Here is a 56982-nt window from a genome sequence, read left to right as displayed (position 1 = left end):
CGACGCTTGGCCCCCCAGGGAACTGGGTTAATCTCCCCGCCATGTCCGACCTCGTGATCGACAACCCGTATACCCTCGAGGAAGCCGTCCGCCGGCCTCTTGCAGACGAGGCCGCCGTCGACCGGCTCCTCGACACCGCGACCGCCGCCGCGCGGCGCTTCTCGCGCACATCCATCGCCGAGCGCGCCGCCCTGTGCCAGCGCGCGGTCGAGCACATCGAGGCCAACACCCCGTCGATCGCCGCCGACATCACCCGCATGATGGGCAAGCCCCTGCGTCAATCCCGCAATGAAGTCGCGGGGATGGCCAAGCGAGCCCGGCACATGATCTCGATCGCCGAGGGCGCGCTCGCCGATGTGATCCTGCCGGATCTCCCCGGGCTCGAGCGGCGGATCGTGCGCGCTCCGCTCGGTGTGGTCTTCAATCTCCCCGCCTGGAATTATCCGCTCCTCACCGCCGTGAACGTGGTCATCCCCGCGGTGCTCTCGGGCAATGTGGTGCTGCTCAAGCACTCGCCGCGCTCGCCGCTCTGCGGAGAGCACTTCGCGACGGCGTTCGCGGAGGCCGGCGCGCCGCCCGGCCTCGTCCAGGCCTTCCACTGCGACCACGCCACGTCCGAGCGCATCGCATCGGACCCGCGGGTCAACTTCGTCGGTTTCACCGGTTCCGTCGAAGGCGGACGCCGGATCTATGCGGCCACATCGAAGAAGGTGGCCGTCGACGCCGGCCTGGAGCTCGGCGGGAAGGACGGCGCCTACGTCGCGGCCGACGCGGACCTGGAGAAGGCGGTGGACGGGATCGTCGACGGCGCCTGTTACAACGCCGGACAGAGCTGCTGCGCTGTCGAGCGCGCGTATGTGCACCGCGACCTCTATCCGAAGTTCGTGGAGGCCGCGCTGGAGCTGATGAAGCGTTACGTCCTCGGCGATCCGACCGACGAGCGGACGAACCTGGGTCCGATGGCGCAGCCTCACGCGCCGGCGTTCCTGGAGGCGCAGGTGAAGCAGGCGCTCTCCCGGGGGGCGAAGGCGCTCTGCGGCGGTCGGGCGACCCAGGTCGACGGCCGCGGCCGCTTCTTCGAGCCGACGCTCCTCGTGGACACGGCGCCCGATCTCGACGTGATGCGCATCGAGTCGTTCGGGCCGGTGCTGCCCATCGTGCCGGTCTCGTCCGACGAGGAGGCGCTCGCGCTGATGAACGACAGCGATCTCGGGCTCACCGCGTCGGTCTGGACGCGCGACCGCGAGCGCGCCGCGCGGCTCGCGCGCGAGCTCGACGTCGGCACGGTCTACATGAACCAGTGTGACACCCTGGATCCGGCGCTCCCGTGGACGGGCGCGAAGAACAGCGGCAAGGGCGCGACGCTCTCGACGCTCGGGTTCCTGCACCTGACGCGGCCGAAGTCGATCAATTTCAAGATCGGCTGAAGGCCGGGGCGCGCGGCGCCGGCGCCACGCCGCGTGTGGCCCGCGAGCAGATGAGCTCGAATGAGACGGCTTGCGCCGGGGGCGATGTGCGGTATCCCGGAGTGATGGAAATTCGAGAGATCTATCGCGGGCGCCTCATCGATCATGTTCAGCTCGTCGTGGCCGACCTAGCGGCAAGCAAGAAGTTCTATCGGGCCGTCTTCGAAACGATCGGGATCCCGATCGGAGGCGAGGCCGACGATTACTTCTGGGCCGACGAGCTCTTCATCTCGAGCGTGGACTCGCCGGCCGCGGCCGGCGTGACCACCGGCCGGACGCACCTCGCCTTCCAGGCGAGCGACCGCGCCACGGTCGATCGGTTCCACGCCGCCGCGGTCGCCGCGGGCGGCAAGGACAACGGCGCTCCGGGCAAGCGCCCGTACCACCCCGGCTACTACGCGGCGTTCGTGCTCGACCCGGATGGGAACAACATCGAGGTCGTCCACCACGGCGCGGCGAACAGGTCGTCGGACGCGGTAAAGATCACGTTCTGATCGCGAAGATGTCGCGAGGGCGTTGAAGAACCGGCAGAGAATCGATCGAAATCGGCATAGGCGCCCGCGCACCACCGCTGCTCCTCCCGCGCTTCTTTCCCTGCGTCCCTCTCGGCGCCTCCTCGCTTCTCCTCAGACCGACTGCTCCGCTGGCTCGCCGTCGATACAGACCCGCTTCCTGGCGACGGGCCTCGGCGCGACGTCGTTGAGGACCACCCCGAGGATGCGGCGATCGCCGAGCTGCTCGGCGGCCCTCGTCAGCGACGACGCCCGGGTCAGCGAGGCGCGCGCGACGAGGACGATGCCGTCGGAGGCGTCCTCGATGACGTTGGCGTCGCCCGAGCCAAGGACCGGAGGGCCGTCGATGACGACGTAATCGTGATAGCGCCGCAGCGTGCGCATCGCGGCCTCGAAGTGGACCGAGTGGAGCGCCGCGGGATAGCTCGCCTCGTGCGACGGCTCCGCCAGCACCGAGAGCGACTGGCTGACGGCGATGACGCCCAGCGGGCGGATCTCGCCCGCCATCCGCCGCCGGAGCTGCTCCGAGAAGCTCGCGTGCGCGGGCAGCCGCAGGCCGAGCGTCGCCGCGACGCGGGGGCACGCGAGGTGGCCGTCGACGAGCAGCACCCGGGCGCGCTCGGCCTCGGCGAGCGTCATCGCGAGGCGGACCGCGAGCGCCGTCTTGCCCTCGGCCCGGCCGGGGCTCACCACCGCGACCGCGAGCGGCTCGCCCGCCCGCCGCTGATCGAGCCGGTGCCGGAGGACCCGGAGCGCCGCGAGCGCGGGCGCGGGCGCCCCCCGGAGCAGCTCGAACACGCCGTGCCCCTCGGGATCGAGGTCCGCGCCGATGATCTCCACCTCGGGCCCATCGAACGCGGGGCCGCCGGCGCGCGCGAACGAGCGCACGCCCACGCAGGCGAGCGGCGCCTCGGGCGCGCTCCAGGACGATCGGTCGACCCCTTCGCAGTCGCCGAGATCGAGGCTGTCCCGGAGCGTGTCCTCGGGGGCGGCGCCGGCCGGAGCGGCCTCTGCCGGCGCGCCGGGCGGCTCTGCGCCGTGCCCGAGCCCGCCGGGCGGCTCGGGGCCGGGCCCAGCCGCGCCGGGTGGCTCCGCGCCGTACCCGGGCCCGCCGGGCGGCTCCGTGCCGTACCCCGACGCGCCGGGCGGCTCTGCGTAGTACGCGGGCACGATCGTGCGCTCGCGGAGCGGCGGGCGCGCCGGGAGCTCCGGCATCGCGGCCAGCAGGGCGGGGCCGCCGAGCGCGTGGATGTCGCCGCCGTCGTAGAGCGTGTCGTTGAGCAGCACCCGGGCCCCGGCGACGCCGAGCGCGAAGAAGAACGTCACCGCGGCGCCCGCGAAGAAGACGCGGCCCCGCCCCCGGTCAGGGCGGCTCGGCAGGTAGGCCTGGTCGAGGACGTCGAGCTCGGTCTCGCTCTTGTTCTCGGCGGCGTCCGCGGACAGGTCCGCGGCCCGCTCGTTGGCCTGAACGGTCTTCAGGTACTCGCGCGCCCGCTCGAGATCGAGGCGGAGCCGGTGCCACTCGGTCTCGAGCTCGATCACGCGCTCCTCGGCGCCCCCGTCGGCCGCCGACGGCGGCGCGCGCGGCCCCTCGCCCCTGGCCGCGCTCTCCGCCGGCGCGCGCGGCCCCTCGCCCCCCGCCGGCGCCCTGCCACCTCCGGCGCGCGCGCGCAGGCCCGCGATCTGCCGGAGGAGCGCGGTCCGCTCCGCCGCGAGCGCCGCGCGCCGCGACGGCGTGAGCGCGCGCGCCTCGCCGGCCGGCGCCTCGGTGACGCCCGCGCGCACGAGCCCGAGCGCGCTCTCGGCAGCGGTGAGCTGGCTCTTCGCCGCCTCGACGCGGCGCTTCGCGGCGACGGCGTCCGGGTGGATCGGGGTCACGGTCGTGAGCTTCTCGGCGAGCGCCGCCTCGGCTGCCGCGACCGCGGCGACGGCGGCCGAGCGGGCCCGCTGCGCCTCGACGACGCTCTGGGGCAGCGGCTGCCCCGGCGCCGCCGCTGGCGATCGCCCGGCCCCGAGCAGCGCCTCGACGCGGGCGAGCTGGCGCTCGAGCGCCGCGAGCTGAGGGTCGACCGGGCGGACAGGCTGCGCTGACGACAGGGCGCGCGCCAAAGCCGCGGGCGCGGGGGCGCCGGGCGAGCCGAGCGGCTGGGGCGCCGGTGCATACGGAGAGTCGTTGAGCCCCCACTGGAACTGCGGGTTCCTGGCGAGGAACGTCGCCAGCGCGCGGCTCGCCGCGTCGACCTTGGAGCTGGCCTCGGCGAGCTCCTTCCGCAGGAAATCGCGGGTCATCGTCGCCGTGCCGAGGCTGTCGCGGCGGTAGTCGTCGAGCAGGATCTGCGTGAGGCGGGCGGCGACCTGCTGCGCCACGTGCGGATCGTCGTGGGTGAACGAGACGACGTACGTATCGCTGCTCTGCGCGCGGAAGCCGACGTGGTTCTTCATCTCCTCGACGGCCTCGACCATCGAGCGGGCGGTCTTCTCCGGGTAGAGCCCGAACGCCTCGACGACGCCCGCGAGCGTCCCGCGCGCGGTGAGCGCGTCCTTGAGCTTCGACCCGAGGCGCGCCGCACGCGCGGTGCTGCTCTGGAGATCGCGGCCGGTCTGGATGGTATCGCGGTAGAGGATCGTGGCCTCGCTCCGCCACACCCGCTTCGTGGCGAGCGCCAGGGCGAAGGAGATCGCGAGTCCGACGGCCATCATCGCGGCCGCTCCGCGCCAGTACATCCGGACCCGGCCGAGGACGCTTATCGCGCGATCCAGGCGCTCCCGGGGTGTGCTCTCCGTGCTCAGGCTGGCCATGGTGTTCCTCGCCCGTGTGGGCAGCGCGTCCGGCGCCGCGCGGCGCGGAGGGCGCGCGCGGGGGCGCTCCGCCCCCGCGCGGCAAGGCGCGTGCTCGCGGGCGCGTCACCCCGGGACGCACCCGGCTCGGCGCCACCACACGCGCTGACCGCGTGAGCGAGGGCCGATGCCGACGAACGCCATGGACATTCCGCGTCCGGCGAGCGCGGCTCGCTTCGCGGACGCTCCCAGGAAGGCGGGCGCTCGTCGCGACCGCCCCGCGTCGAGGGAGGCGGGCTCGCCAGCGCGGCGAGCCCTGGTCCTCGTCACAGCCGCTGCGAGTAGTACTCGATGATGAGCTGAACCGCGATGGGGAACGGGATGCTCGTCTCGTCCGGCAGCGCGGCCACGCGCGCCTGCCGGGCGTCCTTGTCGACCGCGAGCCACGTGGGGGCTTCCATGTCCGTCTTCGCGAGGCCCTCCACGACGGTCCGGTGGTCACGGCGCTTCTCGCTCACGCTCACCGTCTCTCCGGTGGTGACGCGGTAGGACGGTATATCGACGCGCTTTCCGTTGATGAGCACGTGCCCGTGCGCCACCAGCTGTCGCGCGGCCGGGATGGTGCGCGCGAAGCCCGCGCGGAAGATGACGTTGTCGAGCCGCCGCTCGAGCAGCTCGATGAGCTTCGTCCCGGCGGCGAGATCGCTCCTGCGCGCCTCGAGCATGAGCGTCTTCAGCTGCGTATCGGTGAGGCCGTAGTTGAGCCTGACCTTCTGCTTCTCGCGGAGCCGCAGGGCGAACTCGCTGAGCTTCTTGCGGGCCTGTCCGTGCTGCCCGGGGGGGTAAGGCCTCCGCTCCGTCTTCTTGGCCGACAGCCCGGGGAGCTCGACCCCGAGCGCGCGCATGACCTTGACGCGAGGTCCGGTGTAACGGCTCATGCCCGGGCCCTCCCCAGGGACGCGCGCGCGTCGCGATGGTGGAGCGCGGCGCCGCAGGGCGCCGGTGCGTCAACGTAGTCCTGGATGTTCATCGAGCGTCTCTGTCCTTGTGCATGGGTCTTGCTGTTACTTGTTATGGAGGTGTTATCGACCGTGCGATCGAGGGCTCACACGCGCCGGAGGTGGCGGAGGATCGGGAACTGCGCTTTACGGAAGAAGCGCGCGAGACCATTCGTGGTCCGGATGCGGGCGCCGAGCGGCTCGGGATAGTCGTTATCGCCCAGGACGCGCAGCCATGGAAACGTCTCGACGACGCCTCCCTCTCGGTGGAGCTCGACGTGACGCGCGCCCCTCGCCGCGGTGGGACGGAGCTGGAGGCACGGGCTCGCGTCGAGCAGGAGCTCGACGTCCTTGGCGAGGCGCAGGGAGACCTGGGTCAAGAAGGCGCCGATCCGCTCGGGGCCGAGATGGGAGAAGAGGCCGAGGCCGAGGATCAACGTGGGCCAGTCCTGCGTGTCGGCGAGCTGATCGATCCAGTGATCGCAGCCGGGGGACGCCGTGGCCAGCGCATACCGCGGCGTCCGCGGGGCGCGCCGGGACTTCCACGCGACCACGCGGGGAACGTCGATGTCGATCCAGTGGAGCTGCCCGTTGTCGACGCGCGAGAACCGGGTGCACGGCCCGGAGAAGAGCCCGATGGCCAGCCCGTCCGGGTGACGGCGGAAGAAGTCGTCCACGACGTCGTCGACCAGCCGCGTGCGGGTCGCGAGGGGGCGGAGCTCCTGTTCCGTGAAGCCGGCGCGCTCGACCTCGAGCACGCGGGCGAGCTGGCGCGCTTCCTCGTCGTGGAGCCCGAGGTCAGGAAACGCGTCGGAGGCGTACGCGCACGCGGCAACTCCCGCGAGCTCGCGTCGAGCAAACGAAGGGGCAGCGTCGATACTGAAAATCATTTTCATTTTCGTTACAGGGACGAGCGTCCTGTGTCAAGCAGCGAACAGCCGCGACCTCACCCAGGTTGAGCTGCGGCGGCCCCACCCAGGTTGAGCCTGCGGCCCCACCCAGGTTGCGACCTCACCCAGGTTGAGCTGCGGCGACCCCACCCAGGTTGCCCTCGGTGCCTCTCCCCGTCGCTGCGTGCTGCGACCGTGCCCGGCGCGCGAAGCCTGCGGTCGTCCGCCCCGCCCCTTGACGGCCGACAGTCGAGAGCTATCTTTTAGATATATCTTTTAGAATATCGACCCGGCCGCCCTAGGGCAGCCGGGCCGTGGAGCCGGGGTGGCCTGCGCATGAGCGCGTGGCAGCTGAGTGTTCACCGCCGTGGTGGTCCACCGCCGAGCCAGAGAGGGATTTTGTCTATGTTCTGGGGATACGAACACCATCACTGCGCAGGCCCGCGAGGGCCGAGGGGGGGTCCGTTCGGGAGGGGTCGGCCCGGCATGGGTGGCGGCCCGCCGGGCTGGTGGGGCGACTGGTTCGGAGGTCCGCCGCTCCGCGCCGATCGCGGCGGCGTGCGCTACCTCGTGCTCGACGTGCTCGCCGAGCGAGCTCGCCATGGCTATGAGGTCATCCAGGCGATCGAGCAGCGCAGCGGCGACACCTACCGGCCGAGCCCGGGCGTCATCTATCCGACGCTGCAGATGCTCGAGGAGCTCGGCCACGCGCGCGTCATCGAGGCCGAGGGGCGCAAGATCTACGAGATCACCGACGCGGGGCGCGAGGACCTCAAGGCGAACCGCGAGTACGTCGACGAGTTCTACGAGCGCTTCGTCGAGACCTCGTGGGAGCGCTTCGCCGAGGATTTCGGCGACGTCATGAAGCGCATCGGCTCGCTCATGAAGATGCTGCGCCACGCGATGCGCCGGGGGCGCATCACGCCGGCCGTGCTCGCGCGCACCGTGAAGGTGCTCGACAAGGCGGCGGCCGAGATCGAGGAGCTGCTCGCCGAAGATCCGGAGGGGCGCGCCGGTCGGCGCCCGTGATCCTCGCCGCCGTGGAATCAGGGCGCGACGCGCTCAGGCACGCTCTCGAAGCAGAACACCCGCCAGGCGTGTGGCTGGCCAGGACGCACGATCTCCGTCACAGCGCCGCTCGTGAACTCCGCGACGACGCCGCGCCAGAACGCCAGAGCGCCCCGGTTCCCCTCGGCGACGCGCACGGTCCACTTCCCGGGAACGCCGTTCCATAGGAGGCACGCCGCCTGGCGGCCCACGCCAGAGCGGCGATAGCGGCGAAGGACGAAGAACTCGGCCACATCGAGGGTGTCCGGGTCCTCCACCGCCGGCGAACCGCGCGTCGCCAGGACAAACCCCGCGACGCGCCCGCCGCATCGAATGAGGAACGCGAACCGCCGCTCCCGCTCCGACCAGTAGAGAGGGAGCTTGGGGTAGCCGAAGCGCCCGTCCTGCCCCAGCTCGACGGCGGGGAACACATCGCTGAGATCGTGAATGTACAGCTCGAGAAGGTTGGACAGGATCACGGCATCCGCCGGCGTCGCCGCGTCCAGAGAGACAGTCTGCGCATCTGCCATATCCAGTTCTCCCGTCCGCCAGCGCGCGCTCGGGCGCTCCTCGGCGGCGCGCAGCGCCTCGTCACACGCGTCGATTCACGACGACAGGCACCTTCGCTCGTCAGCCGCGCGCCGCGCGACGCGGCCCGTGCCCTCGGCTCAGCCGAGGAAGCCGCGCGCGCGGGCGATCGCCTCGATCGCCGGCCTCCGCCGCTCCAGCTCCTCGACGTCCTTGACGGGAAGGAACCGGGCCGCGAGGCCGTCGCGCGGGACGCGAACGAACCGGGCCGGCAGGCCGAAGGTGACCTCGTTCAGGATGCGCTCGAACTGGATCGCCTTGCGGTCGCCCACCTTCTTCTCGACCTCCACATAGATCCAGTCCAGCGCGAGCGCGTCGAGCGCCTCGGCGCTCGCCAGGAAAGTGTTGGTGTTGAAGACGGGCACGACCTTCGGATCGAACCCGACCGGCAGCCGGAAGTCCTCTGCCATCACCGGTCGGCCGTTCCACCGCAGCGGCCCGCCGCCCTTGTCGCCGCCCTTGTCGACCACCTCGACGGAGAGGGGCCCGCCGTGGCCGAGGTGCCAGCCAAGGAGGACCGGATCGACGGTCGCGCCGAGGTTGTCGAGGTTGGCGATCCAGACGATCTTCCCGCCGCGGGCGATGAAGCGGCCGAGGAGGCCGCTCTCGCGGAGGGCGTCCGGGAGATCGCCGTGGCCGGTGGCGTAGACGCTCGGCTCGCCCGCATCGTCCAGGAACAGCCCGCCTTCCGGGGTCAGGCGCAGCGAGACGTGCTGCTCGAACGTGGCGCAGAGATCGCCCGGCTCGTCGAGGCGCGGGCCGAGCGCCTCGCGGATCGGTCCGTTCGTCGCCTCGCTGGTCATCAGCCACAGCGGGACCGGGACCCCTGTCGTGCGCCGGAGGTGATCGCTCTCGGCGAGGCGCAGATCGAGGAAGGTCCGACCCGGCAGCACCTCGACGAGCGCCTTGACCACGCCGCCCATCCGGGTGGCCATCCCGCCGGCGAGGACGCAGAGGGCGACCTCGCCCCGGCGCAGCGCGGCCAGGCCGGCCTCGCGACAGCGGGCGTGCTCGGGCGTGCCCTCGGCGGGCACGTCGGCGATATCGCCGGGCGCGGGCGGCTCCACCGTGCCCTCGAGGCGGTTGCGGGCGTCCCGGTCCTTGCCGATGGACGCGGCCCACCGGGCGACGCGATCGGGGTCGAACCCGCGAGCCCGGAGGCGAGCGAGGAGAGGGCCAGGGAGCGCGGCGATCTGCTGGGTGAGGGAAGACACGGTATCCTCAAAAGACCACGAGGCGATGCGCGTGGCAACGGCATCGTGCAACCGGTGACGCCATGCAGAATGGGCGCGCCGCCTGCTTGAGAGGCATCTCGCGCCTGCGCACACACCCGAGATCCGGATGGCGCTGAATGCGTCGTACGTGGCTCCCTGATGCCGCGTCGCTCGCCTGAAGATCGCCACTTCCATTCAGAGAATGGCCCCTCTTCAGGAAATCACGCTGACCCGGGAGCCCCCGGTCCGGCTTCCGTCAGCGGCCGGTCGACTCCAGGAACAGCTCCTCCACCGCCGCAGCGGTCGCCGCGCGCTGGAGCCAGCGTCCCAGGACGTCCACGTCCGTCTCGCCGAGGATCCGGCCCCGCGCCTCCTCGCTCACCGGGACACCGCGCGCGTTCAGCAGCATCAGGATCGCCGCCGACAGCTGCCCCACCGCCTGCTCTGCCCGCGCCTGCTCCTGTTCCGCCCGCGCCTGCTCCTGCTCCGCCCGCGCCTGCTCCTGCTCGATGCGGGCCTCGGCGGCCTCGATCATCCCCTCCAGCTTGCCCACCAGCTCGCTGGCGGTGACCAGCTCAGCGGTATCCGCGTAAAAGCGGAGACGCCCCGCCTCCACCGCCAGATCCAGATCGAGGACCTCCGATCGGTACCGCCCGGCGCGCGAGGGGATGCCCTCGTAGCGCCGCTCGCCGGTGGGCGGTAACCGATGAGCTTTGAGGTGTCCGCGCGGGATGTCGTAGATGAAGTACTCACGGATCCCGAGGGTCGCGTAGCGCGCGACGTTGTCGACGAAGTCCTTGCGCCAGTTGCCGGCGTAGTGCACCTCGATCGCGAGGTCGATCCCCTTGCCCTCGGCGCTGACCATCCAGCAGACGCGCGGGCCGGGATCGACGTCGGTCACCGCGATCACGTCGGGCGTGAAGCCCTTCTCGCCCGGATAGTGGACCTTCATCTCGGCGCCGATGTAGATGCGCCGCCCTCGCCGGCCGAACCAGGCGCGGAGCGTGTCGCGGGCTTCCACCTTGGCGTCGAAGTGCGGGTCCCCTTCGGCCATGGCCAGGCGCTCGTCGATCTCCTCCTGGGACATGGAGTCGACGAGCGCCGCGATCGCCTGCTGGCGCTGAGCGGGCGACATCGCGGCCCACTCGGCCTCCGTCGGGGCGCGCGGCGCCTCGGCCGGGATCGGCGCCGCGGCGGGGTCGACGGGCTTGCGGATGGGAGCCGACATCCCGCCCAGCATACCACCATTCCAGGGCGCTCCCGTCGGACGATCTGCCAGGCCGCGCCGCCGCCGGCCCGGGAGCGCCCGGCGCTCGCGGGCGCGCTCACCCGAGGAACCGGAGCAGGACGTTGAGCAGCACGAGCACCAGGGACATCCCGCCGCACACGAGCGCGACCTCCCGCCCGGACACGCGCACCACGACGCGGCTGTCCTCGGCCCGCGCGGCGCCATAGAGCGCGGCGGAGGCGCCGAACACCATGTAGAGGATGTCCTTGTAGGCCCACGAGAGGAAGAAGATGCCGATCAGCGCGCCGCACAGGCTCACGAAGATCGCCGGCGCGAACCGCCTCGCCGTGGGGCCGACATCGACGTCGCCCAGCCAGATCGACAGCGGCACCTTGATCGACGCGTACAGGACGAGCGCGAACAGGCACATCCCGAGCAAGCCCGTCTCGGCCGCGGCGAGGAGATAGGAGTTGTGGGCGGTCAAGCCGAGCAACGACTCGTCGCCGAACTGCCCCGCGCCGACGCCGATCCCCTTCGTCCGGCGGATCATCTCGAACGCCTCCCGGAGCAGCTCGACGCGCTCGCCCGAGCTCTCGCTCGCCTCATCGCCGCTCCGGCCCCCGAGCAGGAGCATGGGCGGCCCGACGAAGCAGGCGGCGATGACGCCGAGGGTCCCGCTCCGCCGGATGAAGCTGATGCCGAGGACCGCCAGGTACACGATGACGCCCGAGCGCGAGCGCGACAGGACGACCATCGCGCCGATCGCCGCGATGACGGCCGTCACGGGGAGCGCGCGGAGCGTCGCGGCCACGCGCGAGATCAGCCGATCCGTGAGCAGGACGGGCAGCGTCAGCGCGCGGCGCGCCCCGCAGGCCCGCGCGGGCCCTGGCGCAGCGCCGCCGGGCGGCGCGCCGGCCGATAGGGGCGGGCCTCCGCGGACGGACCTGCGCGGCCGGCGCGGGCCGGTGCGCCGCTCGGCGAGCGCGATCGCGAGCGGGATCGACATTCCGGCCATCAGCGAGAGCTCGTTGGGATCGGCGAGCGAGCCGCGGTAGCGGACGCGGCCATCGATGGTCGACGTGCCGAGCGGCCCGGGGCGCTCGCACCGGTAGTTGCCATCGGGTACGGGCGCCTCGATGCGGCAGTCGAGGTTGGTCTCGCAGGGGCGCCCATCCGGCTCGAGCTCGCCCTTGCCTTCCCAGTCGTCGGGAGCCGCGATCATGCAGCCGTGGGGCTGGAACGCCTGCACGATCGCGACCACGGTCGTGAGGACGGCGCAGCCGACGAGCGTGATCGCGAGCGCCCGCAGCCCTCGCGGCGAGGCGGCGGCGACGGCGACGGCGACGAAGATGCCCGCGACGGTCGCGAGCTGCATTCCGCGCTCCTCGAGCGCGGCCGGGCGCTTCAGCGCGGTGGTCAGCGCTGCCCAGGCGAGGAACGCGAGCGCATAGACGACCTGAGGCGCGAGCGTCGGTTTGAGCCGCCGCCACACGACGTCGAGGGCGACGCAGAGCAGGGTGATCCCGAACGCCGCGTGCACGAGCGGAATCCCCGAGAGCGCGGGGATGAACTCCTGCGGCTTGATGATGACGAGCGCGCACAGCGCGCACACGACCCACGCTGCCATGGTGTGGCGCGCCGTTCGCGTGGCGCGCGCCGCGCACAGGCGGCCCGCGCCGCGCCCTCGTGACGGCCGCGCAGAGGCGCCCTGCGCGGGCGCGATGAGGCGCGGCGCGCATTCCCCCCTTCCGCGCGACGGATCTAGCACCGCGGGCCCGAGCGGCACGCGGGAAGAGCGCCAGTGCGCGCGCGAGGAGCAGGCGCGGAGCGCGGCGGCGGGATCGGCGCTTGCTGGAGCGCCATCGCATCAAGGAGGCTGGAAACCGCATGTGCTCCCGCTGTGTCCGGATTGCCCTGCTCTGCTCCGCGCTCACGGTCCTCATGGCGCTCCCGGGCTGCGGCGCGCGCGCCCCGCGGGTCGATTTCGATGCGGAGCGCCGCGCGACGAGCGCCTATGCGGTCGGCCCCGGCGACGTGCTGGAGGTGCGCGCCTGGAAGAACGAGGCGCTGAGCCAGCGCGTCACGGTGCGACCCGACGGGTTCATCACGATCCCGCTCGTCGGCGACGTCCTGGCGTCGGGGCGCACCGTCATGGGCGTCGCCGAGGACATCGCGACGCAGGCCGCCAAATTCTATCATGAGAAGCCGGTCGTCAGCGTCGAGGTGGCAGAGCTCCACAGCTACCGGGTCTACGTGATGGGCGAGGTGTCGCGTCCTGGCGAGTTCACGCCGAGGGCGCAGATCACCGTGCTCCAGGCGCTCGCCCTCGCGGGCGGATTCACGCGCTTCGCCGATCCCGACGAGGTCGTGATCGTCCGGCGCGACGCGATCGGCGAGCGCAGGATTCCGTTCGCCTTCGATGAGGTCGTCGGGAAAGGCGATCTCCGCGGGGATCTGCCGCTGCAAACGAACGATACGGTGGTGGTGCCGTAGAAGGCCCGCGACGAACGCCCGTCGAACCGAGCTCAGCGTCCGCCGGGCGCGGGAGCAACCTGGCGTGCGGGAGCTAGCCTGACCGCTCCCGCTCTGCACGAGAGAGGATGAGGCGAAGGAGCGCGGTGAGCTCGGCCGGTGGCTCCGGGCACTGCTCGAGGTAGCGCTCGGCCAGATCCATACGGTCCGGCCGCTTCCGCTTCGGCGCGCAGGGAATCGTGCATTGAAGCTCCTTGAACACGAGCTTCCCGGAGACGTGCTTCCGCAGCTCGTCGAGATCGTCCTCACGGGTTCGCAGGAACGCGAGCCGCTCTCGGTACACCTCGCGCGCGGCGTCTTGCGCGCCGAACGCGCTCGCCCAGGTCGCGAGCGCGTCCTCGGCGTTCACCTTCGGGAGCGCCTGCACGGCGGTGAGATAGTTTCGACCGACAAAGCTCGGCTGCGCTTCGTGGATATCGGACAGGCGCCGCACGGTCCAGTTGTGCGCCCCGATCGGAAGCGCCTCGCGATAGAAGCCGCGGATGCGATCGGCCACCGCGTGCACCGTGTCCCATCCGTCAGGCACACGGCCCTCGCGTCGCCACAACACCCTCCGCAGCACGCTGAGCCACCCTTCCGGATCGAGCAGGTAGCTCTCCAGGTCGTAACGAGGGAGCCGGTAGCAGGTGCCGTCGAACGACGGCTCCGACTGGCGCGCGAGCTCCTCGTCCGGCGTGAAATCCCTGTCCAGAATGCCGTACACGGGCACCGGCGTGCCGCGCCGCCTGAGCTCCTTGACGGCGTCCTGCACGCACTTCCAGCCATCCTGGGCGTGAAATGTGACCATCCGTCCGAGATCGCCGAACCATTCCTTGTAAAAGAACTCGTCCTCTCGGTAGTCCTCGCCCTCGCAGATGATCGCGATGCCTGCGCCGCTCCGCAGGACAATTTCGAGCTCGTCGAGGCTCTTGTAGCCGCTCATGGTGCGCCCTCGTCGGGCACGTCGAAGCGACTTTCCGGATAATCGAGGCTCTTCACCTCCACCGATGGAACGCTGCGCACGATCTCCGGTGAGTGCGTCGCGAGGAACACTTGCATCTCGAGGAGGCGCGCGACGCGCCGTAGCTGGGCGAGGAGCTGACGCTGCAGGGTCGGGTGCATGCTGATCTCGGGCTCGTCGATGAACAGCACGCCTTGTGGCCGCTTGCGCCGCGCGATCTCGCCGAGGAGCATCACGCACTGTCGCTCGCCCGAGGGGAGCTGGTCGAGCATCACCTCAGCGGGTTTACCGGACGGGTCGTTCCAGGGCGCCGTCACGCGCACCCTCCCCTCGCGAACGAACACCTTGCGCCCGAGGCCGAGCGCTTCCTGGAGAAGCTCGACCGATCCCGCCAGTTCCCCGGGGTCCTCTCCGCGGCTCTTTCGTTCGAGGTCCAGGTAGTTCTGCCAGACCCAGAGCTGCTCGAGGGAGCCAGTCCACTGGCTCGTGGGGGAATACCGGGAGATCCACCGCCTGTCGGCGGGCGGGGGCTCGATGGTGCCGCCACGGACAGGGCGGAGCTCGCGGTCATGGGAGAAGTAGATCAGGCCGCCGAGAGGTTGGGTCCCGCCCAGCTCCACCTGCTTTGCGTGAAGACGTAGCTCTTCGGTGTAGTTGGTCTCGGACCACCGGCGCGCCACCCCGACGTCGTTCGTCTTGAGATAGACTGTGCCACCACGAACGTCGCTCTCGGAAAGGTACGATGCATTCCCGTAGACGATCAGCTCCGGGTACTGCTGGCCCTCAACGAGATCGCTCAGCGGTTGCTCGATCGTCAGCGCCACCAACCCAGCCTCGTCGAGGATCGGCGCCGGTCTCTCAGGATCGACGACGAAGGCGAGCATGGCTTCGATGACGTCGAACACCGTCGTCTTCCCCGACCCGTTGCTCCCGACGAGGACGACGCGATCCCGGGCGTCGCCCGTGACCGGATCGGTGAAGTCGAGGACGTGCTTGCCCCGGAAGCAGCGCAGGTCGTGGATCTCGAGGCTCCTCACGCGCATGACGGTCCTCCCTCTACCTCAGGCAGTACCACGGCAGAAGGGTCATGGATCGAGCGAGCGCATCATGAACGCCGATCTGAAGGGCCGATCCGAAAAATGGACGAAGTCCACGTGGACACGCGGCCGCTCGCCCGCAGCGCGCAGGCGTCGAGCTTCGCGACTGGCCCCCCCCCACCCGCCTCGACGTCGTACCGCCGCAGCGCCCGCCGCACACCGGCGGCGGGGCGTCTGCGGCCGGGCGTCTGCTGATGATGCGCGGCCGCGATTTTGGCATCCTGGGCACGATGCGCCCCGAGGCCACGCCGCCGCTCGTCGCCGTATTGACCCTCGCGTTGCCGGTGATCGTCGCGGCGTGTGCCCCCGCGACCCCGGGCCCCCCGGGCCCCGCCGGCAAGGCTGCGGCGCCGCCAGGCACGCCAGCCCTCGCGGTGGCCAGCGTGCCCTCTGGCCCGGGGACCCCTGAGCCTGCCAGCGCGGCGTCCGCGGGGGCAGCGCAGGCCCACGGCGCGCAGGACGCCGCGCCCTCCCCCGCCCCACCCGAGCCGGCCCCCGCCATCTCGGCCGACGAAGCCGAGGCGATCCTGTTCCCGGGCGACGCCGCCGCCCACCGGGACGCCATCGACGCCTGCCGGCGCGGGAACGCCGGGACGGCGGCCGCGCCAAGCCCGGGGCACGAGCGCATCCGCTGCCTGCTCGCGCTCCGCTACCAGGGCGACCCGCAGGCCGCAGCGAGCGCCACCGCGCTGTTCGACCAGAACGGCAGCGTCGCCGGGCTGGAGCGGGAGCACATGATGGACGGCGGTTACCGCGGCATGCTCCACCTCGTCCCGGAGCTGCCGGTGCGCGCCGAGCGCCGCCACCTCGAGTGGACGGTGTCGGCGATCGCCGACTTCGACGCCTTCGTCGCGGATCTCGCGGCCGCGGCCAGCTCGCCCGTGCGCTACCGGCACCGCGCCCTCGCGCTCAAGTACTTCCGGTCCGTGCGGGCGCGCACGCCTTCCGCGTACGCCTCCGGCTGGACGGTCGCGTACAATCTCTCCGGCTCGCTCCACCGCTCCGCGGACGAGGTGCGGGAGACGCTCTTCCACGAGCTATTCCACCTCAACGACGGCGCGCACGGCGGGTGGTCCCAGGCCGCGCTCTCGCCGATCTACGACGGGATCGTCGCGCGCTGCGGGACGAGGATCACCTGCCTCACGCCGTACTCGCCGAACGAGACCATCGTGAAGGGCGGCACGTATTACTCGTTCCAGCCTGGAAACGGCGTGGTGGAGTACGCCGCCGAGCTGGCGATCCGCTACTACCGCGAGCAGCGCGCGGCGCTCCGCGGCAAGCGGCTCGCGAAGGCGCCGTTCAAGTGCGGCCCGCCGGAGAACGCGCGGGCGTGGTCGCTGCTCGCCGGAGAGTTCTTCGGCGGCGCAGATCGGGTCTCGCCCTGCCGGGAAGGTCCTCCGGCAACGCCCTGAGCCACACCGCAGCACGCGCTCTCATCGTCCCACGCGCGGCGCATGCCGTGACGATGGGGCGCAATCCCCATCGGAGCCTCGGTCGCGCGCGGGCGCATCACCCCACCTGCGACCGGTGGACGATCGAGGGTCGCGGCAGCTCGAGCGGCGGCATGGGATCGAAGAGCGAGCGCTCCGCGTCGGCCACCTCCTCGGCCGAGAAGGGCCGGAGGGTCTGGCAGAACTCGACCATGATGCCGTTGGGATCGATCGTGCAGATCGAGCGGGAGAACTCGCGATCTCGCTCGGTCACCTCGAGGCCGTGCGAGAGCCACCGCGCGAGCATCCGGCCGTAGAACTCGCCCGTCGGGGCGCTGAAAGCCAGGTGGTTCATCCACACCGGCAGCCCGAGCCCTGTCGAGAGATCGGTCCTGAAGCGCCCCCGCACCGTCTCTTCGTGCAGATCCCAGAATGCCAGCAGCGGACCATCGGGCTCGCTGGTCCGATACAGAGCGTGCCTCGCCCAGCCCCCGTCGCGGCTGCCCTCGTAAGGCACCGCGATGACCTTCACGAGACGGAACCCCATGGCCCGGGTATAAAACCGGTGTGTGGCGACCAGATCGCTGGTCGCCAGCGCGACGTGATGCACCGCCATCGTCCCCCCCTTTGCGTGCACGTCGAGGATGCCACGAGCCGGAGCGCTCGTTCAAGCTGGATTTCGAGCGCGGCGGGATCGGCGCTGAGCCCCCGGGCGGCTGCGCTATCCTCGGCGCACGCCATGTCCGACGGCGATCTCGTGTTCGCATCCATGCCCGCCGGGCTCATCGCCTTCGCCTCGTCGTGCGGAGTCCCGCAGGAGGATCTCCTCCGGGCTGCCGGCGTCGCGCCCGAGGTCCTCGCCGCGCCCGACGAGCTCGTGCCGTATGCATCGCTCTTCTCGCTGTGGGAGCTCCTTCTCCAGCGCCTCCCCGGCGAGCCGCTCGGGCTGCGTTATGCGCGCTGCATCCCGGTGTCGGTCGTCGGCATCGTGGGGCACGTCCTTCGCCACAGCGAGACCGTGCGGCAGGGCGTCGCCGTCTATGGCCGCTTCTGCCGGCTGATGGACCCGTACCTCCGTATCACCGTCGAGGAGCACGGCGGGGTCGCCCGCCTCGCGCTCGAGCACGAGCCGCGCGTCGTCGCCATGGCCGAGCCGATCGAGATGATGATCGCGACGCTCGCGCGCTTCATCGCGCTCTACCTCGGCGGCTCGGCGCGGCCGATCGAGGCGCTGTTCCGCCATCCTCGCCGGCACCCGCCGTCGCTCTACGAGGAGGCGATCGGGGCCCCCGCCCGCTTCGAGGCGGGCGCGATGGGCCTCGTCTACGAGGCGCGTGTGCTCGACGCGCCCGTGGTCGGCGCGGACCCGTCGGTCCGCGATTACCTCGTTCGCCAGGCCGAGCAGCTGCTCGCTGCGCGCGCGGCGCCCGCCAGCGCCGCCGCGCTCGACGCGCGCGTGCGCGCCCGCATCGACGAGCGGCTCGACCGCGGCGACGTGGACCAGGAGGGGATCGCGCGCTCTCTGGGCATGAGCACGCGGTCGCTCCAGCGCGCGCTCAAGGACATCGGCACGTCGTTCACGGCGCAGCTCGACGAGGCCCGGCGGGAGAAGGCGCTCGATCTCGTCCGGCGGCCTGACCTCGCGCTCCAGGAGATCGCGTTCCTGCTCGGCTATGGCGAGCCGCGCCATTTCTACCGCAGCTTCCGTCGCTGGACGGGCACGACGCCGGGAGAGTACCGGCGCGCCCGCGTCCGGTAGCTCCGTGGGTCAGAAATCCCGCCAGAGACACCGGTCGGATCTCCTCGCCGGCGACTTCCACCTGAGCGAAGGGTCGCCCGCGCTGACGGCCGGTTGCCCCGGCGAGGACGGCGCCCGGCGCGTCCACGCGGGGGCCCACGCTCTTCATCGCCGGCGCTCACTCGCCTGGGAAGAGCTCCTCGGCCGTCATGTACTTCGCCCCGAGCGCTTGCGCGAACTCCCGGTCGCTTTCCATATCGCCAACCATGACCAGGTGCTCGCGCGCGAGCTTATGGCGCTGGATCAGCGATATCCCGAGCCCCGGCAGGGGCTTGCGACAGAAGCAGCCGACCGGAAACGCAGGGTGCGGGCAGTACGCGACCTCGGCCACGGGCAGGCCGAGGAGCTCGATCGTCCGCGAGAACGCGGCCAGGACAGCCTCTTCGGTCACCGATCCTTTCGAGATGCCGCTCTGGTTTGACACGAAGAAGAGCGTGTATCCGTCGTTGACCCAGCGCTCCAGGGCCGCGCGCCGACCGGGCAGGAGCTCGACGTCGTCGGGGTCGCGCGGGTAGATTTCGCCGCTCTTTGTCGTTCGCAGCGTACCGTCTACGTCGAGGAGCAGGCCCTTGACCGTGAAGAGCGGATCAACGCGCCGGGCAAACGGGATCTCCTCGACCACCGAGAAGCCCTCATCCACGTGCGGCGCCTCAAAATTCGCAGCCCACCGCGAGAGCGCCTGCGGCGGCGGCAGGTTGGGATCCTCTTTGCCGAGCGCTTTCATGTCCTCCGGCCCGAGCAGCTTGCCGTAGCGCTCGAGGACGCGGAGGACGACGTTCGCGTAGGCCTCGTTGATGGGTGTGGCCAGGTACCGGCACCGGACCGGCACGCGGTGCGCGTGCGCCACCCGGAGCACCGCATAGCGCGACGCGCGCGTGCCGTACGTATTGTCGAGGACCACCCGCGTTTGCCCCGAGGAGAGCAGCTCTCCGAGCTTCTTGACCACGCCGTCGAGCGTGCCTCCGAGCTCATCGCGGTTCAGGCGCGCGTACCCTTTGGCCGTGTAGCGGGCGACCTCCGACGACTTGCCTGCCCCTTGAATTCCCATGACCACGACCACCTCGGGCGCATCGCCGGGGCCTTCTCCGGGCTCGAGCTCGCGAAGGCCGGCGGGGATCACGGGGGGCGCGACCGAGGCCAGCACATCGGCCGTGGGCGCAAAGCTGGTCTTCGAGAGGTCGGCTCGATCGCGCGCGCCAAAGGGGACCCGGAGCGCGCGCAAGCAGGACTCGACGCTCTCCCGCTTGGTCGCCCCGAACAGGGGGAGGACCGGGGGGCCGAGATCGAGCAGGGCCGCGAGGGCCGCCTCCTGGGACGTGATGCTGTGCCGCGCGGCGATGGGCTTGATCGCGCGGTTCTTGAGGAGGCTATCGACCTTGGCGTGACCGCCGAGCGGCCGGTGGGCGAGGAACGGGATGCCCATTTGCTTGGCGAGCTCGAAGAGGCCTCGGGCTGCGCTGCCGCGATCGAGAACGCTCAGCTCCTCCTGGATGGCCCGCACCGGAAAGTGCCGCAGCGCCTGGTGGACCTCTGCGATGGATGTGTTGCTGAGGCCGAGGTGCTCGATGAGGCCCTCGTTCTGGAGCTCGGCGAGAGCGGCGAGGCTGTCTTCGAGGGGGGTCTTGGGGTCGGTCACGTGGAGGAGGAGCATGAAAATCCGCGAGACGCCGAGCGCCTTCAGGCTGCCCTCGACCGTGCGGCGCAGGTGGTCGCGGCTGCCGTTCGGGACCCATCGCCCTTTGGGTCGGGTGAGGCCCGCCTTGGTGATGACGCGCACGTCGTCGCGCGGGCCGGACCACGCGTCGAGCGCCTTGCGGACGAGGCGCTCTCCATAGTGGGCCTCGCGGTCGGTGAGGCAGTAAGAATCGGCGGTGTCGAGGAGGCGTATGCCTTGATCGAGGGCAACGTGGATGACGGCGGTCGCGTCCTCTTCCGAGGGGCGCCCCTCGGTGGCCAGCCGGAGCAGGCCGAGGCCGAGGGGAACGTCGAGGGGGCCTAGGACACCGTAGGGCGAGGGGGCGGGAGTCACGGAGACGATGACGTAGCCAGGTCCGGGGCTCGACGCAAGCGCTGAAGCCGAACAACTGGGGCAGATCGTTGGCGTCCGCCAACATCGCGCTGGTCCCGAGCCGCCGAGAGCGTGTTTGAGGCTCCCCGGCTCGGCGAGAGGCCCTGCCGGATTGAAAAGTCGGCCTTCTCCTCGCGTCATGTCCCTCGGGACGAGCTCGATGCGACCGCGATAGGGAAACGAGCCGCCCGTCACGGTGAAGGTCGTGTAGCCGCCCACGTGCTCCCCGCGAGGATTGACCTCCCAGATGTCGGTCGTCAACGTTTGATCGAGGGCCTCGCGCCGGGCATTGACCTCGACGATCTCCGACGTGAGCGTCTGGCCGTCTCGCAGCGACGTCAGCGAGATCCGGTCGCCGCGCGCGTGGAAATCCCACGTCAACGCTTCCGAGACTGCAAAGGCGATGTAGGTCGGCTCGACCTCGATCCGGCCCAGCGACGCTCGCACGGCGTCGACCTGGTCCGACCCGACGAGCAGCGGATTGTCCGGCGTCAGGCCGAACCCGAGCTGTTACATGCTTGCCGAACTGGCGACCGCTCACGAGGCGACCCTGGTCTTCCAGCGCGCCCCCCCCGGCGCGCGCTCGTAGCGCAGCGCGCCTCCGTGCCGCTCCAGCCAGCGCGCCCCGTCCGTCCTCCGCCTCCGCTCCCATGGTCGAGAGGCGTCGCGTCGCCCTGCTTCTTCGAATCAGAACAACGTCGTCGAAGAGGATGGCAGGTGCTGGTCCTTCGTCGTTCCCCGCGCAACGAACGGCTCGCGTTTGCGGGCGAGGTACTGTAAAGGACGAGGAGCGGAGATGAAGAAAGCAAAGGCGCCGGAACTGTCGCTCCAGGAGCAAGTGCAGTGGGTCCTCGAGTGGCTGAAGGCTCACAGCACGAAAGCCACGCTGGACGGCATGTCGCGCTACGCCATCCCGTCGGACAAGGCGTTTGGCGTCGCGATGAAGGACATGAAGGCGCTAGGCAAGAAGCTCGGGCACAACCACGAGCTTGCTTTGGCGCTCTGGGAGACCGGCTGGTACGAGGCGCGGATGTTGACGTCGTTCGTAGCGGACCCCTCCGCGCTCACCGCCGCGCAGATGGATCGGTGGTGTAAAGAGTTCGACAACTGGGCCTACTGCGACACCCTGAGCTTCAACCTCTTCGATCGCACGCCGCACGCGTGGGCGAAGGTCGAGCAGTGGAGCCGTAAGAAGGGGGAGTTCGAGAAGCGAGCGGCGTTCGCGCTGCTTTGGAGTCTTGCTCTCCACGACAAGCGCGCGAAGGACCAGCAGTTCGTCGACGCGCTCGGGCTCATCGAGCGTGCAGCTGACGATGACAGGAACTTCGTCAAGAAGGCCGTGAGCATGGCTCTTCGAGCGATCGGAAAGCGCAATGCTTCGCTCAAAGGCGCCGCCGTCGCCGTCGCCGCTCGTCTCGCCCAATCACCGCAGCCTTCAGCGCGATGGATCGGAAAGGACGCATCGCGCGAGCTTGCAGCGGCGCTGCCCAAGGCTTCGAGGCGCGCGGCGCTCCGCTAGGCCGTTAGGACGAGCTCTGCTCGGCGAGCCGGCGAGGCCTTGCCCGGCGGGCAGTCCTCCGCGGCTCGTCCGCGAGCGGCGATATCGCGCGGGTGAAGGCTACCACCGCGCGGGTGTTGAGACGCGCGAGCTTCCCCCTGCCCTGGACGAAGCGGCGCTCGAAAACCAGGGTTTCGCGGTTGGCTGCGAACCACAGCAGTTCTTGGCGCCTCCCCGCAGCTGGAACGTCCGCGCAACACTGTCGATGTAGGGAGGGGCGGATCACCCGACAGGTTGATACCGGCTTGTTGACCCGACGCCCGACGAAGGTTAGCAAGGCGTTCGATGAGTTTCGCCGACGGTTCGCCGCTCGCTTTCATCCTGGCCGCAGTGATCGCCGCGGTCGCCCTGCTCGCCGTGGGGCTCTATCTCGCTCACTCGCGGCTGGGCGCCGGCAAGCCCGACATCGCCAGCGCGACGCTCCACGGCGCGGGCCCCTTCACGCTGACCGTCGCGGCGCCGCCCGCGGGCCCGGTGGACCTCTTCATCCGCTACGCCGTGGCCTTCCCCTTCTTCAAGCCTTCGGGAGGGCCGACGAGCCGCACTTTCGGTCTGATCGTCGAGCTCGTCGCGGACGGTCAGGTCCTGACATTCGGCCACGGGGGGACGCACCCAGCGGGTCTCCTCGAGTTCGAGGGACTGGCCCACTACATGACCGCGTTCCGACCGGGAAACCTCGGCATCACCGATCGGGGTCGGCGCCTGGCCTGGCGGCGCAGCGCCGAGGGATCCTCCTTCGCTCGCCGCCCTGTCGCCGGGCCCTTCGATGCGCTACCGCCTGTTTCGGGATCGTGCCTGCGTCCCCGCACTCTTCCGGCCCAACGACGTGCGGATCTGCCGCCGCGTGAAATGCGGCCGGCAGCATCCGCTGGTTGGGCCGCTTGGATGAGAACAGCGGATCTGCGATTGAACGATGCATGCGATGCTGGCGCCGTAGGATGTGGCGATTGGTGGTATCCGTTCGTGGTACCGCGTCGTGACGAGCGCTGAGCCAGGGGCGCAGAGCGCCGGGCATGGCAGAAGAGCGTTCTCGGGTCCCTCGGGGGGAGTGGCGGAAACGTGTCGAGCGGTGGCGTGACAGCGGGCTGACGGCGGCCGAATTCGCCGGCGAGCTCGGCATCAACCCGCGCACGCTGATGCACTGGAAGTGGCTGCTGGCGCGCGACGACAAGGCCTCTGCGCCTGCGCTCGAGCGCGGACAGTCGCCGAAGCGGGCGCGCGCGTCGAAGCAGGCCCAGCTGGCTGCCGCGGTGCCGGTGGCTGGCGATCGCGCCGGCTTGATCGAGATCCAGTCCGCGCCAGCGGACGCGCGGTTCGAGCTGGAGCTCGGCCGGGACCGCTGTCTCCGAGTGCCAGCGTCATTCGATGCCGACGGCCTGCGGCGCCTGCTCGACGTTATGGAGGCCTCATGATCGCGGCTGGCGTTCGCATCTTCGTGTGCACCGAGCCGCTCGGTCAGCGCGCGCGCCGGTAGTGCATCGCCACCGCGCCGCAGCGGAGCGGCTTGGCCGAGACCAGCTCGAGCCGCCGCGTGGCGGGCAGCCCGCTCTGGTACAGGGTCGGGCCGTGGCCGGCGAGCTTGGGGTGGACGAGGAACTTGTACTCGTCGATGAGATCCAGCCGATCCAGCTCGGTCGCGAGCTTGCCGCTGCCGAGGAGCACGCCGGCCGGGGTCGCGTCCTTGAGCTTCTGCACGCCCATGCGCAGATCGCCGGCGATGTGGTGGCTGTTGGTCCACGGGAAGTCCTTGCGCGTGGACGACACCACGTACTTCGGCTTGGTCTCCAGCTTGGCCGCCCACTCGCGCAGCGCCGGAGGCGCCTCCTCGTCGCCGCGGGCGACCGCCGGCCAGTAGCTCTCCATCATCTCGTAGGTGACGCGGCCCCACAGCATCGCGCCGCTCTCGTCCATGAGGCGGGTGAAGAAGGCGTGCGTCTCGTCGTCGGCGATCCCCTCCTGGTGGTCGACGCAGCCGTCCAGGGTGACGTTGATGGCGAAGGTCAGCAGTCCCATGCGGCGAGTCTCCTTCGGAACGAGGCATCGGTCAATGTTCCTGTAGTGCAATGCGCACCGCGAGGCTCCCGGCTTTGTCATCTCGCAAGACTCTCGAGTCCGTGGTGTCGCAAAGCACAGACCGAATCTGACGTTCTGGCAAGATGTGCAGCTGAAGGGATTCCTGAGTCCCCCCTACTCTAGGTGGGACGTTTTCGGTAGCGGCCCAGGGGACAAGTCGGCTCACCTTCGAGGAGACTTGGGTCTCCTGCGTCGCCAAGGTTGATGTGAGCTTGTCTACCATCAGCGCAACGTCAAACCGGGTGCCTGCGGCTGCAGTGCCAGCGCGTAGGCAAATCAAGCCGGATCGCAGCGCGAGGAAGTGTAGCGCGGCAGAGCGAAAGGGTGGGACCGCGAGCGTCGTGATGGCTCGGTCCTGGGTCGAAAGAGCGTGGTCCGGGCGGCGCCGAGCGCGCTACGGGGCGCATCGGCGGATCGCGACGGTTCACCCCCGCGGAAGAGTCCCGCCAGAGACACCGGTCGAGGGCGAGCGGTCGCCGGAAACGATAGCGATTTTCATAGCCTCCGCCTGTTTCACCGCCGAGGGCGGGGCCGGTGTGGCCCAACGGGGCCCCCTCCGCCGCTGCGTCGTCCGCGGTGAAGGGCCTGTCAAGCGACGGTAACTTCTCTCGGGCGGAGATCCGCTCAGCCGCCTCCCTCGGCGCTGCCGTGCTTGCAAGAAACCGATCGCGTCAAAACGCCGACGCTCACTCCACGGCGAGCTCGACCGGCCCCGCGGCGGGGAACGAGAACGTCTGCTGCTTGATCGCATGATCGATCCCCACACACATGCCGTGGGTGCAATCCTGGTCACCCCAGAAAGTTACATGCGCGGTCAGGGTGCCAGCATCGAGCGCGACGAGCTTGTCGCAGGCTGGGGGGGAGTCGAGGCCGGCTTGACATTCGGCGGGCAGATCATGGTGCTCGAGGACCCGGCCATCCCAGGTGAGCTCGACGCTCTCGTTCGGCCCGAGGGTCTTCAGCTCGCTCGATAAGCAATCGAGCGGGCCCTGGTCGTCGTTGTCCATGTACCACCCGCAGGTGGGCCACCCGGACAGACCGGGCGATTGCGGCATCGCATCGCCCTCGCTGACCCTGAACGCCCTCGAGCATTCGCCGTTGTCGTCGTAATAGATCGGCGATGCGCGCTTGTTCGTGAGTTTGAAGACCACGTTCCCCGGCGACGCCTCGTCACGCAATTCGTCGCACTGGGACGAGGCCCCGCCGTCGCCGCCTTGGCCCCCCTCCCCGCCGCCACCGCCTTCACCGCCGCCGCAGCCAAGAAGCGCAATTCCCAAGAAGCTGAGCCAAACAACAAGACGACTCTTCATGGGGACGCCCGTTGGCATTTTTCATGCCATGTGCCACATAGACTCTAAGTTGCTGATTTTGCAAGGATTCATCCCTGGCGGCGACGGACAGGCGTGTGCCGACATGGGCCAGGACCGGCCGCGCTGCCCTCCTCAGCCGCTTGAAGCCAACATGGCCCCGCGACCCGGCGGCATCCGTGCCAACATGCAGGAGCCCTTTCGCCGCTCCTTCTCTCACCGCTCGCCAAGATCCGAGCGAGCTCAGGTGTCCGCTGAGTGGTCGCACCAGGCGCTCGTCGACCTGGTCGCCGTGCGAAAGAAGGGGAAACACAGGACCGTCGCGTACGCCTTCTCGGGCTCGTCGTCGACGCTGCCGGCCTTCATCAACCGTCCTGACGGCCTCCAGCACAACCTGGTCCGCTACAAGAACGGTTGGAAGCAGGTCGCGACCGGCTCGCCCGCCCCGCGCGCTCGAGCCCACCATCCGCTCGTCTACGCCGAGGGCTGGAACGCCCTGCTCGTCTATGGGGGATACACGAACGACGCCGTGAACGGGACCGGCCTGTTCACGCCGGAGAATTACCTCGGCGACCTCTGGAGGTTCGACGTCGACACGGAGACCTGGGATCAGCTCGTCTTCGACGAGGCCGCCGGACCGGGCCACCGCGACAACGCGAAGCTGATCGCCGATGAGCACGAGGGCCGCATCTGGCTGTTCGGGGGCAGCCAGTTCGACGGTACCCCCCTGTCCGATGTCTGGTACTTCGATCTCCACACCGGGACCTGGACCCGCGTGGACACCGCGATGACGGGGCCGGCGCCGGCGCCGAGGTTCGGCCAGTTCTACTTCACTCGGAGAACCGCCACGGCCTACGAGCTCTACCTCTTCGGGGGAGCGACCGCGGAGTTCGCGCCAGTGCTGCTCAACGACATGTGGAGATTGACGATCCCCCTCGACTGCGGCGGCGGATCGCGAGCGTCGTCACCGGCCCCGCGCGAACCGCTCCTCCTCCCGCCCGCTGGAGCGCACCGAGTTACCGGGAGCAAGCGTCCGGTGGATGACGGCGGCCGGGCGGTCACGTCGGGCCCGCCCACCCGCTGACCGCTGAACCATCGTCTCTCAAAAAGCTTCGAATACGCCGGTCTCAGACGATTCTCCGATCTCGCCCTGATCACGATTTCCTGAGCTCCACAGGCCGGACTGCCGAGCTGAACATCTTCCCTGACGTAGATGGCTGCGCCCCGGTAGCCATGCGAGAGAACGCAACCATGCGGCCAAGCAGCCGCACGACGCCGAGCACGCTCCGCGGCATGGTGACGTGAACGGCGAGTTGCCACGTCAGCAGGCTCGTGCCTTGGCGCAGCTCTCGTGTTACGAGGTTGGTGTCCATGGGGGATGCTGGAGCGCCGGGCGCCACGGTCGCGAAAGAACGGTTCCGCAAGTGGAACGACTTCGTCCGTGAGCTGGATCTCGCCGACCCGCTGCGCCGTCTCGTACTCGACTCATGGGAGCGCAGCTGGGCGGCGGCGGTCGACCCCGTTCGTCCGCCCTTCCGGCGGATCAACGACGAGGAGCTCGCGAGGAGGCGGGAACGGAGCGCCGATCTGGTCGGGGCCGCCATCCCTCACCTGCACTGGGCCGCCGCGCTCCTACGGGCGTCGGAGCCGGCCGTCTACGTCGTCGACGGGGACGGCATCGTCCTTTACTCGGTCGGCACGTCTCGTTCGATGATGGAGACATTCGGCCTCCTGCCCGGATTCGACTGGTCGGAGCGGGCGATGGGGACCAACGGCGCCGGCACCGCCATTGCCGCCAATCGCCCGGTCGCGATCGTCGGGCCGGAGCACTTCGCGAGCGCATTCGACGACTGCACGTGCACCGGCGCGCCGATCCACGCGCCCGACGGTACGATCATCGGCGCGATCGACGTCAGCACGTCCGTCGCGGCCGGCAGCCCCGAGCGGCTCGCGCTGGTGGCGCACATCGCCTACACCATCGAACGCGAGCTGCAGGCGTCATGGGAAAGTCGCCGCCGCGAGGCCGAGGAGGCGGGCCGGATCCAGGCCGAGGAGGCGCGCGAGCAGCTCGCCCGCCTGCAGGCCGTCACGGCCGCGCTCGCCCGCACGAGCACCGCCGAAGAGTCCGCCTGCGTCGCGATCCGCGCGATCGGCGCGATCCTGCGGGCCCAGGGCGCGCGGGCCTACCTGCGAACGGACGACCCGCGAGGGCTGCGCCTCGTGGCCTCGACCGGCGACGACGGGACGTCGCCCTTCCCGGCGATCCCGTCCGATCCGGAGCAGCCGATCGTCCTGGCCCTGTACCGCGGTGAGCTGGTCATCCTGCCGGACCCCGACGAGGTCGAGGGGGCCGCCACGCGCTTCGCCCCGAGCCCCACCATGTCCGCGATGGCCTCGCCACGCCTCGTGGCGCTGCCGCTCCGGATCCACGGTCGGGATCTCGGCGGCCTGGTATTCGTCATCGAGGGTCCGTGCCGCCTCGATCCGGCGATGCGCCAGCTGGTCGCCACGATGGCGGATCAGTGCGCTCAGGCGGTCGAGCGCAATTCCCTCTTCGAGTCGGAGATGCGCGCCCGCGCCGAGGCACAGGATGCGGTCCGACAGCGCGAGCAGATGCTCGGCATCGTGGCCCACGATCTTCGCAACCCCCTCAGCGCGATCATGCTCCGGGCGGCCCTGCTGAAGCGGGAGCTGGCGTCCCGCGTCGACGAGGAGAAGTGGCGGGACGGCGTACGGACAATCGAGCGCGCAGCGCGCCACAGCAACCGCCTCATCGCCGACCTGCTCGACGTGGCGAGCATCGACGCTCGCCGATTGTCGATCCTGCCCGCCCCCCACGAGGTCTCCGATCTCGTGGGGGATGCGACGGAAACGGTGCGCTTCGACGCGACCGGCCGCTCGTTGTCGGTGCACGTGGAGGTTCCGACGGATCTGCCGCGGGTGCTCGCCGATCGCGACCGGGTCGTCCAGGTCCTCTCCAACCTGCTCGGGAATGCCCACAAGTTCACGCCCGACGGCGGGGCGATCGGCGTGCGTGCCGAGGCGCTCGACGGCGAGGTGGGGATCCACGTCCGGGATTCCGGCGTCGGAATCGCGGCCGAACACCTCGCACGCATCTTCGACCCGTACTGGACGCGCCCGAACAACAGACAGCGCGGCACTGGCCTCGGTCTGGCGATTGCGCGGGGGATCGTCCAGGCGCACGGTGGGCGAATCTGGGTGGAGAGCCGGGTCGGCGACGGGAGCACCTTCTCGTTTACCTTGCCGCTCGCCGATCGCTGAAGCGCACCCTGCGAGGCGCCAGACTGGACCGGTGACTGGCCAACACGGTATGTATATAGAATATTACACAACCGAGTGAACCCGTTGGATCTGTTGCTTTTCTTGTAGAAGTACCGGTGGATCGTACTGTTTGTACGTGATGTCAGCTGTTGGTCGTCAACGGAATATTTCCAACACATCGAGATGGTTTTGAGCAGGCTCTCCTTCACAGGCTGTTGACCGTGACGCCATTTGTTTAAAGCAAGCGCTCCAACGCCGAGTCATGCGCAGCCGACGAATTTCAAATGTGATTGGGTTCGACGATGCGCCGTTCGAGCGGGGGATGGGTGGGAAGGTAGCGCTCGTGGGGACGGTTTGTTCGGGGACGCGGCTCGACATCGTGGTGCGTGGGCACGTCGAGCAAGATGGCAGCGACGCCACCGGGGTCCCCCCGTGTCAGGGAAGGTGTCGCCGAGGGACCACGCGCAGCGACATCTCGCGAGCTCCCCAGCTCGCCTCCAGCAGGTGGATATCGCTTTCCCTTGCGTCTCTTGCGCTCTTGCGGTGTCCTCTCCATGGATCACGTCGTTGGTGGCGGCGGATCGCATTGGAGGACGAGCATGGAGAGCTTCTCGCGATGGTCAATGGGGGTGTCTGGGCTCGGGCTGGTCGTGGCCCTGACGGGAGCCGCCGGCTGTTTCGGCATGGCCGAGGGGGAGGACGCAGCGCTGGCCGAGCCGATCGCGGCGGGGGCGCAAGCGCTGACCGGGTGGCAGTGCGCGGCGTGCGCCAGCGGTGAAACCACGCACTCCGTGTCGCTGAGCCAGGGCAGCGCGCTCGGCTGCGCGAACGGCGAGGCCTACCGCTGCGAGCTCATCCCCTGGGCCACGCGGGCGTCCTTCGCGCATTGCGGCGCCTCCGTCGCCTGTCCGCCCGGCTGGTACGTGAGCGGCTCTCAGAGCGGGCCGAGCTACTGCGCCGGGATCTACGACCGGATCTCGTGCGGTGCGGTGCCGTACCCGAGCGGGACCTACGCGACGTGCGACCCGATCTGCTACCCCGGCTTCACCGAGACGGTGGTGAATGCCGGCGTGCCGAGCTGTGATTACCAGGACAAGCGCACCTGCGTGAAGTGAGCGGCGGCGCCACCTCCCGCCGGCAGCCCGAGCAGGCGACCGATCGCCTCGTGAACGACCCGGGCCCCCACCTCATCCCCGAGGGCGACGGCGCGGCTCAAGGTGCTGGCGAGCGAGGCGACCACCGCGGCCCGACGCGACGTCTCGGGCGACGTCTCGGTCCGCCTCCGCGGGATCGTTCCACCAGGGATTGCTGACGCGCGGAACCAGGGCGGCCGAGAAGCGGGATGCTGGGAAAAAATCTACAATCGCCGGCGCGCGCGAGGGCCCATGGTGAGCGCATGACCCGACACGACCCCCACGCTTTTCTTCTCTCCGACACCTACGTGCAGCTCCTCGACGGCGGCGCCGCGAAGCTGGTCCCTGTGGACGCCGAGTTCTGGGCGAAAATCGGCGAGCGCAAGGAGCTGCACGCCGGCCGCATGGTGGGCCTCTTTCACATGGATGAGAGCCCCGATCACCGCGAGGTCCACCCCCGTGGCGACGAGGTCCTGATCCTGCTCTCCGGCTCGGTCGACGTCGTGCTGGAAGACGAGGGCGGCGAGCGCGTGATCGAGCTGCGCGATCAGGGCACGTGCATCGTCCCTCGCGGCGTCTGGCACGGGCAGATCGTGCGCGCGCCGAGCGTGATGATCTTCATCACGCCCGGCGAGGGTACCCAGCACCGCGCGTGCTGATGCCGCGCGATGACCGGCCGCGGGTTCCCGCGGCGGCCGCCCCTTCTTAGCGATTTGCAGTGGCCGGTACATCCCCTGCAAGCCAGAACGCAAGAGTGTCGTCCCAGAGAGCGCGCAAGGCTCGCGCTTCACGGACCAACCCGCAGAGCCATGTAGACGTCGTCGAGGTACTCGTTCGGACCGATCTTCAGCCGCCTCGTCTTACGTCCCTCTTCGACGAACCCGAGGGATCGATAAAGCGCGATCGCGGGCTCGTTCGACGAGCGCACCTGAAGCTCGACCTTTTCAACGCGCGGGTTTGACCGCGCCCAGCGCAAGAGCGCGTTCATGAGGGCTCTGCCGACGCCTTGGCGTTGATGGCCTTGGTGAACGGCGATCATCAGCCTGACGACGTGCGACGTCGCGGCAAGTGAGAGCGGTTCCAAGAACGCATGCCCGACGACCGTGCCCGCGCGTTCGGCGACGAGATAGATCCCGCCGCTGCGAGCGTCGAGGTCGACGATCTTCTTTCGAAGGTCGTCGTCGACGATTTCGTCGGGCCTCGAGGCGAGCTTCCCCGGAACGCTCGCGATCGCGCGCTCGGCGGCCGCGAGCAGCCGCGCGTCCTCCGGCCGTGCTTCCCGGATGAAAGGCTCATCGAACCCCATGACGTTCTCATATCACTCGACGGGGCCGGTCGCAGGCGACGTCGCGCGGGGAGCTCGTCCTCGCGGCCCGGAGCGGCTGACCGGACGGCCCGGCGGACAGGGCACGAGAGCCTTCTAGGCCAGAAGCGGGCCCGAGACGAGCTCTCCGCGTCAAAGACACCTCGGCGACGGCAACATCACGCGTTGGAGCGCGTTGGCGCGCGTTGGCGCGCGTTGGCGCGCGTTGGCGCGAACAAACGATTCTGCGTCGCGGCTTGTCACTGAAACTATGGCGCTCGCTTGACAATCCACGGCGGATTTGCTCCGCTCGTCGTGGGCGTTGCGCCCATCCTTGGATGTGACTACGGCGTTCGCCGAGCTGAACGACTTCGCATGACCCACGATGCTCCGCCTGGAGCGGTGAGCGACCGCTTCGACATGTTCACGCGCGCAGAGCGCCCGGATCTCGGCGCCCTGATGGATGTCGTCGTCGCGCAGGCATGGGCCGCGACGCCGTTCATCTACTCCAACGACGTCGAGGACGCCTATCTGGAGATCCTACGGGAGACCCCCGCGTTCACGTTCGGCCTCGTCGAGAGGGCGACGGGGCGCCTGGCCGCCGTCGGCAACGCCGCTCCGATCTCCGTGCGGAGCGACGATCTGGCGGCGCCGCCCGACAGCGGCTGGAGGTGGCAGGTCCTCCGTGCGAAGGCGGTCCGCGACGGCGAGCCGCCAACGCACCTGGGCGCCTTCACCGCCTCGGTGTCGCCGCTGTTCCGCGGCCAGGGCGTGAGCGCGCTCGTTCTCGCCGGCTTCAAGGCGCTGGCGCGGCGATCGGGCCTCTCCGGCGTGCTCGCCCCGGTGCGCCCCCCGTCCAAGGCATCCTGCCCAGGCATCGACATCGAGGAGTTCCTCGATCGCGCCCGCGAGGACGGCTTGCCCACCGACCCGTGGGTCCGAACACATGTCCGCGTTGGGGGCCGGATCGCCGGGACTCCCCGTTGCGCCCTCGTGGTCGACCTGGAGCTCGATTTCTGGGAGGTCTGGCTCGGCAGGCCTATCCTGCCTTCCGAACGGTCTTTCGAGATCCCCGGCGGCCTTGCCCCCGTGTACGTCCAGGGTCGGCGCGGACGTTATGAAGAGCCAGCCGTCTGGATCGTTCACTCGCTCTGACCCAGAGCTGCTGGACCCGACTGGCGATGTGGATTTCCGGCCCTATGGCCGCCCAGCACAGGCCTCGTCGCTGTCCCATCGGGGGAGTACCAGCCGCTCGGCGGTCGCAACCGTGCCTCGCGCGTCGGTCACCACCCCCCTGATCCGGAGCGGTTGGCCGATGGCACAAGCTGGCTCGCGGAGCACGGCCGGCCATCCGATGAACTCGCACCGGCCGTCCTCGAGCTCCTCGAGCGCGATCCTCCCCCGGCTGGTCGTCGCCGAGGACGGATCGCCGATCACGGTCGTCGTGACCTCGAGCTGGGCGCCTTCGGGCTCCAGGCCGAGCGTCCGGACGCTGGTCCACACGTGCCAGCCGCCCTGAGCGCCATGGGCGAGCTCGACCTCCTGGCCGTCGGCCAGCGGCTCGAACTGCCACTCGCCGGTGCCGAGCTCGCCGATGCCCTGCGCCGGCGGCTCGTCCCCGCCGGCGCAGCCGGGAGCGAACGCGAGGAGCACGGCGAAACCCGCGGCGGAGGTCGAGCTGGCCACGGCGTGGACTCCTACGAGCGCCGGCGGCGGCGCGCGGCCACCAGCAGCCCGAGAAGCGCGCCGCTGAGACCGACGGCGCTGCCCGCATGGCCGCCGGCGTTGCAGCCTCCAGAGGCGGCCGCGACGGCGGGCGGCGGCACATCGACCGGTCGGCCACCCGGCAGCGAATCGGGCAGCTGCGGGACGCGCCGGTCGTAGAAGGACGCGGGGACGGGCTCGTCGGGAAGCACGCAGGTCGACGTGCGGCTGCCGTCGGCGCCGATCGTGCCTACCGCCACATAACCGGTCGAGCAGCGGCAGGTCGGCGTCATGTTCATCGGCACGCACTCGCCGTTCGCGCCGCAATCGAACGTCGCACAAGGATCCGCGAGCGGCGGCGCGTCAGGAAGTGCGCGGTCACCCGGGTTGAGGAACGACATGCGGAGGTCCTGGCAGGTCACCGTCGGCCGACCCGACGGATCGAACGTGGTGCGGGCGGTCGTCCCGGGCACACACGCGCAGGCGGCGACGGGCTGGGTGCCGTCTGCGCCCTCGACGACGCGGCACAGGCCGCCTGCGCCGCACGCCGCGAAATCGCACGGCGACGCGGCGCCGGCGGCCTCGGCGCCCGGCGCGACGCACAGGTCGCGGTCATCGACGTAGCGCGGGAGCAGGCGGGTGTTCGACACCACGGGACCGTCGGTGCGCCGGAAGATCGGATCGACGGTCATCTCCTCGGGCGACAGGCGCGTATAGAGCCGGGTGATGGTCGCGTTGCCCTCCAGCAGCGGCAGCAGCGCGTCGCGCGCGGCCAGCTGATCCTCGTCCGAGGTCATCGTGTTGCGGACCTGCTCGGCGATGTCGGTCGTCGGTCCGCTCATCTCCGTGACGAAGCCTCGGCCGCCGGCCTCGTCGACGCCGCGCGCGACGAGCGCCGTCCAGTTCGTCTGCACCGGCCACTGGTTCGCGCTCCAGACGATCTGGTTGTCGTCGATCTCGACGTCCGGCCAGTTGGCCGGCCCATAACGCCGGTCGCCGAGGATCATCACGGTGATGCCCATCTCCGGCTCGGCCGCGATCGCCGTCAGCCGGATCGGGATCGACGGCGACCCCGACGGAAGCGTGAAGCGGAACGGCTGGATGTCGGTGACCTCAGCGTCCGGCTGGAGCCGCAGCGCGAGGAACTTCATCCCCTCGCTCGTATAGATGCGGATGTACGGCACCATCGCGTCGTTGACGCGGAAGTTGTTGTCGCGAAGCCAGCCGACGAGCGCCGTGGGATCGGTCGACTCGACCACGGCCACGTCGTACGGCCCGACCTCTTCCCGGATGTGCACCGTGACGTCGCCGTCGTCGGTGCCGCCCGCGGTGGGCCCGCCCCCCGCGGACTCGGGGAAGGCGGGGTAGCAGTTCGGGTCGTCGGGCCACTGGAACTGCGGGCCCGTCGCTGAATCGAGGGCGGTGAGCGCAAGCTGCGGGAACACAGCGAGGCTCTCCACCGCCGGCACCTCGGCGAGCGGAACCACCCAGGCGAAGTCCGGCGCCGCGCCCGCATACTGGATCTGCGTCACCATCGTGACCGAGCCGTCCTGGTTCGTCGCGAACAAGATCCGCTCCGCGGTCTGGTCCACCGGCTGTCGTCCGCAAAAGAATCCGCCGCACGCCTCAGCGGGTCGTGGCGCAGTCATCAGCGCCGCCGCCGCCATCACCGGAGCCACCCATAGCTTGCGCATGGTCTACATCCTCCTCGCCCGATCGATCGGGCGAACGCCCCCAGGCAAACACAGTGCCATGGACAAGAAAAGGCGATTCCTGGGTACGACCACGCCGCCCTCGCGGAGCCCGCTTTCGAGAGCGCATCCGCTCGCCCTTCGGGGCCGCCTTCCGAGATAGCGTCGATTCATGGCAAGCGTACTCGCGATCATCAGCGCCGCCGCGCTCGCTGGCCTGGAGAAGCAACACGGGGCGTGCGAGCCAGGGAGCGTCCTGCCCCTCGATCGCTACCTGAGCCGACACCGCGCCCTCGAGCCCCTCTCGGAGGGAGGCACGCTCTACCTGGCCACGGTGCGCCAGCCCGGAGAGCGCCTCTGGCTCGTGGCCGCGCTCCGCTTCCCCCAGGCAGAGGCCGAGATGTGGACGGCGGAGGCGAACGTCGCTCCCATCACCGACATCACCGATATGGTCGGCAGCCTGCGCTTCTCGAGCGGCAAGGGCCTGACGGCGGCGCCCGGGAAGCTCGCGATGTCGCTCCAGACGCCCCGCGCCCTGACCGAGGACGACCAGGTCTTGCTCGAAGCGCGCGTCAGCCCGAGCGCGCGCGCTGCGTACGACGCCGCCAAGCGAGACGCGCTGCCGCCCAGGAAGGCCGCGAAGCCCGCCAAGAAGGGCCAGCCAGACGCCATCGACGCGCCGGCCCCCGTGGACGACCTCGATCTCGTCGCCGCGCTCGCGAACATCGACGACTGGCGGCGCCTGTCGAAGGGCGGCAAGGAACGCGTGCTCGCCGAGCTCGTGGAGCGCCTCGCCGCGGAGGCTTCCGGACCGAGCTTCGAGCTCGCGGCGCCGCACGTGGGCAGCGACGGCCTCGGCGTCCTGCGCGACACCGAGACGGGGCACGAGCTCGTGGTCGTGCCCGGCGGCGTCGCGCGCGTGGGCTTCGCGCCCGACGACATGCTCACCTGCTGGGCCGCGGCCGACCTCGGCGACGTCGACGAAGCGGCGTTCCAGGACGGCTTCCGCTCGGCGCGGCCCCCGCGCTGGTTCCGCCTTCCGCCGTTCCTTGTCGCGCGCGGCGGCGCTCCGTGCGCGGAGGACGAGCGCGACGATTATCTCGCCGCGGCCGCCCGGCGTGGCTACCGCGAGATCCGTGAGGTGGAATGGGAATGGTGCGCCCAGGAGGGCGGCGCCGTCTCGTTCGTGGGGATGGCGCGGGGCGCGCCCGACTTCTCGCCGAACCAAGAGCCCGCGCCCCTCGATCCCACCGGCCTCGGGCTCCACGATTACATCGACGAGCCCTGCCGCATGGCCGACGCCTTTCACCCGACCTGGGACGCCGCGCTCGAGACGGGCGACTTCCCGCCGGGCCCGGGTGACGCCCCGCGCGCCCTCCGGCTCGCGCACACCCAGTGGCAGTCCCGCGAGGAGCTGATCGCCTGGCACCGCGCGGCGCGAGCCTGCGAGTCGGAGCACACGCAGGGCACCCTCCGCCTCGTGCGCGACTTGCCCTGCAAGGACGCGGCGCTCGACCTGCTCGCCCGGGTCGCTCTGCCCACCGAGGCGCCCATCGCTCGCCTGATCGAGGCGATCGGCGGCAAGACGCCCGACAGGAAGCGCGCGCTCCGCGTCCTCGACGATCTCGCCACCGACCCTGCCGGTGCGCCCGAAGCTCCCGCGCTCTTCGCCCACCTCGTGAAGGGCGACCCGGCGTGGGATCCGAAGGTGCACCTCCACGCGCTCCGGCTCGGCGTCCGCCTGGCCGAGGACCGGGGAGCGCGCGAGGAGCGCCCCGCAGCGCGCGCCGCCGCGCGCGCGGCCCTCGCCAGCCACGAGCCCACGCTCGCAGCGCGGCTCGGGGAAGCGGCGCCGAACATCCGCGCGCACGCCCTCTACGCCCTCACCCACATCGCGCCGTCGAGCGTGACGCGGGCGGCCGTGCTCGAGCTCGCACAGCGCGAGAAGCAGGAGCCGACGCGCATGGCCGCCTTCCTCTGCCTCGGCGCGTGGCTGGCGCGCGAGCAGGACACCGAAGCGCACGCGCTGCTCGCGGGCGCCGTGAAGGGACGCTCGGCTCCCCTCGCCTCCGTCGCCGCGCTCGCGCTCGCGCTCGGCGCCCCGCTCGAGCGACTGCCCGAAGGAGGGCTCCTGCGCCTCTGCCAGGCGCTCGGCCTGAAGTCCAAGGCGGCCGACGCCCTGCCCTTCTGGGATGGAAATCTCCGTGAGCGAGCCTTCGCGATCCTCCGGAACGCGAGCGAGGCCACGCGCGAGGAGGCCGCGCGCTCCCTGCTCGCGCCGCTCGAGGGCCCGGACGCCCCCTCCGCGAGGATCGTGGCGCTCGGGCTGGCGCTCCTGTTCCCGCCTCGGCCGAACGAGCGCGAGACGGTCCGCCCCGAGGCGCTCTCCCCGATGGCGCGGCGCCTGGCCGGAGGCGAAAGCGCTCGTGGCCGCCTTCAGCGCCGACTACGCCAAGGTGAACAGCGTCCGCGCCGCCGTCGACTTCATCATCGCTCAGCGCCCGAAGCTGGGAGTTTGAGCGCCGGCCGCGCTCCGTCTCCGGGGATGTGGGGCAATGCACCGGGAAACGGGGACGAGGAGCCGCCCAGCGTGCCGTGGACGGGCTCCTCAGATGCTTGGATGAGTTGCGGATCCCGCATCACCATTCCGGTCGGGAGCGGTTCGCTCAAGTTGAGCAACTGGGTTGGCGCCGCGCGCCGCCGCGTTGGCACGGAGCGCGCTTGGCCCCTTCGGATACCGCAGGAATAGCGCTCTTCTCGGCCTGGAGAGCAGCGCCCTCACTGGTACGCGTGTTGCCAACATCGCCCGTGATGTGGCAAATGAGGTCTCTCCATCTCCCATGGTTGACGCTCGCCGCCGTGGCGTGCGGCACGGATCCGGTGGCGGTGGACCCCCGGACAACCTCGCAGCTGGTCCTCGACGGAGGGCTCAGCGCGGAGCGCCCGGTGGTCATCGTGCTGGTCGTCGATGACGCGGACACGGCCGAAGCCGCGCAGCTCCGCGAGCGCGTCGCCCAGAGCGTGCGCGCGGGCCTCCTTGCCGTGATCGGATCGCGGTGGGGAACATGCGGCAGCGCGGATCCGGCCCAGTGGCACCCCGGCGAACTCCGGGTGGTCGTCGCGCGGCCGAGCGCGCCCGACGCTGCGGCGCTCGTCACCTCGAGGGAAATCCCCGCGCTCGCGTGGACCACGCAGACCTCGCACGAGGAAGAGGTCGAGCCGGTGATGGCAGGCGTGACAGAGGCGCTGGGACAGCGCCTCGCCGAGCCCGGGGAGGAGTACCGCCCGCTACGGACGGCCAGGCGCGCGCTGGAGCTCGTCACGGGCGCGCGCGCACCCGTGGGGGAGGCCGAGGTAGCCCTCGTCAGGTCGCTGCCCCAGGACAGGATCGCGAGGTTGCTCGTCGCGAGCACGCGCGACGACGAGGGGCCCGGGCTCGTCGCCGACGAGGTACCCAGCCAGACAGCGCTGTCGATGACCCTGGACACGGAGGTGGTCGGGCCTTTCACCACGCCCGATTGGACCTGTCACGCCATCGACGAAGGCAGCGGGCGACTCGCGGCGTGGAGCGAGCTCGTGCGCGCGGAGCCGATCGCCTCGAGCTGCGACGATCAGCAGACGTGGGACATGCTCCTTCACCCGGGCTTTGCCGATTGCGGCTTCATCTGCCAGGCCCACCCGCTCGCCGTGGACGCCGGAGGCGTGGTCGCTTGCAAGGTCATGATCGATCAGGCCGATCTCGAGCGCTGCGATGCCGCGCGAGGTCGGCGCGATCCAGGAGGGCAGCCCACGTTCGTCGAGCGCCACGGCGCGGAGCTGCGCCGCTGCGAGGTCGTGCAGCTCGCCGGCGCCGACCTGGAGAGCTGCCGGCATTCGCTCGATTGTCCAGGATGCCCGAGCGGCTTCTGCGCGACCGAGGTGCCGGAGCTCGTGTCGCAGTGGCGCTGCATGCCCTCGGAGCACCCATGGCCGCTCCGGTTCATCGGCGGCGCGATCGAAGGCCGTCGAGGGTGGCTCAACATCACCTGCAGTACCGAAGCAGAGGAATGAGAGACGACATCGCGCGGTGCGCCGTGCCCGGTCGTCGATACCTCGTTCCGAAGCTGACAAATCCTCTCATTTGTTGGCATCATAAAAAAAAAAGAAATTGAACAGGGAGGCGGGGAGACGGGGAGATTGATGGGATTCTACTCCCCGTCTCCCCGCCTCCCTGTGAATTTTCCCGGAAAGGAACCAGCAGGGTCGGGTTCAGTCGATGATGGTCCAGGTGGCCTTGGCGGTGCAGCCATAGGCGTCGAGCGCGCCGGGGTGCGAGAGGGGGACGAGCTTGGTCTGGCCCTTCGCGAGCGGCCCGGTGACCGAGCGGGTGTAGGGCCCAGGATCGCCGTAGTAGTGCGTGACCGTGAAGGTGATCTTCGCCGAGTCCGGAACGCCAAAGAGCGAGGTGTTCTTGATCGCCGCGTTCGGGTTGAAGATGCTGGGATAGGTGATCGAGCAGGAGAGGTTCACGGTCTTCGTGACCGGGCCGCCGCCGTCGTCCCCCCCGGGGCCGATGATCGCCTCTGCGCCCTCACCCACGACCTCGGCGGCGTTGCTCGCGCCCTCATCGGCGCTGTCGCCGTCGAGCGGCTCGGCGATGCAGCCCACGAGCGAGAGGGACGAGATGAGCGAGCAGAGGAGCAGGTTCTTGATGTTCATGGTGGTGTGTCCTTGGGTCGGGGTTCACGCTCACGAGATCGTGTGTCAGCGGCCCCTGGCGAGTTCGAGTCGCCCAGGTGGCCCTCGTCGCTGCCTCGCGGCGTCGCATCCCGGTAGAGCAATCGGCAGGCCAGGTTGTCGGGGCCCTTCGGGCCGCCGCCCGGCGCGCCCTGGATCCGCGGGGATGACGGCCTTTCTCGTGGTTTTCGCGCTCCACCGCGCAGCGCCGGCGGGCGCCCGCGCCGCGCGGTGGAGGTCTGAGCCCCCACGCCGACGGCGCGAGCCTCCAACAGGTGCTCTCTGGCCTGGCAGACTGCGTCGCGCGGAAACGGGAACGAGGAGCCGCCAGCTGGCCGCCCTTCCTCACGCCGGCGTGCGCCCATCGCCGGAGGTCGGCCACCTTGTCGCCGAGGAGGGCCCGGCGAGCGTTGTGCGGGCCATTCGCACCGCGTAGCATCCGCTCTCGTGCGCCCCACGATCTCTGGTCACCGGCCGTCGGTCCCATGCTGATCATCCGACGCCACCAGAAGGCGGCGTTCGCCGCCCTGCAGCGAGACCGCTTCCTGGACCAGACCGCCGCTTATCTCCGGCGCTGGCATGGCCCCGCCTGCGAGGCGCTGGGCGACGCCGAGCTCCGCGCTTTCATCGAGGAGGGCGTGGTCCGCGCCGGCCGCTACGGCGTCACCCTCGAGCATCACGTGGTCCAGTTTCTCGACTGGATGCTCGATGTCGGCCCCGGCTTCGACGCCGATCCCGCCCACCCCTGGATCGCCCGGATCCTCGGCGATCCCGCCCTCCATGGCGATCTGAAGATGCCGGCCCTCGAGGACGAGGCCAATGCACGAGGGTTTCCCCTGGGAGGCGACGGCTCGCCATGAAGCGCAACATCCCGACGGGTTACGACCTCCAGCCTAGGAAGCGGCACAAGCCGTCACCCAGGCAGGAAGCGCGCGATCAGGCGTTCGGCGAGCACAGCGCCCGGCGGGTCGGCGACCCCATCCTGGCCTGCCGGGACTGCCGCCCGGTGCTCGTCAATCTCAGGGTCATCGCAGGCGCCACGCCGATCGGGCCGAGCGCCTCGCGAACGACCACGCACCCCGCCGGCTTCGTCCTTCTCGAGGCGGATACCATCCCCAACGACGGAACCGCCTGGAACCAGATCGCGTGGGTTGGGGGGCTCGACGCGGGCAGTCCCCGGCACCGGCTGGTCCCACGCTCGCAAGCCGGCGACTTCGTGGTGTTCGCATGCCTCGGCCCGATGTTCGCCTCCCATCACGTCACGGTCTTCGATCCTTTCCTCGTGCGGCTCGACGTGGTGAGAGACGCCGAGCTTCACCGCGGGACCTGGTGGACGCTCCACGAAGAGGACGGGGGGGTGCTGGTGCGGGCGACGACCACGCCCGACGATGAGGAGACGTGGGCCCAGATCCAGTGGACCGGCGGGGCTCCCGCTGACGGAAGCCCGAACCTGCGCACTGTCTCGCGCGCCGTGTTCGACGAGCAGATCATCGGGGCGACCCTTGGCGGGTTCGAGGACGAGCTCGTCGTGCGGGCGTTCCGGCTCGACTCGCTGGTGCTCAGCGCGAACGAAGCGTCCTACGACACCGCTGCGACGGTCACCGCGACGGCCACCACCTCCCCCGACGATCCGGCCGTTTGGGCCCAGCTCGGATGGCATGGCGTCGCGTCATCGAACGGCAACACGGCGCTGGTCTCGTGCGATCAGCTCGGCTCGCAGAACGTGCGGGTGTCGCTGCGCGGCCAATTCCGCTCGGCCACCCTCACCGTGCGCCCCGTGCTCGTCTCGCTGGAGCTCAGCAACAGAGAAGCGTCCCACGACGCCGCTGCGACGGTCACCGCGACGGCCACCACCCTCCCCGACGTACCGGACGCCTGGAACCAGCTCGTATGGGAGGGCGCCGCGCCCAGCGGCGACCAACACACCGCCCAGGTCTCGTGCGATCAGCTCGGCTCGCGGGAGGTGCGGGTATCGCTGTGCGGCGTGTCCCGCTCCGACACCCTCACCGTGCACCCCGTGCTCGTCTCGCTGGAGCTCAGCAACAGAGAAGCGTCCTACGACGCCGCTGCGACGGTCACCGCGACGGCCACCACCCTCCCCGACGTACCGGGCGCATGGAATCAGCTCGTATGGCACGGCGCCGCGCCCAGCGGCGACCAACACACCGCCCAGGTCTCGCGCGATCAGCTCGGCTCGCGGGACGTGCGGGTATCGCTGCGCGGCGTGTCCCGCTCCGACACCCTCACCGTGCACCCCGTGCTCGTCTCGCTGGAGCTCAGCGACAAAGAAGCATCCTACGACGCCGCTGCGACGGTCACCGCGACGGCCACCACCCTCCCCGACGTGCCGGACGCCTGGAACCAGCTCCAATGGGAGGGCGCCGCGCCCAGCGGCGACCAACACACCGCCCAGGTCTCGTGCGATCAGCTCGGCTCGCGGGAGGTGCGGGTATCGCTGTGCGGCGTGTCCCGCTCCGACACCCTCACCGTGCACCCCGTGCTCGTCTCGCTGGAGCTCAGCAACAGAGAAGCGTCCTACGACGCCGCTGCGACGGTCACCGCGACGGCCACCACCCTCCCCGACGTACCGGGCGCATGGAATCAGCTCGTATGGCACGGCGCCGCGCCCAGCGGCGACCAACACACCGCCCAGGTCTCGCGCGATCAGCTCGGCTCGCGGGACGTGCGGGTATCGCTGCGCGGCGTGTCCCGCTCCGACACCCTCACCGTGCACCCCGTGCTCGTCTCGCTGGAGCTCAGCGACAAAGAAGCATCCTACGACGCCGCTGCGACGGTCACCGCGACGGCCACCACCCTCCCCGACGTGCCGGACGCCTGGAACCAGCTCCAATGGGAGGGCGCCGCGCCCAGCGGCGACCAACACACCGCCCAGGTCTCGTGCGATCAGCTCGGCTCGCGGGACGTGCGGGTGTCGCTGCGCGGCGCGTCCCGCTCCGACACCCTCACCGTGCACCCCGTGCTCGTCCGGCTCGATGTCGTCAACGCCACGGACAATGGCAGCGGCGCCTGGGAGGCCTTCAAGGGGACAACCGACGTGGTGATCCGAGCCGTCACCTCGCCGCCCCCCGCCGCGAGTCAGATCACCTGGGTCGGGGGCGTCCCGGTCCAGGCGGGCATCGTGAACGTGTCGTGCGCCGACATCGGCACAACCGACATCGAGGCTGCGCTCAACGGTCCACCCCAGAAGGTCACGATCATCGTCAAGCGAAACCTCCCAGCCTTGCTTGGCAACTACGGCGCAGACCAGAAGATCCTCACCGCGGCCGAGAAGTTCTTTACCCACCGCGGCACCGAACCCCAGCTCGGCGACGCGGTGAGGAGGTCCTACCCGCCCAGGGAACTCCACAGTTGGCTGCAGCTCGCCTCGGTCGAGCTCCAGGTCACCCCGGGTCTCACGCTGCTGAAGAGCCTCGCGCCGGCCTGCCTGGCGGCGAACCTGCAGGCGACCGCCCAGCTGCTGAAAGCCGCCTGCGACGTCGTCCGCAAGGGGCGCACCGCCGTGGCAGTCGCGCAGCTGCTGTCCCGCTACTACACCCCTGATCGCTGCGTGAAGCTGACCGAGCTGCTCGCGCTGCCTCTGTCCGACGCAGACTGGAGCACGATCCTCGCTGACCACCAGCTCTGGCCAGTCGGTAGCAAATTCCTCCTGTTCGACCGCGTGCTCCGTGATGCGGCGAGCGCGAACTTCGGGTCCGATCGCGCACTGAACGTGCTCCAAGCGCGACAGTGGGTGATCGACGATTTCGACAAGGCCATGGTGATTCTGGCGAGCGCGCCCGCGCTCCCCGAGGCCCGTCTGCTCTGGCTCCTCGAACGTGGACAGCGTGTGCTCGGCGACGCCGCCAATGCGGGCCTGCTCATCGAGGCCCAGGGGACGCCTCTCGGGAAAGAGGCCGCCGAGGTCCTGGTGCAGTCGTGGGGCATCGCCGGTCAACAGGCCCAGGATGCCCTCGACTACGCGACGAACGGCGCTGCGACCTTCGACGTCGTGCACGAGCGGCTCTTCGCGTTGAAGGCCACGGGCGGCGACCAGCAGACGGCGAACCAGCTGCTCGCCCAGCAGGATTATGCTGTACATGACGCCCACGCGTTGCTCGCGAGAAACGCCGGTAACAATTGCGCCGAACACTATGCCGGCAATGACAATTCGGCCAAAAACGCGGCCGAGTTGCGCCGAAACGTGGGCGCCAACGCCTGCATCCCCAGCGGGCTCGATGGGATGGCCACGCAGCTCGCGCGGGTGCTGCACCAGCACCGCGCGGAGATCAACGGCTTGCAGAATGGCACGGAGACCACGCTGATGAAGTACACGACCCACGGGGCCGGAAAGCTGTGGATCTCGATCCAGGGCGGCAACCCCGTGAAAGAGGATTGGGTGGGCCTCGAGGTCGTGCTCATCCGTCGATCGAACGGCTCGCTCTTCGTCAAGCACTGCCAGCCCACCACGGCGAAGTCGTGGGTATGATGACCGCCCCTCGCGGATCGGCGCCCCTCATGGGAGCATGTGACTGAAGAAAATCATCCCGTGAACCATTGTTGCGGTGCGCTCGGGGCCGGGCAGGATTCGCACCCACTGGACGACGACCCCGATTTCAGAAGCTACCGCTTGGTCTGCTGCGGCGGGTTCAGTCGATGAGGGTCCAGGTGGCCTTGGCGGTGCAACCGTAGGCGTCGAGCGCGCCGGGGTGCGAGAGGGGGACGAGCTTGGTCTGGCCCTTGGCGAGCGGCCCGGTCACCGAGCGGGTGTAGGGCCCAGGATCGCCGTAGTAGTGCGTGACGGTGAAGGTGATCTTCGCATCCTCCGGAACGCCAAAGAGCGAGGTGTTCTTGATCGCCGCGTTCGGGTTGAAGATGCTGGGATAGGTGATCGAGCACGAGAGGTTCACCGTTTTGGTGACCGTGCCGCCGCCGTCGTCACCCCCCGGGCCGATGATCGCCTCTGCGTCCTCACCGACGACCTCGGCGGCGTCGCTCGCGCCCTCATCGGCGCTGTCGCCGTCGAGCGGCTCGGCGATGCAGCCGACGAGCGAGAAGGACGAGATGAGTGAGCAGAGGAGCAGGTTCTTGATGTTCATGGTGGTGTGTCCTTGGGTCGGGGTTCACGCTCACGAGATCGCGTGTCGGCGGCCTCTGGCGAGTTCGAGTCGCCCGGGTGGCCCTCGTCGCTGTCTCGCGGCGTCGCATCCCGATAGAGCAACCGGCAGGCCAGGTTGTCGAGGCGCTTCGAGCCGCCCCCGGCGCGCCCAGGATCCACTGGAAAGACGGCCTCTTTCGGGGTTTTCGCGCTCCACCGCGCGGCGCCGGGGGGGCGCCCGCGCGGCGCGGTGGAGGTCAGAGCCCCCACGCCGACGGCGCGAGCCTCCACCACGTGTCCTCTCAGGTGCTCTCTGGCCCGGGAGGCCGCGGCCGGCGCAGGCGGTGTGCTCGTTAGACGGTTCGGCGCCGCCCGCTCCGCCCGCGTCCCGCAGGCTGTGAAGGGAGCGCCGCGCCTTCGATGCACGAGCCCGAGGAGTCGAGCGCCCGTCCGTCGCGATCCGGCGGCCTCCTTGACGGCGATCGGCGCCCCATGGGATCGTCGGCCATGCAGGTCGAGGCGCGTTTCTCCGAGGCGCGCAGCGTGCAGCGCGGTCCTCGACGTCCAGGTGGTCCTGCCGCAGGCGGGGCGCCTCGGTGAAGCTCAAGGAGCGTTGATGCTGGCACCGGGCGATCATCCCCGCTCTTTCTTCTCGGACCCTCCGAGGGGTCACGCCGCGTGCGTGGGGGTCCTGGTTGGCCCCTGCATCGCACTCGCCATCCTCGCGGGCAAGCACGTGGCCGTCCCCTGGTTCGTGGTGGAGGCGGGCTTGTTCGTCGTGCTCCTCTGCGTCGCCGCCGCGACCCGCAGCCCTGCGCTGCGCGTCTCTCTTCCCCTCTTCGTCCTTCCGCTCGCGTACCTTTTCTTCCGCGTGACCCGGGATGCGATGACGTGCCCCGACATCCCCCCTTCCTGGCACGTATGGCGAGAGTGGCTGCCGGGCATCGGGAGCGTGTTCGGGCTCATGTCCGCCCTCGTCGGCGCCCTCGGCGTGGTGTTCTTCGCTGCCATGGCGAGCACCATGGTCCGCGTGCCGCCGCGCGCTCTCCACGCGGCGAGCGTCGCCGTCCTCGCGCTGGCCACGGGCCTCATTGCCGTATCGACCGTTCACGCCGTACGAGAGCCCGATCCGGAGGATCACATCGCGTCCCTTCCGAGCATCGGGGTCGTCCCGCCCGTCGAGGGGGAGCCCTCGATGATCGCCGAGGGCCCGTCGGACCCGTCCGGACCGCCCCTCGTGACGCGCACCCACGACGTGACCATCGGCCGGCTGGGCGTGCGCCGGTTGTGCCCGAGCCTGTCCGAGAGGTGTTTTCTCGATGTGGAGGAGGCCGGGAGGTCTTTCGACGCTCACCTCGTGACGTGGCTGTCTCAGCGGGGCATTTACACGATGGTCGACCCCGAGGCGTGCTGGCAGCAGCCGGGTTGGATCAACCCCCGCGATTCTCTCGTCATCCGCCAGGCGTCGCCGCTCGTTCGCGAAGCGTCTCTGTTCGCCAAGCACCGCGAGCGGGGCGAGCTGCTCGTGCTCGACGGAGCGATCCACGATGTCCATCGCGGCGGCGAAGCAGGTCCGGCCGTCGTCACGGCGCCGCGGTTCTTTGCGACGGCCGTGTCCATGCGCCTCATCGCCGACATGCTCGGCGCGCACCGGCGCGCGATCGCCGTCGCGACCTGCGGGGCGCTGCTCTCCGCGGCGCTGCTCGGGTATCGCCGCCGCGCCCGCCGCGCCCTCGCGCGGATCGCGGGGGCGAGGGTCGCGGTGATCGAGCAGAACGGCTGGCTCGACTTCGCGGACGGCTCGCCTCCCGTGCGCGCCGCAGACCGCGGCTTGCCGCCCGGACCGGTGGTGGTCCTCGGACCGACGTCCGCGGGCACGTACCGCGGAGGGGCTCTCTCCGGCGCCGAGATCGTCGCCGGAGAGCAGGCAGGGCTGCTCGAGCGAGGGCGCGCACGGATCGCCCAGATCGACGTCCTCGTCTTCTTCGTCGCGGTGCTCACGCCGCTGCCGCTGCTGACCCTCGCGGTCACGCTGAGCCTCTGGTAGCGGCCGGCGCCCTGCCCGCCGTTGCGCGCCCCGCGCGGGTGCTAGGGTGGCGCTCATGTCGAACGCGCTCCGAGCAACGCTCCTGAGCCTCTTCGGCAGCCTCGCCGCCGGCTGTGCCTCGCCGGGCCAGCTCGCCGCGACGGCGGCGCCCTCGGCGCCTGCAGATCTCGTGATCACGGCCGGCGTCGTCCGGACGATGGACCCCGGGCACCCGCGCGCCGAGGCGGTCGCCGTGCGCGGCGAGCGGATCGTCTTCGTGGGCAGCGCGGCCGACGCGAAGGCCTTCGTCGGGCCGGGAACGCGCGTCGAGGAGCTGCCGGGGCGCGCGGTCGTGCCCGGCCTCGTCGACGGGCATGCCCATCTTTACGGGCTCGGGGTCGCGCTGGAGACGCTGAGCGTGCGCGGCGCGAAGAGCGCCGAGGCGGCGGCGGCGCTCGTGGCGGAGGCGGCGAAGGCCCGCCCGAAGGCCGAGTGGATCACCGGGCGCGGCTGGGACCAGAACCTCTGGCCGGGCGCCGCGTTCCCCACGCACGCCCCGCTCGACGCGGCGGCGCCGGAGCACCCGGTGGCGTTGCGCCGCGTCGACGGGCACGCGCTCTGGGCGAACGCGGCGGCGATGCGCGCGGCCGGGGTCGGCCGAGGCACGCAGGATCCGCCGGGCGGGCGCGTCCTGCGCGACGCCGCGGGCGAGCCGACGGGCGTCTTCATCGACAACGCGATGGGCCTCGTCGAGGCCAAGGTCCCGGCCGACCCGCCCGCCGTGCGGGAGCGGCGCATCCTGCGCGCGGCCGAGGAGGCGCTCTCGTCCGGGCTCACGGGCGTGCACGAGATGGGCATCGACGACGAGACCGCGGCCGTCTACCGCGCGCTCGCCGCCGCCGGGCGGCTTCCGATCCGCGTCACCGCGTACCTCGCGGGCGATGGGAACCTCGATGGGCTGAAGGCGCGCGCGCCCGACGTGGACCCGACGGGCACGGCGATGTTCGTGCTGCGCGGGGTCAAGCTCTTCGCGGACGGCGCGCTCGGCTCGCGCGGCGCGGCGCTGCTCGAGCCGTACGCGGACGAGCCCTCGACGAGCGGGCTTTTGCTGATGGATCGCGAGGCGCTCGCGCGCGCGGCGCGGCTCGTCGCGGACGCGGGCTTCCAGCTCGCGGTGCACGCGATCGGCGACCGCGCCAACCGCGCCGTGCTCGACGCGTTCGAGGCGCTCGGCCCCGGGCGGGCGGCGGCGCTGCGGTTCCGGGTGGAGCACGCGCAGATCCTCTCGCCCGACGATCTGCCGCGCTTCGCGGCGCTCGGGGTGATCGCCTCGATGCAGCCGACCCACGCGACGAGCGACATGCCGTGGGCGCCCGCGCGGCTCGGCGCCCATCGCCTGAAGGGCGCGTATGCCTGGCGGTCGCTCCTGTCGTCGGGCGCCCGCCTCGTGTTCGGCTCGGATTTCCCGGTGGAGGACGCCTCACCGCTGCTCGGCATCCATGCCGCCGTGACCCGGCAGGATCTCTCGGGCCACCCCCCGGGCGGGTGGATGCCCGAGGAGCGGCTCGACCTCGACGAGGCGCTCCTGGCCTTCACCGAGGCGCCCGCGTACGCGGCCTTCGCCGAGGGCCAGCGGGGCCGGATCGCACCTGGTTACGTGGCCGATCTGACCGTCCTCGGCCGCGATCTCTCGCCCGATCGCTCGCTCGTCGACACGCCGATCGACATGGTGGTCGTGGGCGGCCGCGTGGCGCGCGCGCCGGCGCCGCGGTGAGCGGCGCCCTCGTGCTGCGCGCCGCGCTTCGTCCGGACCGCCATGAGACCTCACGGCCGATGTTTGCAAACGACGAACGATAGGAGGAATGAGCGCATGCTTGCACGCTACCAGCTCGTCCGCGGCCACCGTCGGGAGGACAATCCGCTGCCAGAGGGCAAGCGGTACGACACGCGCAAACACACGCAACACGTGCTGAGGCCCACCCCCGAGATCGTCGAAGAGTTCCTGTCCGACCCCTCGCAAGCCGGCTTCAAGAGGTTTCGCGCCGCCTACCTTGCGGTGCTCGATGAGCGGTTTGCGGAGCAACGGGAGCGCTTCGACGCGCTGGCGGAGGAGGCCCGGCAAGGTGACGTGTTCCTCGGCTGCAACTGCCCCACGGCGCACCAGCCGGACGTTCGGCACTGCCACACGTGGCTGGCGCTGGAGTACTTCGCCCGCAAGTACCCGGACCTGGACGTGAGGCTCGATGCGCGGTGAGCGGCGTTCACCCATGCCCACGGCGAGCGAGGCCGCTCGGACGTCGCGCTTTCCCCGGGTGCGGCGAGGGACCCGCGGCTCAGCGCCGCATCCGTGAGCAGCAGTCGTCCGCCTCGGGAGCGGCAGCCGCGGGCCGCGCGCCGCTCGAGTCGGACAGGTCCTCCTGCTCGTCGGGGTAGCGGATGCGCTCGTCGCCGGCCTTGGCGCCCAGCCCGGTGCTGCGCCCCTTGGGCTCTTCCCATTCCTCCTGGCGCCCGAGCGCGGTCAGATCGAGGAAATAGTACGAGCCGCCCGTCGACTCGGTGCCGCGCCCGTAGGTCGAGTAGGTGTGGTACACGCGCTCGCCGTCGCGCAGGAAGCAGCTCAGCCCGTGCAGGTCGAAGGGCTGCTTGCCCCCCAGATAATAAGCGGAGCCCGCCTGCTCGTGCTCGGCGGGTGTTCGGTAGTTGTACTCCACGGGCGCGACCGACTCGTCCAGCGTGACGTGGTAGTCGTGGTTGAAGCGGCTGCCCTCCGACGAGTACCAGGGCACGGGCCAGCCCATACGCGCCTTGAACGGCGCGATCTTCTCCCAGGGAGCGCGCGAGATGAACGCGAACGTGGTGCCGACGTTGTGCCAGTGCCGCAGGTGGCCCTTCGAGATCTGATCGGCGTAGCCCGAGCAGCTCGGGCAGCCGCGATCCTTGGGTGTGCCGTCATCCTCGAACAGCCACATGAAATGATAGACGATGAGCTGCTGCCGGCCCTCGAACAGATCGAGCAGGCGCAGCTTGCCGTGGGCGCCCGAGAACTCGTACGGCGCGGTCACCTCGACCATCGGCAGGCGCCGGCGATCCGCGTTGAGCCGATCGCGCGCTCTCGTGAGCTCCTTCTCGCGGGCGAGCAGCGCCTTGCGCGCCTCCAGCCACTCGGCGCGCGACACGACGCGGGGCAGTTCGATCCGGGTCATGGGGACATCTCCATTGTCATCGGGAATGGGCCTCGCCCGATGCGGGCGCTGCCGCGGAACGGGTTCGGAAGGTCGACTGCCGAAGCGCGCGGAACTCATCGCTGCATCCGACAGAAAAACGTCGCCGGCCGCCGCCATGTCTATGGCACGAGCATTGCTTAACCACACCGACAGCGGCCCAGGCGGGCGCTTCGGGGGGCGAGCGCGGTAGCGCCGGCCGACCCCGAGGGGGCGGTCACGAGGGCCTTGGTCGGACGGACACCGCGCGGCGTGCCCCCCGCCTGGCGCCGTCCGTCGCAACATTGGCGCCCGACGCCGCTGCCCCAGCGGCGCGGCGAGCCCATCCTTGCGTCGATCCCGGCGAGGCGCCGCGCGCCCCCGGGATCGAGCCCCCGCCGAGGTACGCCATGAGCCAGTTGCCCCGAGGCCCGCGCAGCCGACTTCTTACGACCTACAAGTTCCTCACCCGTCCGTTCGAGTTCCTCACGCATTGCGCCGCCACCTACGGCGATGTCTTCAACGTCCCCGTGGTCAGCGGCGACGTCGTGATCGCCGGAGGCCCCAGGACGGTGCAGGACGTGATGACGGCGCCGCCCGAGACCTTCCTTCCCTTCGCCACCAAGGCGATCGCGCCGCTCGTGGGGGAGCACTCGCTGCTCATGCTCTCGGACGAGCGCCACAGGCGCGAGCGGAAGCTGCTGACGCCGCCGTTCCACGGCGATCGCATGCGCGCCTACGCGGCGGCGATGGCGGACACCGCCGCCCGCAGGCTCACCGAGGCGGCGCGCGCGCCCCGCGCCATCGCCCAGGAGCTCACGCAGGCGATCTCGCTCGACGTCATCATCCGCGCCGTCTTCGGCGTGGAGGAGCCGTCTCGAACGAGCGCGTTCGCTCGGGCCGTCGTCGCCATGACCGACGCGCTGACCCCGGCGCTGACCTTCCTGCCGCCCTTGCAGCGGGAGCTCGGCGGCCTCGGCCCCTACGCGCGCTTCCGCCGGCGCGTCGGCGACCTGGACGCCCTGTTCCGGGCGCAGATCGAGCGGGCGCGTTCGGCGCCGGGCGACGACATCCTGAGCCTCATGGTCTCGGCCCGTTACGACGACGGATCGCGCATGAGTGATCAGGCCATCTTCGACGAGCTCCGGACGCTGCTGTTCGCCGGGCACGAGACCACGGCGCTCGCCCTCGCGTGGGCCCTCGATCACGTGCACCGCCACCCCGGCGTCCTCGCGCGCCTCCGCGACGAGATCGACGCCCTCGGCCCGGAGCCCGACCCCGAGCGCCTGGCTGCCCTGCCCTACCTGGACGCCGTGTGCAAGGAGGCGCTGCGCGTCTATCCGATCGTCACCGAGTCCCCGCGCCTCCTGGCGCAGCCGTTCCGCCTCGGCGAGCACGAGCTCCTGCCGGGAACGGGGGTGGCGCCCTGCATCCTGCTCGTGCACCACCACCCCGAGCTCTACCCCGAGCCGTCCCGGTTCAGGCCAGAGCGCTTCCTGGAGCGAAAGTTCTCCCCGTTCGAGTACCTGCCCTTCGGCGGCGGACACCGCCGCTGCATCGGCGCGGCCTTCGCGATGTTCGAGATGAAGATCGTGCTCGGCGTGGCGCTGTCAGCGTGGGAGTTCCGCCTGCTCGACGAGCGTCCGCCCCGCCCCGTGCGCCGCAATCTGACGCTGAGCCCCTCGGGCGGCGTCCCGCTCGTCGTGCGCGCCCGGGGCCGCAGCCGCCTCCATGCCGTCGCCGCCTGATCCTGGCGCGAGGAGGCGCACGGGAAGCCCCAGCACGGGAGTGCGCCACCGTGGATGCGACGACACGGCGGACATGGAGGAGAGAGAGAAGATCACGACATAAAACCACCGTGCTCTCGGCGCTTCCGCGATCGTCAGGGGTGGATCTGGAATAGAGGGGCTCCCCCGCTTGCCGCATCGCCCCCATGCTGAGACGCCTCCTCCGCTCGACCGCCGCCTCCTCTCCCTGTGCATCTCTCTCTGGACCGGTCGTGCCGATCGGCGCGGCCATGGGCGCCCTTCGGCAGCGCGCCCCAGGCCCATCGCGTCACGGGCGGCCGCTCACCCGGCTCGGATGGGCTGCCGCGCTGCTCCTGGCGGCGCCCTCGTGCGAATCGGTCACCCCCTCGGTATCGCCGCGCCCCTCCGCGGCGGCGCAAGCAAGGCTGGAGCTGCACGCCGGCGATGCCGACGTCTGGGCCTTCAGCGCGCGCGTCCAGGGCGCCCTCGCCGGAGCGGGCACGCTGGAGGACTGCGCGATCCGGGTGGGCGGCGACGTGTTCCCCGCGGCGATCGAGCAGCAGCGGTTCTTCGCGGACGTCCCGCTGCTCGAGGGCGAGAACGAGATCGTCGCGCGCTGCCGGGAGGCGAGCGCGGGCGACCTGGACTCTCCGCCCGTCACCTACCGCGTCCGGCTGGAGGACACGCCGCGCGCCCGCGCCCGCGCCGCGCTGGCCGGCGGCAAGCTCGTCCTCGACGCGACGAGCAGCGAGCCCAGCGAGCGCTCGCGCGCCGAGATCGTCGCCTTCGACTGGTTCCGGCTGCGCGGCGGCGCGGCGCCGGAGCCGCTCGGGCAGGGCGCTCGCCTCGAGCTGCCGGCGCCCGACGCCGGCGATCAGGCGCTGGTCGAGCTCAGGGTGCGCGACGAGCGCGGCCGAGGCGACGCCGCGCGCGTCGCGCCGCCGCTCGAAGCCGCCTCCGGCAGGGCCGCGCCGGCGTGGATCGACGACGCCGTCCTCTACGGCGTCGTGCCGCCGTTCTTCGGCGATCCGCCGCTCCAGAGCGTCCGCGCCGCCCTCCCCGCGATCGAGCGGCTCGGCGTCACGGCGATCTGGCTATCTCCCCTCTTCGCCGCGCCCGAGGGCGACTTCGGGTATGCCGTCACCGATTACTTCACCGTGCGCCCCGACTACGGGACCGAGCAAGATCTCCGCGAGCTCGTGGACGACGCGCACCGGCGCGGCCTGCGCGTGCTGCTCGATCTCGTGCCCAACCACACCTCGGCCGAGCACCCGTATTTCCGGGAAGCCGAGCGGCGCATGCGCCGCGCGCACAGCTTCGCCTTCTACGATCGCGACGACGGCGGGGAGCCGACGCATTACTTCGACTGGGAGCACCTGCCGAACCTGAACTACGACAGCGCCGAGGTGGCGCGCTGGATGCTCGAGGCGTCGCTTCACTGGGTGCGCCGGTTCGACATCGATGGCTATCGCGTCGACGCCGCGTGGGGCATCAAGCAGCGGCGGGGCGAGCTCTGGTCCCCCTGGGCCGCCGAGCTCCGGCGCGTGAGCCCGCGTGTCGCGCTGATCGCCGAGGCCTCGGCGCGCGATCCGTACTACCTGCAGAACGGGTTCGACGCGGCGTATGACTGGACCGAGGAGCTCGGACACTGGGCCTGGAAAGACGTGTTCGGCGCGCCGCGGGGCATCGCGGCCCGGCTCGGCGCGGCGCTCGCCGCCACCGCGGCGCGCGCCGAGCGCCCCGAGCGCACGCTCAGGTTCATCAACAACAACGACACGGGCGCGCGCTTCGTCACCCGCCACGGGCCAGGGCTGACGCGCGTCGCCGCGGCGGCGCTGCTGACCCTGCCGGGGATCCCGTGCGTCTACACGTTCGACGAGCTCGGCGCCGAGTACGAGCCTTACGGCGGCCTCGCCCCGGTCTCACGGCCCCCGCGCGGCCAGCTGGCGCGGCATTACGAGCAGCTGATCCGGCTCAGGCGCAGTGTCGCGGCGCTCCGGTCGCCGGGGCACCACACGGTGCACGCCGGGGGGCCCGACGACGAGGTCTTCGCCTATGTCAGGCACGGCGACGACGCCTCCCGCTTCGCGCTCGTGGTCCTGAATTTCAGCGAGCGATCGGTGAAGAAGCGGCTCACCGTCCCGGAGCCGTTCGCCGCCCACGCGCGAGGCGGCCTGCGCGACGCGCTGAGCGGCGCCGGCGCGCACCTCCGGGCCGGCGCCCTCGCGCTGGACCTCGCGCCCTGGGACGTCCGCGTCCTCGTGCCGCGGTAGGACGAGCCGTGGGCAGCAAGGGATACGACGGCCTCGCCATCGCCCTCGTCACCGCTGATCCGTAGCCGTAGCGGCCAAGCGCTCCTCGCGCCCTCCCGCGCCGGTCCACAAAAAAACAGAGCGCCCATTCGACGGCGGGGGGGGGAAGCCGTCACGGGCGCTCTGACGTGCTCACTTAGCAGGACACGGGCCAGGGCTTCTCCGTAATTATTTCAAGGACTTACCCGTCAGGAAGTCCCTGAAACTTTCGATCCTGAGATGGTCGCTTGCAGACCTGACGGATGCACTCGCGCCGCGGCCTCAGGGCCGTGGGGAGATCCGCGGCGTGCGGTGCGACGGCGATGACCAGCTCTGCCTCGACGGCCAGCGCCTCGTCCCCGTGGGACAGGGGCCGGGAACCATCGAGTACCGGGCGTTCCCAGATACGTTTGTCAAGGCAGTCGGGCACTACCCTCCAGAGGGCGGCGCCGGGGACGATGCCGACGGTAGCGTCGGCGGCTCGTTGGCATCCTGACCGAGCGCGACCTGCTCGACGTGTCAGCGCGTCCCCTTGAGACATCTCTGCGGGAAGAGTAACGGTCGAGCGAGCGCCGCTTCAGGCTCTGTCTGACGAGCTGCTGCGCGGAGCTGGCGCTCGAGGGAGGCGCAGGGCTGCACGAGCAACGCCGACTGCGAGCGCGGCTTCGTGTGCGACGCCAGCGCCGAGCGCGTGCCCGGACCGCCCAGCCCGCGAGCACGAGCAGGCCGTGCGAACCCTAAGCGCGCCGTCCTGCCGCGGCCGCGAGCGAGAGCAGCTGCGAGGCGCGCTCACACCACGGCGCGCGTCTCCTACGGCAATCCTCGGAGCGCCGGTGGCACAGCCGTTCAGGCACGAGCATTGCGTTCGCGGCTCACATGACGGCAATTTACAACTCCTTCATTCTCCTTGCTCTCATCGTCCTTCTCTCGGGGTGCGGTGACGGCAACGCGGAGCGCATCGAGCGGCAACGTGAGACGTGGAACGAAAAGCACCTCGCGAGCTACGTCGTCGAGACGTGCGCGACGGGCTTCTCCGCCGGTTGCCGGCGCGTGGCCCTCGAGGATGGCCAGGTCGTTGCCGCGCGGCAGAAATTCCCCAACGCCGACTCGCCTTGGAGCGACATCGACGATCTGACCTCGGAGGCCAGTGCCCCGGCCGCGCAGAGCGATCCGCGCACCCGCCTCGGCACCGGCGTCACGAAGCCAGTCGGTGCGCGCATCGACTGGCGAGCCTGCTCCGTAGGGTGTTGTACCCCGAGGACGTGTTGGCCTGCCCGTGTGGCGGGCGGCGGAGGCTCGTGGCCGACATCTCCGAGCGCGAGGTCATCGTCGCCAGCCTCAAGCATCTCGGGCTCCCGAGCGAGGCGCCTCCCATCGCGCGTGCGCGGAGCCCGAACTGCGAAGCGGCGTGAGCGCCGCAGGCGAAGCCCCCTTTCGCCCGCAACGCCGACGTGCGCCCGCGGCGCTGCCCGCGCCACAGGTTCGGGGCAAACGCCCTCGGTCGCGCAGCGCCGACCGACCCGAGGCGCCCCGACAACCGGCGACTGGGCGGTAGAAGGCGCATTCGACGTCCTAGCCTCCCGACCCATCATGGCCGCGCTCGACCTGCTCGGCCGCCGCTGGGCGCTGCGCACGCATCCTGTCGGAGCTGCGCGAGGGCCCCCTGCCCTTCCGCGCCCTGCGCGCGCGCTGCGACGACCTGTCGCCGACGTCGTTGAGCGCGCGCCTCGCCGACCTGCGCGCCGCGCGGCTCGTCGAGCCGAGCGACGAGGGCTATCGCCTCGCGCCGATGGGCGCGGCGCTGCTCGAGGCGCTCCGGTCGCTCGCGCGCTGGTCCGAAGAGTGGGCGCTGCTCTTGCGGGGCGCCGCCCTGCCCGGCGAGGGCGCCGACGCCCCCGCCTGCGCGGGGCCGAAGAAGGCCAGAAAGGCGCCCCCGCCCTGAGCGCTCGCGGCGCGCGCCCCGCCGCCGGGGGCGGCCCGCGCGGCGCCCCCCTTACTTGCCGCCCTCGACCGGAAGCCCCTCGGCCCGCATCGCCCCCTGCACCGCGGGGCGCGCGGCCACCCGCCGCTGGTACGCGAGCAAATTGGGCAAGGCCGACAGGTCGAGCTTGACGAAATTCGACCAGTTGGTGACCGTGAAAAGGTAGGCGTCGGCCACGGTGAACTGCTCGCCGAACAGGTAGGGCCCCTTCGCGAGCGCCGCCTCGATCACGCCGTAGCGCTTGCGCAGGTACTCTCCGCGCTCTTGCCGCTGCTCGGGCGAGGTCTTCGGGTTGAAGAGCGGGCTGTAGGTCTTGTGCAGCTCAGAGTTGATGTACCCGAGCATCTCTTGCACGCGGTAGCGAGCCATCGTGCCCGGCGGCGGCACGAGCTTCGCTTCGGGCTTCTGGTCGGCCAGATACTGAACGATGGCCGGCCCCTCGGTCAAGACCTCGCCGCCGTCGAGCTCGAGCGCGGGGATGTATCCCTTCGGGTTGATGGCCGAAAAGTCGCGGCCCGACGACGTCTTCTTGGACGCGAGGTCGACCTTGTCGAGCGTCAGCTCGATGCCGACCTCGCGGGCGACGACGTGCGGAGACAGAGAGCAGGCACCGGGAGAGAAATACAATTTCATAGAAGCATCCCTCGAATCATGTGGTGTTGGTGAGATACCCGAACGACCCCGCCCCGGCGACGCGCCCCCGGGCGTTCGGGGCGGCGAGGGGCGGGCGGGCGCGGGGTCGGCGAAGGCCCCCGCGCGCCCCGGCGAAGCCCGTCGCTTCGGCGAGGGCCGCGGCGCGCCAGCCCCGATCGCTCGGGGCCGGCGCCATCGAGACCAGCAAGCTAGCGCGCGAAGTTACTCTTGGATACTAGCTAGATGCTAGATACCTGAAAAAGGGGTATCTTCGGGGTTACCCATGGCACTGCCGGTACGAAAAAATCGCGTCCCCCCGCCGCCCCTCTGCCCGCTGACGCTGTGCATGGCGCTCTTGCGCGGGGCCTGGGCGCCGAACGTCATCTGGTCGCTCAGCGGGCAGCCGCGCCGGTTCGGCGAGTTGCGCGTCGACATTCCGCAGATCTCGGCGCGGGTGCTGAGCGCGCGCCTGCGCGAGCTCGAGGCCAAGGGCGTGGTCAGCCGCCGCGTCATGCCCACGTCGCCGCCCTCGGTCGAGTACGAACTCACCCCACTCGGCCAAGAGCTGGTGCCCGCGCTCCGTGCCATCGTCGAGGTCGGCAGAAAGCTCAACGTCCGAGAGCCTCACACCTTGCCGGGGCCCGGGGCACGCTCG

The 56982-nt window shown here is 70.6% G+C and carries 45 protein-coding genes and 1 pseudogene (1 of these 46 running past the window's edge); 26 read left to right on the top strand and 20 right to left on the bottom strand.

Features of this window, described 5'->3' with window-relative positions:
• Positions 1–41: 41 nt before the first annotated feature.
• Both WMF39_RS17195 and WMF39_RS17190 read left to right on the top strand, forming a co-directional pair.
• Positions 42–1427, top strand: a complete 1386-nt coding sequence (locus tag WMF39_RS17195; RefSeq protein ID WP_437746574.1) for an aldehyde dehydrogenase family protein — start codon at positions 42–44, stop codon at positions 1425–1427.
• Positions 1428–1531: 104 nt separating this feature from the next.
• A complete protein-coding gene (locus tag WMF39_RS17190) occupies positions 1532–1960 on the top strand; it encodes a VOC family protein (protein WP_437746573.1) in 429 nt (142 codons plus the stop codon).
• Positions 1961–2092: 132 nt separating this feature from the next.
• Here the strand turns inward: WMF39_RS17190 and WMF39_RS17185 are convergent, their stop codons facing one another.
• From WMF39_RS17185 to WMF39_RS17175, 3 genes are all read right to left on the bottom strand, one after another.
• The gene (locus WMF39_RS17185; RefSeq protein WP_437746572.1) at positions 2093–4777 is read right to left on the bottom strand and encodes a hypothetical protein; all 2685 of its coding nucleotides are present in this window, start codon (positions 4775–4777) and stop codon (positions 2093–2095) included.
• A gap of 305 nt (positions 4778–5082) precedes the next feature.
• Positions 5083–5694 carry a 30S ribosomal protein S4 gene (gene rpsD, locus WMF39_RS17180; RefSeq protein ID WP_437746571.1) on the bottom strand — a complete coding sequence of 204 codons (612 nt, stop codon included), beginning with the start codon at positions 5692–5694 and terminating at the stop codon, positions 5083–5085.
• A 167-nt stretch (positions 5695–5861) separates the two neighbouring features.
• A complete protein-coding gene (locus WMF39_RS17175) occupies positions 5862–6644 on the bottom strand; it encodes a class I SAM-dependent methyltransferase (RefSeq protein ID WP_437746570.1) in 783 nt (260 codons plus the stop codon).
• Between the two features lie 486 nt (positions 6645–7130).
• Between WMF39_RS17175 and WMF39_RS17170 the strand changes: the two genes are divergently transcribed.
• A complete protein-coding gene (locus WMF39_RS17170) occupies positions 7131–7673 on the top strand; it encodes a PadR family transcriptional regulator (protein WP_231864867.1) in 543 nt (180 codons plus the stop codon).
• 17 nt (positions 7674–7690) lie between these two features.
• Here the strand turns inward: WMF39_RS17170 and WMF39_RS17165 are convergent, their stop codons facing one another.
• From WMF39_RS17165 to WMF39_RS17150, 4 genes are all read right to left on the bottom strand, one after another.
• Positions 7691–8221 (bottom strand): GNAT family N-acetyltransferase, encoded by a 531-nt coding sequence (locus WMF39_RS17165; RefSeq protein ID WP_437746569.1) that lies wholly within the window; start codon positions 8219–8221, stop codon positions 7691–7693.
• 138 nt (positions 8222–8359) lie between these two features.
• Complete coding sequence (locus WMF39_RS17160) at positions 8360–9493, bottom strand: UTP--glucose-1-phosphate uridylyltransferase (RefSeq protein ID WP_437746568.1); 1134 nt, start codon at positions 9491–9493, stop codon at positions 8360–8362.
• A gap of 256 nt (positions 9494–9749) precedes the next feature.
• Positions 9750–10721, bottom strand: coding sequence for a Uma2 family endonuclease (locus WMF39_RS17155; RefSeq protein WP_437746567.1), 972 nt, complete (start codon positions 10719–10721; stop codon positions 9750–9752).
• Between the two features lie 97 nt (positions 10722–10818).
• A complete protein-coding gene (locus WMF39_RS17150) occupies positions 10819–12348 on the bottom strand; it encodes an O-antigen ligase family protein (RefSeq protein ID WP_437746566.1) in 1530 nt (509 codons plus the stop codon).
• A gap of 260 nt (positions 12349–12608) precedes the next feature.
• On the opposite strand from WMF39_RS17150, the gene WMF39_RS17145 reads away from it, so the two are divergent.
• Positions 12609–13214 (top strand): polysaccharide biosynthesis/export family protein, encoded by a 606-nt coding sequence (locus WMF39_RS17145; protein ID WP_437746565.1) that lies wholly within the window; start codon positions 12609–12611, stop codon positions 13212–13214.
• Positions 13215–13287: 73 nt separating this feature from the next.
• Here the strand turns inward: WMF39_RS17145 and WMF39_RS17140 are convergent, their stop codons facing one another.
• Both WMF39_RS17140 and WMF39_RS17135 read right to left on the bottom strand, forming a co-directional pair.
• Positions 13288–14175, bottom strand: coding sequence for a hypothetical protein (locus WMF39_RS17140; RefSeq protein WP_437746564.1), 888 nt, complete (start codon positions 14173–14175; stop codon positions 13288–13290).
• A complete protein-coding gene (locus WMF39_RS17135; RefSeq protein WP_437746563.1) occupies positions 14172–15236 on the bottom strand; it encodes an AAA family ATPase in 1065 nt (354 codons plus the stop codon). Before WMF39_RS17135 ends, WMF39_RS17140 begins: the two co-directional genes overlap by 4 nt.
• Before the next feature lie 248 nt (positions 15237–15484).
• On the opposite strand from WMF39_RS17135, the gene WMF39_RS17130 reads away from it, so the two are divergent.
• A complete protein-coding gene (locus tag WMF39_RS17130; RefSeq protein WP_437746562.1) occupies positions 15485–16702 on the top strand; it encodes a hypothetical protein in 1218 nt (405 codons plus the stop codon).
• 97 nt (positions 16703–16799) lie between these two features.
• On the opposite strand, the gene WMF39_RS17125 is transcribed toward WMF39_RS17130, so the two are convergent.
• Entirely contained in the window at positions 16800–17336 is a 537-nt protein-coding gene (locus WMF39_RS17125) for a VOC family protein (RefSeq protein WP_437746561.1), read from the bottom strand.
• A gap of 123 nt (positions 17337–17459) precedes the next feature.
• On the opposite strand from WMF39_RS17125, the gene WMF39_RS17120 reads away from it, so the two are divergent.
• On the top strand, positions 17460–18479 hold the full coding sequence (locus WMF39_RS17120; protein WP_437746560.1) for an AraC family transcriptional regulator: 1020 nt from the start codon (positions 17460–17462) through the stop codon (positions 18477–18479).
• A gap of 157 nt (positions 18480–18636) precedes the next feature.
• Here the strand turns inward: WMF39_RS17120 and WMF39_RS17115 are convergent, their stop codons facing one another.
• Positions 18637–21033, bottom strand: a complete 2397-nt coding sequence (locus WMF39_RS17115; protein ID WP_437746559.1) for an aldo/keto reductase — start codon at positions 21031–21033, stop codon at positions 18637–18639.
• 349 nt (positions 21034–21382) lie between these two features.
• Between WMF39_RS17115 and WMF39_RS17110 the strand changes: the two genes are divergently transcribed.
• From WMF39_RS17110 to tnpA, 3 genes are all read left to right on the top strand, one after another.
• Complete coding sequence (locus WMF39_RS17110; RefSeq protein ID WP_437746558.1) at positions 21383–22105, top strand: DNA alkylation repair protein; 723 nt, start codon at positions 21383–21385, stop codon at positions 22103–22105.
• A gap of 324 nt (positions 22106–22429) precedes the next feature.
• A complete protein-coding gene (locus tag WMF39_RS17105; RefSeq protein WP_437746557.1) occupies positions 22430–23134 on the top strand; it encodes a hypothetical protein in 705 nt (234 codons plus the stop codon).
• Positions 23135–23157: 23 nt separating this feature from the next.
• Positions 23158–23556 carry an IS66 family insertion sequence element accessory protein TnpA gene (gene tnpA / locus WMF39_RS17100; RefSeq protein ID WP_437746556.1) on the top strand — a complete coding sequence of 133 codons (399 nt, stop codon included), beginning with the start codon at positions 23158–23160 and terminating at the stop codon, positions 23554–23556.
• Between the two features lie 43 nt (positions 23557–23599).
• On the opposite strand, the gene WMF39_RS17095 is transcribed toward tnpA, so the two are convergent.
• Positions 23600–24157 (bottom strand): dihydrofolate reductase family protein, encoded by a 558-nt coding sequence (locus WMF39_RS17095; RefSeq protein WP_437746555.1) that lies wholly within the window; start codon positions 24155–24157, stop codon positions 23600–23602.
• 746 nt (positions 24158–24903) lie between these two features.
• Positions 24904–25494: a hypothetical protein gene (locus WMF39_RS17090; RefSeq protein WP_437746554.1), complete on the bottom strand. Its 591-nt coding sequence runs from the start codon at positions 25492–25494 to the stop codon at positions 24904–24906.
• A 277-nt stretch (positions 25495–25771) separates the two neighbouring features.
• Between WMF39_RS17090 and WMF39_RS17085 the strand changes: the two genes are divergently transcribed.
• From WMF39_RS17085 to WMF39_RS17065, 5 genes and pseudogenes are all read left to right on the top strand, one after another.
• Positions 25772–26608 carry a Kelch repeat-containing protein gene (locus WMF39_RS17085; protein ID WP_437746553.1) on the top strand — a complete coding sequence of 279 codons (837 nt, stop codon included), beginning with the start codon at positions 25772–25774 and terminating at the stop codon, positions 26606–26608.
• A 287-nt stretch (positions 26609–26895) separates the two neighbouring features.
• On the top strand, positions 26896–28806 hold the full coding sequence (locus WMF39_RS17080; RefSeq protein WP_437746552.1) for an ATP-binding protein: 1911 nt from the start codon (positions 26896–26898) through the stop codon (positions 28804–28806).
• A gap of 262 nt (positions 28807–29068) precedes the next feature.
• A pseudogene (locus WMF39_RS17075) lies at positions 29069–29218 on the top strand (DUF99 family protein); the annotation flags it as partial.
• Between the two features lie 187 nt (positions 29219–29405).
• Positions 29406–29921: a hypothetical protein gene (locus tag WMF39_RS17070; RefSeq protein ID WP_437748166.1), complete on the top strand. Its 516-nt coding sequence runs from the start codon at positions 29406–29408 to the stop codon at positions 29919–29921.
• 281 nt (positions 29922–30202) lie between these two features.
• Entirely contained in the window at positions 30203–30598 is a 396-nt protein-coding gene (locus WMF39_RS17065; RefSeq protein ID WP_437746551.1) for a cupin domain-containing protein, read from the top strand.
• Between the two features lie 128 nt (positions 30599–30726).
• Here the strand turns inward: WMF39_RS17065 and WMF39_RS17060 are convergent, their stop codons facing one another.
• On the bottom strand, positions 30727–31245 hold the full coding sequence (locus WMF39_RS17060) for an N-acetyltransferase family protein (protein ID WP_437746550.1): 519 nt from the start codon (positions 31243–31245) through the stop codon (positions 30727–30729).
• A gap of 372 nt (positions 31246–31617) precedes the next feature.
• Between WMF39_RS17060 and WMF39_RS17055 the strand changes: the two genes are divergently transcribed.
• Complete coding sequence (locus tag WMF39_RS17055; protein WP_437746549.1) at positions 31618–32397, top strand: hypothetical protein; 780 nt, start codon at positions 31618–31620, stop codon at positions 32395–32397.
• Between the two features lie 42 nt (positions 32398–32439).
• Here WMF39_RS17055 and WMF39_RS17050 read toward each other — a convergent pair whose 3' ends face one another.
• Both WMF39_RS17050 and WMF39_RS17045 read right to left on the bottom strand, forming a co-directional pair.
• A complete protein-coding gene (locus tag WMF39_RS17050) occupies positions 32440–32928 on the bottom strand; it encodes a hypothetical protein (RefSeq protein ID WP_437746548.1) in 489 nt (162 codons plus the stop codon).
• Positions 32929–32939: 11 nt separating this feature from the next.
• A complete protein-coding gene (locus WMF39_RS17045; protein WP_437746547.1) occupies positions 32940–34640 on the bottom strand; it encodes a DUF2330 domain-containing protein in 1701 nt (566 codons plus the stop codon).
• Positions 34641–34809: 169 nt separating this feature from the next.
• On the opposite strand from WMF39_RS17045, the gene WMF39_RS17040 reads away from it, so the two are divergent.
• Together WMF39_RS17040 and WMF39_RS17035 are read left to right on the top strand one after the other, a co-directional pair.
• Positions 34810–37386 (top strand): hypothetical protein, encoded by a 2577-nt coding sequence (locus WMF39_RS17040; protein ID WP_437746546.1) that lies wholly within the window; start codon positions 34810–34812, stop codon positions 37384–37386.
• Positions 37387–37457: 71 nt separating this feature from the next.
• On the top strand, positions 37458–38687 hold the full coding sequence (locus tag WMF39_RS17035) for a hypothetical protein (protein ID WP_437746545.1): 1230 nt from the start codon (positions 37458–37460) through the stop codon (positions 38685–38687).
• A 198-nt stretch (positions 38688–38885) separates the two neighbouring features.
• On the opposite strand, the gene WMF39_RS17030 is transcribed toward WMF39_RS17035, so the two are convergent.
• Complete coding sequence (locus tag WMF39_RS17030) at positions 38886–39335, bottom strand: hypothetical protein (protein WP_437746544.1); 450 nt, start codon at positions 39333–39335, stop codon at positions 38886–38888.
• Between the two features lie 503 nt (positions 39336–39838).
• Between WMF39_RS17030 and WMF39_RS17025 the strand changes: the two genes are divergently transcribed.
• Positions 39839–40213, top strand: coding sequence for a hypothetical protein (locus WMF39_RS17025; protein ID WP_437746543.1), 375 nt, complete (start codon positions 39839–39841; stop codon positions 40211–40213).
• The gene (locus tag WMF39_RS17020) at positions 40210–43839 is read left to right on the top strand and encodes a hypothetical protein (protein WP_437746542.1); all 3630 of its coding nucleotides are present in this window, start codon (positions 40210–40212) and stop codon (positions 43837–43839) included. The genes WMF39_RS17025 and WMF39_RS17020 overlap by 4 nt, the downstream gene beginning before the upstream one ends.
• Positions 43840–43999: 160 nt before the next feature.
• Here WMF39_RS17020 and WMF39_RS17015 read toward each other — a convergent pair whose 3' ends face one another.
• Positions 44000–44449: a hypothetical protein gene (locus WMF39_RS17015; RefSeq protein ID WP_437746541.1), complete on the bottom strand. Its 450-nt coding sequence runs from the start codon at positions 44447–44449 to the stop codon at positions 44000–44002.
• 681 nt (positions 44450–45130) lie between these two features.
• Here WMF39_RS17015 and WMF39_RS17010 point away from each other — a divergent pair.
• From WMF39_RS17010 to WMF39_RS17000, 3 genes are all read left to right on the top strand, one after another.
• Positions 45131–46495, top strand: coding sequence for a hypothetical protein (locus WMF39_RS17010; protein ID WP_437746540.1), 1365 nt, complete (start codon positions 45131–45133; stop codon positions 46493–46495).
• A gap of 55 nt (positions 46496–46550) precedes the next feature.
• Positions 46551–48248: an amidohydrolase gene (locus tag WMF39_RS17005; RefSeq protein ID WP_437746539.1), complete on the top strand. Its 1698-nt coding sequence runs from the start codon at positions 46551–46553 to the stop codon at positions 48246–48248.
• Positions 48249–48344: 96 nt separating this feature from the next.
• A complete protein-coding gene (locus WMF39_RS17000) occupies positions 48345–48728 on the top strand; it encodes a hypothetical protein (RefSeq protein WP_437746538.1) in 384 nt (127 codons plus the stop codon).
• Positions 48729–48807: 79 nt separating this feature from the next.
• Here WMF39_RS17000 and WMF39_RS16995 read toward each other — a convergent pair whose 3' ends face one another.
• Entirely contained in the window at positions 48808–49677 is an 870-nt protein-coding gene (locus WMF39_RS16995; RefSeq protein WP_437746537.1) for a DUF899 domain-containing protein, read from the bottom strand.
• Between the two features lie 407 nt (positions 49678–50084).
• Between WMF39_RS16995 and WMF39_RS16990 the strand changes: the two genes are divergently transcribed.
• The 3 genes from WMF39_RS16990 to WMF39_RS16980 all read left to right on the top strand — a co-directional run bounded on the left by WMF39_RS16990 (position 50085) and on the right by WMF39_RS16980 (position 55655).
• Entirely contained in the window at positions 50085–51422 is a 1338-nt protein-coding gene (locus WMF39_RS16990) for a cytochrome P450 (RefSeq protein ID WP_437746536.1), read from the top strand.
• Between the two features lie 269 nt (positions 51423–51691).
• Complete coding sequence (locus tag WMF39_RS16985) at positions 51692–53695, top strand: alpha-amylase family glycosyl hydrolase (protein ID WP_437746535.1); 2004 nt, start codon at positions 51692–51694, stop codon at positions 53693–53695.
• Positions 53696–55349: 1654 nt separating this feature from the next.
• Entirely contained in the window at positions 55350–55655 is a 306-nt protein-coding gene (locus WMF39_RS16980) for a winged helix-turn-helix transcriptional regulator (protein WP_437747991.1), read from the top strand.
• 51 nt (positions 55656–55706) lie between these two features.
• On the opposite strand, the gene gstA is transcribed toward WMF39_RS16980, so the two are convergent.
• Positions 55707–56327: a glutathione transferase GstA gene (gene gstA, locus WMF39_RS16975; protein WP_437746534.1), complete on the bottom strand. Its 621-nt coding sequence runs from the start codon at positions 56325–56327 to the stop codon at positions 55707–55709.
• Between the two features lie 283 nt (positions 56328–56610).
• Between gstA and WMF39_RS16970 the strand changes: the two genes are divergently transcribed.
• Positions 56611–56982, top strand: partial view of a winged helix-turn-helix transcriptional regulator gene (locus WMF39_RS16970; RefSeq protein WP_437746533.1) — the 5' portion only. Its footprint extends 42 nt past the window's final position; only the first 372 of its 414 coding nucleotides appear in the window; the start codon lies at positions 56611–56613; its stop codon lies beyond the right edge, outside the window.

Origin of the sequence: Sorangium sp. So ce1504 (genome assembly GCF_051521635.1) — a bacterium.
GTDB lineage: Bacteria > Myxococcota_A > Polyangia > Polyangiales > Polyangiaceae > Sorangium > Sorangium cellulosum_B.
Note: the sequence above shows the minus strand (reverse complement) of the source record. Positions and strands in the feature narration are given on the sequence as shown.

Excerpts from the sequence above, each read along its gene's own strand:
- WMF39_RS17195 (WP_437746574.1), top strand. The coding sequence starts at position 42 with ATGTCCGACCTCGTGATCGACAACCCGTATACCCTCGAGGAAGCCGTC.
- WMF39_RS17190 (WP_437746573.1), top strand. The coding sequence starts at position 1,532 with ATGGAAATTCGAGAGATCTATCGCGGGCGCCTCATCGATCATGTTCAG.
- WMF39_RS17185 (WP_437746572.1), bottom strand. The coding sequence starts at position 4,777 with ATGGCCAGCCTGAGCACGGAGAGCACACCCCGGGAGCGCCTGGATCGC.
- rpsD (WP_437746571.1), bottom strand. The coding sequence starts at position 5,694 with ATGAGCCGTTACACCGGACCTCGCGTCAAGGTCATGCGCGCGCTCGGG.
- WMF39_RS17175 (WP_437746570.1), bottom strand. The coding sequence starts at position 6,644 with ATGATTTTCAGTATCGACGCTGCCCCTTCGTTTGCTCGACGCGAGCTC.
- WMF39_RS17170 (WP_231864867.1), top strand. The coding sequence starts at position 7,131 with ATGGGTGGCGGCCCGCCGGGCTGGTGGGGCGACTGGTTCGGAGGTCCG.
- WMF39_RS17165 (WP_437746569.1), bottom strand. The coding sequence starts at position 8,221 with ATGGCAGATGCGCAGACTGTCTCTCTGGACGCGGCGACGCCGGCGGAT.
- WMF39_RS17155 (WP_437746567.1), bottom strand. The coding sequence starts at position 10,721 with ATGTCGGCTCCCATCCGCAAGCCCGTCGACCCCGCCGCGGCGCCGATC.
- WMF39_RS17150 (WP_437746566.1), bottom strand. The coding sequence starts at position 12,348 with ATGGCAGCGTGGGTCGTGTGCGCGCTGTGCGCGCTCGTCATCATCAAG.
- WMF39_RS17145 (WP_437746565.1), top strand. The coding sequence starts at position 12,609 with ATGTGCTCCCGCTGTGTCCGGATTGCCCTGCTCTGCTCCGCGCTCACG.
- WMF39_RS17140 (WP_437746564.1), bottom strand. The coding sequence starts at position 14,175 with ATGAGCGGCTACAAGAGCCTCGACGAGCTCGAAATTGTCCTGCGGAGC.
- WMF39_RS17135 (WP_437746563.1), bottom strand. The coding sequence starts at position 15,236 with ATGCGCGTGAGGAGCCTCGAGATCCACGACCTGCGCTGCTTCCGGGGC.
- WMF39_RS17130 (WP_437746562.1), top strand. The coding sequence starts at position 15,485 with ATGATGCGCGGCCGCGATTTTGGCATCCTGGGCACGATGCGCCCCGAG.
- WMF39_RS17125 (WP_437746561.1), bottom strand. The coding sequence starts at position 17,336 with ATGGCGGTGCATCACGTCGCGCTGGCGACCAGCGATCTGGTCGCCACA.
- WMF39_RS17120 (WP_437746560.1), top strand. The coding sequence starts at position 17,460 with ATGTCCGACGGCGATCTCGTGTTCGCATCCATGCCCGCCGGGCTCATC.
- WMF39_RS17110 (WP_437746558.1), top strand. The coding sequence starts at position 21,383 with ATGAAGAAAGCAAAGGCGCCGGAACTGTCGCTCCAGGAGCAAGTGCAG.
- WMF39_RS17105 (WP_437746557.1), top strand. The coding sequence starts at position 22,430 with ATGAGTTTCGCCGACGGTTCGCCGCTCGCTTTCATCCTGGCCGCAGTG.
- tnpA (WP_437746556.1), top strand. The coding sequence starts at position 23,158 with ATGGCAGAAGAGCGTTCTCGGGTCCCTCGGGGGGAGTGGCGGAAACGT.
- WMF39_RS17095 (WP_437746555.1), bottom strand. The coding sequence starts at position 24,157 with ATGGGACTGCTGACCTTCGCCATCAACGTCACCCTGGACGGCTGCGTC.
- WMF39_RS17080 (WP_437746552.1), top strand. The coding sequence starts at position 26,896 with ATGGGGGATGCTGGAGCGCCGGGCGCCACGGTCGCGAAAGAACGGTTC.
- WMF39_RS17070 (WP_437748166.1), top strand. The coding sequence starts at position 29,406 with ATGGAGAGCTTCTCGCGATGGTCAATGGGGGTGTCTGGGCTCGGGCTG.
- WMF39_RS17065 (WP_437746551.1), top strand. The coding sequence starts at position 30,203 with ATGACCCGACACGACCCCCACGCTTTTCTTCTCTCCGACACCTACGTG.
- WMF39_RS17060 (WP_437746550.1), bottom strand. The coding sequence starts at position 31,245 with ATGGGGTTCGATGAGCCTTTCATCCGGGAAGCACGGCCGGAGGACGCG.
- WMF39_RS17055 (WP_437746549.1), top strand. The coding sequence starts at position 31,618 with ATGACCCACGATGCTCCGCCTGGAGCGGTGAGCGACCGCTTCGACATG.
- WMF39_RS17045 (WP_437746547.1), bottom strand. The coding sequence starts at position 34,640 with ATGCGCAAGCTATGGGTGGCTCCGGTGATGGCGGCGGCGGCGCTGATG.
- WMF39_RS17040 (WP_437746546.1), top strand. The coding sequence starts at position 34,810 with ATGGCAAGCGTACTCGCGATCATCAGCGCCGCCGCGCTCGCTGGCCTG.
- WMF39_RS17035 (WP_437746545.1), top strand. The coding sequence starts at position 37,458 with ATGAGGTCTCTCCATCTCCCATGGTTGACGCTCGCCGCCGTGGCGTGC.
- WMF39_RS17030 (WP_437746544.1), bottom strand. The coding sequence starts at position 39,335 with ATGAACATCAAGAACCTGCTCCTCTGCTCGCTCATCTCGTCCCTCTCG.
- WMF39_RS17025 (WP_437746543.1), top strand. The coding sequence starts at position 39,839 with ATGCTGATCATCCGACGCCACCAGAAGGCGGCGTTCGCCGCCCTGCAG.
- WMF39_RS17020 (WP_437746542.1), top strand. The coding sequence starts at position 40,210 with ATGAAGCGCAACATCCCGACGGGTTACGACCTCCAGCCTAGGAAGCGG.
- WMF39_RS17015 (WP_437746541.1), bottom strand. The coding sequence starts at position 44,449 with ATGAACATCAAGAACCTGCTCCTCTGCTCACTCATCTCGTCCTTCTCG.
- WMF39_RS17005 (WP_437746539.1), top strand. The coding sequence starts at position 46,551 with ATGTCGAACGCGCTCCGAGCAACGCTCCTGAGCCTCTTCGGCAGCCTC.
- WMF39_RS17000 (WP_437746538.1), top strand. The coding sequence starts at position 48,345 with ATGCTTGCACGCTACCAGCTCGTCCGCGGCCACCGTCGGGAGGACAAT.
- WMF39_RS16995 (WP_437746537.1), bottom strand. The coding sequence starts at position 49,677 with ATGACCCGGATCGAACTGCCCCGCGTCGTGTCGCGCGCCGAGTGGCTG.
- WMF39_RS16990 (WP_437746536.1), top strand. The coding sequence starts at position 50,085 with ATGAGCCAGTTGCCCCGAGGCCCGCGCAGCCGACTTCTTACGACCTAC.
- WMF39_RS16985 (WP_437746535.1), top strand. The coding sequence starts at position 51,692 with ATGGGCGCCCTTCGGCAGCGCGCCCCAGGCCCATCGCGTCACGGGCGG.
- gstA (WP_437746534.1), bottom strand. The coding sequence starts at position 56,327 with ATGAAATTGTATTTCTCTCCCGGTGCCTGCTCTCTGTCTCCGCACGTC.